The sequence below is a fragment of the Streptomyces sp. D2-8 genome, assembly GCF_023184515.1.
Classification (GTDB): domain Bacteria; phylum Actinomycetota; class Actinomycetes; order Streptomycetales; family Streptomycetaceae; genus Streptomyces.
Window position 1 is genome coordinate 282,619 of sequence record NZ_JAAHBP010000005.1, and the last position, 56,793, is coordinate 339,411.

Here is a 56,793-nt window from a genome sequence, read left to right on the forward strand (position 1 = left end):
GGTGGCCGGGGCGGCACCAAGGGCGTCCAGGAGGGAGTTGATGGCCGGGAGCGAGGCCGGGTCGCCGACGGCGAAGACGTGCGAGGGCGCGGGGCTCGGATGCTCGAAGCCGGTGCCCTGGACGGTCGCCCCGATGGTGTCGCCCGGCTTCGCCGCCCTGGCCCAGTCGCTGGCGCACCCCTCGTGCAGGGCGAACTCCAGGCCGAAGGTGCCGGCCTCGGCGTCCGGGTCGACCAGGGTGTAGGCCCGCTGGTGCGGCTTGCCCGCGTTGTCGAACCACAGTCGTACCCACATGGTGGGGTGCACTCCGGTCGCCGCCAGCAGACCGCCGTCGGTGAAGCGCAGCCGCCGGTAGTCCGGGGTGACGTCCTCGACGTCCGTCACCGTGAACTCGAAGTCCTTGCCACGCAGCAGCTTGAGGACCGCGCCCTCCCAACCCCGCCCCTGCCCCATCGTGTTTCCGCCCCTTCGCGTACGATTCCGGCCACAGTTGTGACTTAGGCAAGCCTAACCTAAAGAAAAGAGGGGGCACAGCGTGGCCATCGAGATCTACCGTGACGCCTGGGGCATTCCGCATCTGCGCGCGGGCAGCGCGGCCGAACTCGCCCGGGCGCAGGGCCGCGTCACCGCCCGCGACCGGGCCTGGCAGCTGGAGGTCGAGCGGCACCGGGCGCAGGGCACCTCGGCGTCCTTCCTCGGTGAGAGCGCCCTGGCCTGGGACCGGTTCGCGAGACGGGCCAGACTCGACGACACCGCGCAACGCTGCTTCGCGGACCTGGAGAGACGGGACCCCGGGACGGCACGGTGGGTGCGGGCGTACGTCGACGGGGTCAACGAAGGGCTGGCCGACACCACCGCCCCCGAGTTCGCCCGCACCGGTCTCACCCCCGGCCGCTGGGAACCCTGGACCCCCCTCGGCGTCTGGCTCGCCACCCACATCCTCTTCGCCGGGTTCCCGGCGAAGCTCTGGCGCGAGCAGGTCGCCGTCCACCTGGACGCGGACGCCATCGGCCTCTTCGCCACCGACGGCCCCGGCACCTCCGGCAGCAACGGCTGGCTGGTGAGCGGGGAGCGGACCGTCACCGGGCAGGCGGTCATCGCCGGTGACCCGCACCGCTGGATCGAGGACCCGGGCGTCTACCAGCAGATCCATCTGTCCTGCCCGGAGTTCGACGTCGTGGGCCTGGCGGTCCCCGGCATCCCCGGCATCGCCCACTTCGGGCACACCGGCACGGTCGCCTGGGCGATCACCAACGCCATGGCCGACTACCAGGACCTCTACCGGGAGCGGCTGCGGCGCACCGGGGCCGGAGTGGAGGCCCTCGGCCCGGACGGGGTCTGGCGGCGGGTGGCCCGGCACACGGAGACCGTCGAGGTGGCGGGCGAGGAGCCGGTCGAGGTCGAGGTGATCGAGACCGGCCGGGGCCCGGTGATCATCGGCGGGCCCGAAGGCCTCGACGGCGACCTGGCCGACCCCTCCGGCGTGCCCGTGGCGATCAGCCTGCGCTACCCGCCCCGCGTCACCGGCGACCTCGGCTTCGGCGCCCTGCTGGCGCTGCTGCGGGCCCGCCGGGTCGCCGACGTGGACCGGGCCCTCGACCACTGGGCCGAGCCGGTCAACGTCGTCCAGGCCGCCGACACCGAGGGCGGAGTCCTGCACCGCGTGGCCGGGCGGGTGCCGCAGCGCGCCGAGACCAACTCCCTGCGGGTGGTGCCCGCGTGGGAGCCCGGCCACGAGTGGCGGGGCTGGCATGTGACACCGCGCGCCGGGCTCACCGACGGCGTCGCCGTCATGGCCAACCAGCGCGGCCCGGCCGAACCCCTCGGCGTCGAGTTCGCCCCGCCGCACCGCGCCGGCCGCATCGCCGCGCTGCTCGCGGGCAAGGAACACTGGTCCGCCGCCGACATGCCCGCCCTCCACACGGACACCCACCTGGCCTCCGCGGCCCCCCTCCTGGACCACCTCGGCGCCCTCGACACCCTCACCCCCGAGGCCGCCGCCCTCAGGGACCGCCTCCTCGGCTGGGACCGCCGCATGGACGCCGGCAGCGCCGACGCGGCCCTCTACGCGGCCGTGCGCGCAGCGGTCGTACGGCGGCTCGCGGCGCACCCGGCGTTCGCCGCGCTCACCGCACCACCGGCGTACCCCGAGGTGTTCCGGCCCTGGCTCGCCCTCGTCCCCCGGGTCGGCTTCGCCCTCGAACACCTGCTGCGGGCCGGGGACCTGTACGGAATCGACCGCCCGGCGGCCGTCCGCGCGGCGATCGAGGACGTGGCCCTGCGCCCGCCGGCCGGTGTCTGGGGCGACACCCACCGCCTCGCCCCCTGGCGGGCGCTGGAGCCGGAGCAGCCGTACGACGAGCCGGGGCTGTCCGGTGACCACGACTGCGTGCTGTGCACCTCGGGCGTGCCGGGCCTCACCGACCGCGCCGCCCGGGGCCCGGCCGCCCGGTACGTCTGGGACCTGGCCCGGCGCGAGGACAGCCGCTGGGTGGTTCCGCTCGGCGCCTCGGGCGTCCCCGGCTCGCCCCACCACCGCGACCAGCTCCCCCTGTGGCTCGCGGGAGACCTCGTCCCGGTCGTCACCGACTGGGCCCGGCTGGAGAAGGAAACCGATGTCTGACCCGTACGCCTCCCGCGCCCCCGTCCACGAGCAGGTGATCGAAGGCTTCGGCACCGTCCGCGTCCTGCCGCTGGACGCCAGGGCCGACGCCGCCGTGATCCACCGCTGGGTGAGCGAGGACCGGGCCGTCTTCTGGGGCATGAACGGGCTGACCGAGCAGCAGGTCGCCGAGGTCTACGCCCACATGGCCACGCTCGACACCCACCACGCCTTCCTCGTCGTCCGGGAGGGCGCGCCGGTCGCGCTCCTCCAGACCTACGAGCCGGAGGCCGACCGCGTCAGCGAGTGCTACGAGGTCCGCCCCGGTGACATCGGCGTCCACCTGCTGCTCGCCCCCGCGGGTCCGGGCGGCGGACAGCCCGGCTGGACCGCCCGGCTGGTGACGGTCATCGCCGGGTACGTCCTGCTCGGCCTGGACCGCCGGCGGGTCGTGGTCGACCCGGACGTGCGCAACGAGAAGGCGGTCACCCGTTTCCTCGAGCTCGGCTTCGCTCGCGGGCCGGTGGTGGTCCTGCCGGAGATCGACCTGCCGGACGTGTACCTGCCGGAGAAGAAGGCCCAGCTCGCCTTCCTCGACCGGGAGATACTGTTCCCCGGGTGACCCCCGAGCACCTCATCGCCCACTACGGACTCGAACCGATCCCGCGCGAGGGCGGCCTGTTCCGCCAGACCTGGGCCGGTCCCGAACGCCCCGACGGCAGGCCGGAGGGGACGGCGATCGTCGCGCTCCTGACAGCGGAGGACTTCTCCGCCCTCCACCGCCTGCCGACGGACGAGATCTGGCACTTCTACCGGGGCGATCCCCTGGAACTCCTCCTGCTCGCCCCGGACGGCGGCACCCGGACGGTGGTCCTCGGGCCGGACGTCCTCCAGGGCCAGCACGTCCAGTTCACGGTCCCGGCGGGCACCTGGATGGGTGGCCGGGTGGCCGAGGGCGGCGCATGGGCTCTCTTCGGCTGCACGATGGCTCCCGGCTTCACGTTCGAGGGCTACGAACACGGAGACGCGGCCGAGCTGACGGCCCGCTATCCGGCACAGGCGGCCGAGATCGCGGGTCTGTCCCGGCCTTCCTCTTAACCCCCCACCCGGTGAGCACTACACCGATCCCGTCCGTACCTAACGGGAAGCCGTACAGCCCGACCCCGGAGAACCACGTGGACCACCGGCGGAACGAGGATCGCCATGTCGGACGCCCCCGGCGTCTCCAGGCCTTGGTGCTGCTCGGCACCGTGCTGGTACTGCTCCTCGCCGGAGCAGCCCCCGCCTCCGCCCACGCCGCCCTCCGCGGTACCGACCCCGACGACGGATCCGTCGTCGGGCAGGCCCCCCGCCACGTCACCCTGACCTTCACCGAGTCCGTGGGCCTGCTCGACGACTCCTTCCGGGTCTTCGGCCCGGACCAGCGCCGGGTCCACACCGGCGAGGCCACGCACGCGGACGGCCGCTCCGACACGGCCCGGATCGGCCTGCCCGGCAAGCTCGCCCAGGGCACGTACACGGTGGCCTGGCGGGTCGTGTCCGCCGACAGCCACCCCGTCTCCGGCGCCTTCTCCTTCTCCGTGGGGAAGCGTTCCGCGACCACGGCCCAGGTCGACACGGGCCTGGCCGAGGACCCGCTCACCGGCCGCCTCTACGACACCGCCCGCTATCTCGCCTACCTCGCCGCCGCGCTGCTCGTCGGCACGGCCGCGTTCGCGCTGCTGTGCCGGCCCGCGCACACGTCCCCCCTGCGCCGGCCGCTGGTGACGGCCTGGTGGACGCTGCTGGGCTCGACGGCCGTCCTGCTCCTGCTGCGCGCCCCGTACGAGACGGGCACCGGCCCGGCCGCGGCCTTCGACACCGCCGCCCTCGGCCGCACCCTGACCGGCCGCCCGGGCCTGGCCCTGCTCGCCCGGCTGGCCGTCCTCCTGCTGACCGCCGCCTTCCTGATACGGCTGTCCAGGCGCCGTGACCGACAGGGTCCCGCCGCCCTGGCGATCGGCACGACCCTGGCCATCGGCCTGGCCCTGACCTGGGCGGCGGCCGAGCACGCCTCCGCCGGGATCCAGGTGCCGCTGGCGATGACGTCGTCCGTACTGCACCTGCTGGCGACCGGCGTCTGGCTCGGCGGCCTCGTGGCGCTGCTGCTGACCCTGCGCCGCTCGTCCGGCGACGACCTGGTGGAGATCGTGCCCCGCTTCTCGCGGATCGCCTTCGCCTCGGTGTGCGTCCTGGCCGTCACGGGCCTCTACCAGTCCTGGCGCGGCCTCGGCTCCCTCTCCGCGCTGACCGGCACGTCGTACGGCCGTCTGCTGCTCGCCAAACTCGCCGGGGTCGCCGTGCTGTTGCTGGCGGCCCGGTACTCGCGGCGCTGGACCGCGCGGATCGCGGCACCGGCGGCCGTCACCCCGGCCGCTGTCCACGAGCGGGTCCCGCAGCCGGTCGGCGCACCGGCGGAACCCGAGCCCGGGGAACCGTCCGGGCGCTCCGAGGAATCGGGGACGCCGCCCGGCGAACCGGCGGCGGAGCCTCCCTCGTCCGACGCCGACCGGGATACCCGGCGCCGCCGGCTGCGCCGCTCCGTCCTCGCGGAAGTCGCCGTCGCCGCCGTGGTGTTGATGATCACGACCGTACTCACCGGAACCCTTCCGGCCCGTGCCCAGGCCGAGGCGGCCCAGCAGGCCCCGGCGGGCTCGCTGCCGCCCACGACCCTGGTCACGGTGCCCTTCGACACGGGCGCGGGATCCTTGTCCGGACGCGGCACGGTGCAGGTCACCCTGGACCCGGCCCGCGTCGGCGAGAACGGCGTCCAGGCCGTGGTGTCCGGCTCCGACACTGGCCTGGTCGTCGTCCCCGAGGTCCGGATCACCTTCACCCTGCCCTCCCGGAAGGTCGGCCCGATCGACGCCGAACTCACCGACCAGGGCGGCTACTGGAGCACCAACTCCGTCAACCTGCCGCTCGCCGGGAACTGGACGATGAAGACGACCGTGCGGGTGTCGGACGTGGACCAGGTGTCGGTGGAGGAACAGGTGCGGATCGCGCCCTAGGGAGATCCATCAGAAGCCCCCTGGGCACCCGGGCCGCCGGCGCGTCCCCGTCGAGGAGCCGTGTCATGGTCTCGGCGGCGCGGACTGCGGCGTCGCCGCAGCAGTTGTTGAACAGGACGTGGACCTGTTCGGTCCGCTCGGCCAGCCGCCGCACGCGGGGCAGCCACTCGGCGAGTTCGTCCTCGTCGTACGCGTACCGGAACCGGTCCTCCTTGCTGCCGGTCCCCCAGGCGGTGCTGCGGCCGTGGAACCGGACGACGGACAGCCGGGACGAGGTCACGGGGGTGACGGGCGGGACGGAGGAGGGGAGCGTCTGCGTCATGTCGACGGCGACCGCGGCCATGCCGTGCCGGGTGAGCCACGCCCCTGTCGCCTCGTCCTGCCCCGCCTCCCACCAGGAGGGGTGCCGGAACTCGACGGCGACGGGCCAGCCTTCGGTCCGCTCCGCGCACTCCTGGAGGAACGCCTGAGCCCGCTGCCCGGGCCGGAACCAGGGCGGGAACTGGAACAGCACGCTCCCGAGCCGCCCGGCCTCCCGCAGCGGCTCGATCCCGGCCGCGAACCGGGCCCACACCTCGTCGAGCACCACCGGGTCCCGGTGCTCGGCCCGCAGCCCGTCCGGCATCACCGCCTCGCGGGTGGGATGCCCGGTGAGCAGCGAGAACGCCTTCACGTCGAACACGAACCCGTCCGGTGTCCGCTCGGCCCACAACCGGCTGTTCCGCTCGCTCGGCAGCGCGTAGTACGAGGCGTCGACCTCGACGACACCGAACCGCTCGGCGTAGTGCCGTAACCGCCCCTCGGCGTCCCGCCGCCCCGGGGGATACCAGCCGCCGGCCACCAGCGCCCGGTCGGTCCAGGAACACGTGCCCACCAGGATCTGACCCATGCGGGAGCGGATACCCGGGCCGGGCGGCGGCAGGCTCCGCTTCCGGCCGGGACGTCGCGGTGAGACTCGCCCGGAATCGGGGTAAGCGGGTGATATCTGCATAAATCCGGGGTTATGGATGATTACCCCTGAGAGCGAGATGACCGATCATGGAGCAGCCCGCCACCGTCGGCCGGGCCGTCCGGCCGCTCGGAGAGGACCCCGAAGCGCTCGAAGCCTGCGTCGGCGAAACCCTCACGGTCCGCGTCACCCTCGACGAACACGGCACCGTGACCGGCTGGAACGCGGGCGCCGAGCGACTCCTCGGGTACTCGGCCGGGCAGCTGACGGGGCGCCCCGCCGCGGATCTGCTGGCCGAGCCGATCCCGGTGCGCGGCGGGCTGCCCACCCTCGCCGGGCTGTCGCGCTGGAACGGCGACGTCGCGCTCCGGCACCGCGACGGCCGCAAGCTCACCGTCCGGATCCTCGCCCACCACCGGCCGGCCGGCGTCGACGCCCCCGCCTGGCTGATCGTCTCCGCCCTGACCGGCCGGCAGCCGTCGGCCGATCTCGACGAATCCCTCGTGAGCTGGAGCTTCGCCCAGTCCCCGTGCTGCGCCCAGGCCATCTACGACACCCGGCTCCGGCTGCTGCGGGCCAACGCCGACATGGAGCGGGCCGCGGCGCTCACCGAGGAGGAGATGCGGGGCCTGCGCGTCTCCGAGATCATCGACGACGACGCCGGCGAGCGGGCCGAGCGCAGCATGCTCCGGGTGCTGCGGACGGGCGAGCCGCAGTACGACGAGAACTTCCTGCGCGCCCCCGGCGAGACCCATGAGCACGCCTGGTCGGTCTTCGTGTCCGCGCTGCGCGACCCCGAGGGCGTCATCCGGGGCGTCTGCCTGTCCGCGCACGACATGACGGAGCAGCTCTGGGCCCGTGAGCGCCTCCAGCTGATCGCCGAGGCCGGCCGGCACATCGGCAGCACGCTGGACGTGACGCGCACGGCCCAGGAGCTGGCGGACGTGACCGTCCCGGTCCTGGCCGACCTCGTCAGCGTCGATCTGCTGGCCGCGCTGGACGACGCACCCGAACCACCCGCGCGGGCGGTGCCGGCGGACGGGCCGCTGCTGCTGCGCCGGGTCGCCCTGCGGTCCGTGACCCCGGGCGCCCCGGAGTCGGCCGTGGCGGCCGGCGCGGTGGACTCCTACCCGGAGGGTTCGACGCCCTTCGAGAGCCTGCGCACCGGACAGCCCGTCGTGCACCGGGCGAGCGACCCGGCGTTCCGCGCCTGGCTCGCCGGCGATGCGGGCCGGGCCGCCCGGGTCCGGGCGTACGGCATCCACTCCGTGATGGCCGTGCCGCTCGCCGCCCGCGGCACCACCCTGGGCGTCGTGTTCTTCCTCCGGCACCGCAACCAGGAGACCTTCCGGCACGACGACCTGGTCCTGGCCGGGGAACTGGCCGCCCGGGCCGCCGTCAGCATCGACAACGCCCGCCGCTTCACCCGCGAGCGCGCCACGGCGGTCACGCTCCAGCGCAGCCTGCTGCCCCAGCGGCTGCCCCGGCAGGCGGCGGTCGAGGTCGCCTCCCGTTACCTCCCGGCGGGCGGGCACGCCGGTGTCGGCGGGGACTGGTTCGACGTCATCCCCCTGCCGGGGGCGCGGGTGGCCCTGGTCGTCGGTGACGTGGTCGGCCACGGGCTGCACGCGTCGGCGACCATGGGGCGGCTGCGTACGGCGGTGCGCACGCTGGCCGACATCGACCTGCCGTGCGACGAGCTGCTGACCCACCTCGACGACCTGGTCGTCCGCCTGAACACGGAGGAGGCCGGAGACGGCGAGCGGAGCGCGGCAGCCTCCGCGGAGACCTCCGGCGACGTCGGCGCCACCTGTCTGTACGCCGTCTACGACCCCGTGACGCGGCGCTGCTGCTTCGCCGGGGCCGGGCACCCCGCGCCGGCCGTGGTGCGCCCCGACGGCACCGTCGAACTCGTCGGGCTGCCCGCCGCGCCCCCGCTCGGCCTGGGCGGTCTGCCGTACGAGGCCACCGAGGTCGTCCTGCCCGAGGGGAGCCTGCTCGCCCTCTACACCAACGGCCTGATCGAGACCCGCGACCGTGACCTCGACACCGGCGTCCACCTGCTGCGGGAGGCCTTGGCCCGCCCGGCGGCCTCACTGGACGCCCTGTGCGACACGGTCCTCGACGATCTGCTGCCGCGGCGCCCGGCCGACGACGTCGCGCTGCTCCTCGCCCGCACCCGCGCGCTCGACGCCAACCAGGTCGCCACCTGGGCGGTGCCACCCGACCCGTCAGCGGTCGCCCTGGCCCGCAGGGACGTGGTGACGCAACTGGGGCAGTGGGGCCTTTCCGACGCCGTGTTCGTCACGGAACTGGTGGTCAGCGAGCTCGTCACCAACGCCATCCGGCACGCCGAGCCGCCGATCCAGCTCCGCCTGATCCACGACACGACCCTGATCTGCGAGGTCTCCGACGGCGCCAACACCGCTCCCCACCTGCGGCGGGCCCGCACCTACGACGAGGGCGGCCGCGGCCTGCTCCTCGTCGCCCGGCTGACCGACCACTGGGGCACCCGCCAGGGCACCACGGGCAAGACCATCTGGGCGGAACAGACCCTGCCCCCCGCCGTGAGGAGCCACCTGCCATGACCACACCCGCGTCCCACCGGGCCGCCCGCGCCCCCGTCCAGCAGGCCGCCCTGCTGGTCGGCCTCGTCTTCCTCGTGGTCGGCGTGCTGGGCTTCATCCCCGGCATCACCACCGACTACGGCTCGCTGGAGTTCGCCTCCCACGAGTCGGGCGCCGAACTGTTCGGCCTGTTCCAGGTCTCGATCCTGCACAACCTCGTGCACCTGGCCTACGGCCTCACCGGCATGATCCTGGCCGGTACGGCCGCCGGGGCGTCCTCGTACCTGCTGGTCGGCGGCGCCGTCTACCTGGTGCTGTGGGTGTACGGCCTGTCCGTCGGCCAGGACAGCGACGCCAACTTCGTCCCGCTGAACACCGCGGACGACTGGCTCCACTTCGTCCTGGGCATCGCCATGATCGGCCTGGCCCTGGTCCTCGGCCGGCGCGGCACGCGCACCGGCGCACGGTAGGGATCACCGAGGACGGCATGCAGACCTTCCTGCCCTACCCCGACTTCCGCACCACGGCCCTGGCGCTCGACCGCCGCCGGCTCGGCAAGCAACGGGTCGAGGCGCTGCAGGTCCTGCGCGGCCTGGTCGTCCCCGGCTACGGATGGCGCCGCCACCCGGCCGTGAAGATGTGGCTCGGCTACGAGGAGGCGCTGGTCCGCTACGGCCTGGAGATCTGCCGCGTCTGGCGCGAACAGGGCCACCAGGACACCTGCGCGGCCACCCTCGTGGCCGACCTCGCCACGATCCGCCCCCACGCCCCGGTCCGCGAGCAGTCCCGACTCGCCGCCGAGGGTGAACTCCCGCCCTGGCTCGGCGACGACCCCTTCCACGAAAGCCACCGCTCGGCCCTGGTCCGCAAAAACCCCACGGTCTACGCCGCCCTCTTCCCGGGCGTCCCCGACGACCTGCCGTACGTCTGGCCGGCGTCGGACCGCACGCCGTAGGCCGTAGGCGAGCCTCCCGGCCAACTTCCCTCCACGCAGCCCCGGTTGTCCCGTTGTCCGAGCAGACCGGTCCGTGTTCCACTGAATCTTTTCTGGCACATCGGTCACGGGTCACCCGCTCCCGGGCGGGCAGGCACTGCATGGGGGAACCGTGTGTGAAGAGCTGGGGTTCGAGAGACTTCTGGGCGATGAGGGCTTCTTCGCGCGTCTCTTCGGGCGGGCGCCGTCCGGGGCCGGGCGGGATCCGCTGTACGGCCCCGACCTGCCCGTCGTCCTGCTCACCGGCGGCCCGGGCATGGGCAAGGGCCGGCTGCTGCGCGCCGTGCGGGATCGTTTCGGCGCCAAGGTGCCGGTGATCCACCTGGACTGCGCCTCCCCGGTGTTCGCGGACCGGGCGGAACCGGAACCGGGCGCACGCTCGACCGCGACCGAGGCCCTGGCCGAGGTCGCCCACCGGCTGCGCACCTGGCAGGGCACGGGCGGCTCGTTCGCCTTCCCGCGGCTCTTCGCCGGCCTCGCCATGGTCGCCACCGGCGTCGCGGACGGCACGCCCGAGGCAGTCGCGACGGAGGCCGAACGGTACGAGAACCTGGCCCAGCGGCCACGCCTGCGCGGCCTGGGCACCGGCGACTTCTGGCGGGGCGTGCTGCACGGCGCCATCCGCAACCTGCTGACGACCCTGTCCGGTCAGGCCTTCGACCCGTACTCGGCGGCCGTCAGCAACGCCCTGCTGGACGCCCTCTTCGAGCGCGCGGCCCCGCGGGGCAGGGCCGAACTGGAGCGGGTCTACGGCGCCTACCCGGGCGCGGCCGGGCAGCCCAGGATCGGGCTGCGCATCCTCGCCGCCGACTTCCGGGCCGGCGGCGAGGCACGCGAGGTGGCGGAGAGCTTCCTCTTCCGGGCCCTGCGCGAGGACCTCGAGGCGGCGTACGCCTCTCCCTCCGGCTGGCTCCGCCGCGTCGGCCGCCCGGGCCTGCTGCTGGACCACGCCGAGTCGTCCCCGGGCGAGCAGCTGCTGCGCGCCGTCCTCACCGACCGCCGGGGCGGGCAGCGCGACCGCGTCGTCATCGTCGGCACGGCCCGCCGCGCGGACGGCGGTGCCTTCCTGCACGGCGGCCTGCCGCCCGCGACGCCCCCGGCGGAGTACCGGCCCGCCGACGGCGCCCCGCCCGCCTGGTCCCGCCGCGGGGACGACGCCGCGGGCCCGGGGCCCCTCGCCGACGGTGTGCTGTTGCTGCGGATGCCGCTGCTCACCGGCGACCAGCTCCGCCGGGAGACCGTACGAAGACAGCAGCGCGCCGAGCCGGAGGGCGGCACCAACCGCCGCCGTATCGACGCGGCCGTGGCCCGGCTCAGCGGCGGCCGACCGCACACGGTGATCCGCCTCGCCACCGCCGCGGCGTCCTTCCGCATGCCGGCCGACGCCAACGACCGGGACATCCTGGGCGCCCCCTTGCGGCTCCCCGGCGACGACGCCCCCGAACGCCCCGTCGCGGACGTCCTGTTACGGGAGCTGATCCTCGACCAGCTCCCCGTACAGCTGCCGGACGAACACCACGACCAGTGGCTCGACCTCCTCACCCACCTGTCGGTCGCACACGACTCGGAGTGCGCGGACGTCCTGCTCCGCCACCACCAGCAGGGCCACGTCCACCACCTGACCGCCCATCACGTCTCCCGGCTCCTCATCGACACCGGCTGGCCCACCTGCGAACGCCACTTCATCGGCGACTTCGGCCTCCGCCAGCTCCTCGTGCACCGGCTCTACGGGCTGCGGCCGGGCGGCGCCGCCTGGTACGCCGACCACCACCTGCTGCGCGACCACTACGCCCGGCGCGCGGACGGACGGCAACCGCCCCCGGGCGACGGCGCCTTCCGGTCCGTCACCGCGCACCGGATGAACCACCACCTGGTGTCCGGCGGCGCCGACGACGTCGTCACCCACCTCGCCGCCACCCTCCCCGGCCGCCCCCTCGAGTGGTGCGCCGAGCTCCTGGAGATCGCGCAGGCGCCGTACCCAGGCGGTGCGGACGCCCGACGCGGGCGCGCCCAGGGCCTGGTGGGGGCGGACGGCCCGCCGCTGCGCCGCACCGTCGACCAGCTGCTGCACGCGGTGTGGCTGTGCGAGGAGCGGACCAGGCCCACCGGCAAGGAGACGGCCCGCACGCTGGCCAAGCTGCTCGACCTGCTCTCGATCATGGACTTCGACGGCGCGGGCCGGCTCAGCAGGACGGCGACGGACTGGAGCGCCCTGGCGGAGAACGAACAGCCCCTGCTGCGCTGCACGTGCACCGAACAGCTCCGGCGAAGGAGATAACGGGCATGCCGAGATGGAAGAAGATCCTCTACTCCCTGCTGGGCGTGGTGGTGCTGGTCGCGGGCGTCGCGTTCATCACCTCCGTCATCCGCAAGCCCGACACCTGCGCCGGCGGCGTCGAGCGGATCGACGGCGAGTGCATCGGCGTCAACGGCGAGGGCTACGACTTCGGCACCCCGGAGATCGCCGGGGTGGCCCGGGCCATCGCCCGCGAGAACCAGCGGATCGAGAAACAGCCCCACGTCACGGTGGCGATGATGCTGCCGCTCCAGTCGGACCGCGAGGCCCTGCGCCGGCAGATGCGCAGCGACCTCCAGGGCGCGTACCTGGGACAGCGGCAGGCCAACGCGGGCGAGGGCGAACCGCCGAAGATCCGGCTCGTCCTGGCCAACCCCGGTCAGGACTACGGCCGTCAGGAGGAGGTCGTCGACGCACTGCTGCGGATGGCCGCCTCCCCCGAGGACCGGCTGCGCGCCGTCACCGGCTTCAACCTGAGCCTCGCCACCACGGAAGCGGCCGTCGGACGCCTCACCGAGAACAACGTCCCGGTGCTGGCCGCCCGGATCAGCGGGGACCGGATCGCGAACGAGGACCGGCCGGACGGCATGGCCGAGCTCCGCTTCCCGGGCCTGGCGCGCATCCTGCCCACCAACAGCGACGCGGCCCGGGCTCTGGCCGACTTCAACGGCGACCGCGGCCGCCGGAACCTCAAGACGGTCCTGGTCTACGACAAACGCCCCGACGGCTATAACGAGTCGCTGGCCAGGGCGTTCAGCCGGATCGAGGAGAAGGGCCCGGCCGGCCCCGCCGCGATGTCCTTCGAGTCCCCGTCCATCGACGAGGCGGGCTCCACCGGCAACCAGTTCACCCAGACCGCCAACAACATCTGCGACTCCGAGGCGGACACGGTCTACTTCGCGGGCCGCACGCTCCACCTGCGCATCTTCGCCCTGAAACTGGCCCAGGTCGGCTGCAAGGGCCGGCACTACACGATCATCAGCGGGTCCGACGCGGCGTCCCTGCGCCAGGACATGACGGAGCAGGACTGGGCCCGGCTCCGGGGCGACGGCGGACGGGCGAAGGTGACGGTCCAGTACGCGGCCCCCGCCCACCCCGATGCCTGGACCACGGAACTGACGGCCTGGACGAAACGGTGGACGGCCACCCACCGCACCGGGCCGAAGCCTCAGGACCTGCCCCAGTACCTCGCCGAGCCGAAGGCGGCCCTGGAGACTCTGCGCGGCCAGATCACCGCGGCCCAGCGCGAGGGCGTCGATCTCGGCTCCGTGCCGAACCTCGAGGACTCCCGCACGATGCTCGTCCACGACGGCCTCATCACCATCGGCAAGGCCCTCCACCAGGCCCAGAAGGGCGGCCCGGAGACAACGGTCCCCAGCCTGGAGGACGTCGGACGCCAGTGGTCGCTTCTCCACTCCCGCCACCGGGTCCAGGGCACCAGCGGCCTGATCTGCCTCACGACAGGCGGCAACGCCTACGACAAACCGGCCGCGATCGTCGAACTGGACCCGGGCCGCAGGGGCCGGGGCACACTGAAGTTCGTCGGCCTGGGCTGGCCGACGGGCAAGGAGCAGCCGAAGAACTGCGTGATCCCGAGCGACACGCCGTGAAGCGATCCGTCCCGCTGAGACACCTGACGCAACGAGGGCCCCGACCGGCTGTCGAAGCCACCGTCACTCGTGGGCCCCAGGCCCTAGGCCGCCCTGCGCCGCCCCGCGCGCATGCCCGGCCCGGGCTCCAGTGCGTCCTCGGGCGGGAAAACCTCGTCCTCCCCGAAGTCCGGGGCCTGGAAGGGGTTTGTCGCCGGAGGCGGCGATGCTGCGGCGGAACGGCGGGGTTGCCCTTCCGGAGCGGAGAACAGCGAAGTCGGTTCGATGGGAGGTCTCTCTTTCGTTACAGGCCCCGGACGGGGCCTGGCGTGCCGTGACCGGGCACAGCGGTCCTACAGCTTGGTCATCTTGCTGTACGGACTCAGGATCCGCATCTGCGACGAGCCGAAATCCACGAGTGCCGCGATTCCGTCCTCGATGCCGATCACGCGGCCGAGACCGTACATGTCATGAGTGACCTGGTCGCCCACGGCGAAGTGCTTGGGAGCCGGTGCGACGGGGGCCTTGAAGGGGCTGGTAGGCAAATGACGCTTGGGTGCAACAGGCTTAGTCATCGACCCCAGTATGCGCCTAAGGCTCTCCGGTTCCCATAGGTCATCCGTTTCGCCTGGTCAGAAGGCTCCTCGGACGGCGGTGCGGCGAGGGAGCGGCCGAGATGCCGCCCGCGCCGGCCGAGGACGCGCCGACCGGGGCCCCTCCTCGCCGGCGCCCCGGGGCACGCCGCTTCGCGCGAGCGGCTCCCCGCCGGCCGTCGCGGCCGGCCCGCCGGGCCCCCAGCAGGGCCACTGCCGTCGCGCACTGTCGCCGGCTCCGCCAATTCCAATTCAAGCTATTTTCACAGCGCTGTGCGCCGTTCGAATGGTGGGCCATTTTTCTGTCTTCTGCAAGTCGGTTACAACGATATTCCTGCGTAATATGCGGCGGCGTAACAGCAACGAGGCTTCCCGGGTGATCGGTAGGGCCCGGTATGCCATGGCCCACAGGAAATGGCTTTTCGATGAAGCTGAAGATCCCTCAGGCACCAGGCCGCCGATCCTTCTCCGGTTCGCTGGCCTCGGCGCTCGCCGCCACGGTCGCCGCTGTGATGGTCGCTCTGACCCCGACGCAGGCGGTGGCCATCGCGACGCCCGTGCCTTTGGCTACGGCCGCGAGTTTCTCCGTTCTCTCAGGTCAGGGAGTCACCAACACCGGCCCCTCGGTGCTCAGCCAGGACCTCGGCACGCACCCGAATGCGTCCATCACCGGGTTCCCGCCCGGCCTCGTGCTCGGCGCCGTGCACGCGGCGGACGCCGTCGCACTTCAGGCCAAGTCCGACTTGGTCACGGCGTACAACCAAGCGGCCGGCCAGGCCACGGACTTCGAGCTCCCGGCGGCCATCGGCGGTGGCCAGACGCTGCTCCCGGGCGTCCACACCGCTGAAGTCGGTGTCGGACTCACCGGCGACCTGGTCCTGAACGCCGGAGGAAACCCGAACGCCGTCTGGGTGTTCCAGATCCCCGAAGCCCTCACGACGGCGTCCTCCAGCCGCGTGCTCCTCACGAACGGCGCCTCGCCGTGCAACGTGTACTGGCAGATCGGCAGCTCGGCCACCCTCGGCACCGACTCCACGTTCGTGGGCACCATCATGGCTCTGGCCTCGATCAGCGCCAACTCGGGGACGGACATCGAGGGCCGGGCACTGGCCCGTGAGGGCTCCGTGACGCTCAACAACAACAGGATCTTCCTCAGCGGCTGCGCCGGCGCCACCGGTGGGACGACGACGGGAACGACCACCGGCACCACGACCGGCACCACGACCGGAGGGCTCCTCGGCGGCGGCCTCGTGACCGGCGGTCTCCTGGGCGGACCCATCGCGTCGCCCGGCATCACCTCGGGCAACGTCGCCGGCAACACGTCCGGGAACACCGCGGGCAACACGGCCGGGAACGCCGCCGGCAGCACGTCCGGGAACACCGAGGGCAACACGTCCGGGAACACCGCGGGCAACACGGCCGGCAACACCACCGGCGGGAACGGCGGTGGCGACAACGGCGGGAACGGCGGTGGCCACGGCCACGGCCCGGGCAATGACGGCAAGCCCGGAAAGCCGGACCACAACGGCAGGCCCGACCACGGCAAGCCCGACCACCACAAGCCCGGCCACGGCGACAAGGCCGACCACGGCAAGCGGCCCCACGAGGGCTACGGCTACGGCGACCAGCCCCACGAGAAGTACGGCTACGGCGAGCAGCCCCACGAGAGCCACGGCTCCGACGGGAAGCCCAAGGGCCACGACGTGTAGGCAGCGCACTGCGGTCAGCCTGCTCACCCGATGAACGGCGCGCGGCGGAATTCTCCTCGAGTCCGCCGCGCGCCGTCGGCGGCAGTCAGTCGAAAAAGCCCCGGCGTGAGCAGCTGATTCGAGAAAGGCAGGTAGGCGATGTCGAGCGGAATTGACGCAGCGGACGCGAAGGAAATCCAGCATTTCGAATCCGGTCCGGACGCGCAGGAATGTCCTGACGCCACGGCCGCGCCGCCGCCCCAATTGCCGAGAGGCACCCGTGTACTCAGATCGGGATGGTGCGCCGCGGTGGCCCTGTGCCTGGTGGCGAGTGTCGTCCACGTGTTTCTGGTGTTCCTCCACGTGGCACCGGCCAGCACCGTCTCCAAGCGCTACGCCCCGCAGGTCAACGCCTGGGTGTTCCCCTTCTTCGAACAGAACTGGCGGCTCTTCGCCCCGGACCCGGAATCCGTCAACCGGCAGATTCTGGTGAGAACCGCCCGCACGGACTCCGGCGGGTCGGTCCACGTGAGCCCCTGGTTCGACCTGACCGCCGTCGACGGCGCCGCGGTCGAACATCATCCCTTCCCGAGCCACACGGCACAGAACCTGCTGCGTCGTGCCTGGTCCGGCTACGTCGACTCGCACGGAGCGGACGACAGGGCGCGCACGGAACGCGCCGTGATGATGCGGACGTACCTGACCAACATCGCCGCGGACCGCGTCGCCGCCCATGAGGGCGGCACCTTCGACTTCGTTCAGCTCCGCGTCGTCACGCTGCCCGTCGCCGCGCCCGGCTCAGCGGCCGGCGACCGCCCGCCGAAACCGGCCGAGAACCGGCTTCTGCCCTGGTGGAAGGTGACCCGCCATGCCGAATGAGACGCGGAGGACGACGCCCTCGGGCGCCGGCCGGTGGCTCGCCGACCGGATCACCGCGGTGTGGGACCTCCTGACCGGGCGGCCGGTGTCCCTGTACGCCGCGTCGGTGCTGCGCATCGGCTACGGGCTGCTCTACCTGATCTTCCTGCTGCGCGAGTTCCCGCACAGGGACGAGATCTGGGGCCCCGGGTCCCCGTGGACGCCCGCCCTGGCCCAGGAGCTCTTCGCGCAGACGGGCTGGTTCAGCATCCTGGCCCTGTCCGACAGCCGCGCCTTCTTCGAGCTCTGCTACGTCCTGGCCCTCGTCACGTCCACGCTGTTCATGCTGGGCTGGCGGACCCGGGTCATGTCCGTCCTCTTCGCCGTCGTGGTGATCTCGTTCCACGCCCGCGCGATCTTCATGACGGACGGGGGCGACAACCTGGTCCTGCTGATGGCCCTCTACCTCGTCCTCACCGCCTGCGGCCGGCGCTGGTCGCTGGACGCGCGCAGACACCGACGCAAGGCCGTTCCCGCCGGCAGCGCGCCGCGACCGCCGAGCAGCCCCCTCACGCGAGAACTGCGTGACGCCAGGACCACTCTGGTCACCGCGGTGCACAACTGCGGCATGTTCGTCATCGCGGCACAGGTCTGCCTCCTCTACGGATCAGCCGGCCTGTACAAGGTCCAGGGCCCGTCCTGGGGTAACGGCACCGCTCTGCACTACGCCCTGAACCTCGAACTCTTCCGGCCCTGGCCCGAGCTCTCGCACCTCGTGGACGAGCACACGCTCGCGATCGCCGTCGCCGGCTACGTGACCGTGCTCCTGCAGGTGGCCTTCCCGTTCGTGCTCTTCGGCAGGCTCAAGTACCCCGTGCTCACCCTGCTGCTGGGCATGCACATCGGCATCGCCGTGCTCATGGGGCTGCCGCTGTTCTCCGGGGCGATGATCATCGCGGACGCGGTGTTCCTTCCCGACCGCTTCTACGCCTTCCTGCCTCGCCTGTGCCGACGTGTGCCGCGGAGGGCGGACCGCGGCCGGCCGGTACCGGCAGGGGCGGCAGGCTCCGGAGCCGTACCCGCGCAAGGAGGCCCCGGCGGCGGGCTCGGCTCGAAGCACCGGGTCGTGCACCCCGCCGAGCGGGCGGCGAGCCCGAGGAGTGGCCCCTGATGTCCCGCGCCCGGCGCTACGGCTGCTTGTCGCGGGCGGCTGAGGCCTGCCGGGTGTCCGCGCCGGAGCTGACGTGCCGCTGGGTCTCGTGCGGGCCGTGCCAGTCCAGGCACATCACCGTGGCGTCGTCCTCGAGCCGGCCGCCCGCCGCGTCCCGGACCGCGGACGTCAGCGTCAGCGCGGCCTCCCGCGGGTGCAGCCCCCGGGTGCGCTCCAGCAGGGCGGCCAGGTCGACCTTCCCCCCATGACGTTCGACCATGCCGTCGGTGAACATGAGCAGACGGTCGCCGGGGCGCAGATCGATGCAGACGGGCGAGGCCGCCATCCACCCGACGCCGCGGCGGACAACGTCGAAGGGCCCCACCGCAAGCGGTGGGGCCCTTCGACTTCGTGCCCGGTGAGGCACTGACCTGCGGTGGATCGGATGGTTCGGTGACGTCCGGACGCTGCTGAACGTGGGTGAACGAGACCAGAACCGAGACCACGAGGTGACGGGTGGGTGGCTCACGTCGTTCGGTGGGTGCTGCACTCACGCCGGATTCCTACTTGTTTGATAATGTCGATCGCTATGAGCGAGATTCCTTACAACGTCGGCGAGGGGCCAGCCACCAGGGTCAGCCTCTCCCTCCCCGAGGGGACGGCGGAGGCGATCCGCCGACGGGTCGGCAAGCGTGAGTTCTCCGCGTTCATCACCGAAGCGGTGGAGCGCGAGCTGCGAGGTCAGATCCTGGATGAGTACCTGGCCGACTATGAACGCCGTCAGGGGCCGATCTCCGAGCACGAGCAGGAGCGGGCACGCCGGGTCTTCGACGAGGTGTTCGCCGAGGAGGGGCAGTGGCCCGCCGCAAGCTGAGTCACGAAGGCACCCTCGTTCTCGACTGCGAGGGCCTGTCGAGGTTCGTCAGTGATCACGAGCCCGTCGTCGCCCTCGTCGCCGAAGCCCGCAAGCGGGGCATGGAGGTGGTCATCAGCGCACTGACCATCATCGAAGCGGTGCATCGCCGGACCGACAAGGCGCGGCTCGCCTGGGTCCTGTCCGGCGTGCGGATCGTGCACATCGGCGACGAGGAGGCAAAGGCCGCCTCAGCCATGCTGATCAATGCTGGGCTTCATGGTCACAAATACGCCATCGACGCCGCCGTGGCCGAGATGGCGCTGCGGCAGCGCCGCCCGGTGGTCATGCTCACCTCGGACATCGACGACATGACGAAGCTCTGCGGCGACCGAGTGCGCCTCGTTGCCGTGCAGTAGATGCCCAAGACCCGAACGCCGGGGACGGAAGGTCGGCCGTACGTTCTTGTCCGGGCGCGGTGGGGCCGGTGGACCAGTCGGTAGCACCCAGGGCCGTGAACGGCTGCGTGGCCGGGACGCCTCGTCTTTCATGGTGCCGTGAGGTGCAGCAGCCGCGTGTTGGCTGCGTCCGGCGTGAAACGGTCAGGGGCGAATTCCGCGGCGGACCGAAGTCCGAGCCACTCCAGCATGGCGTGGTGTTCCCCATGCGCCGGACGGCATTTGGGCCATGGCGCTGAGGTTCTACGGCCGCATCGCTGAGGAGCTGTACAAGGCCCGCCGAGAAGGCAGCATCCCGCTCACCATCGTCTTCGACGACGGCATCACCGAGATCGGCACCGCTCCACAGGATGGCGAGGACACCCCCCAGCACTCCACAGGATGGCGAGGACACCCCCCAGCACTCCACAGGAGCAGCCGCAGGATCGGCAGAGACGGCCACAGCACCAGGGCGCCACGCCATGGGGGAGTGCGGACTCTGATGTCATTCCCCGGAAGTTGGTTCCATCTCCACGACATGGTGAACGGCACTCTTGTCGATGGCCTGACAGGTTGCTTTGCAAGATCGATGTCAGGTGCGAATAAGGAACACACGCCGCGCCTGGGGATCTAAAGGCGCGGCGCGTTTCCGGTTTCCTGTGACCTGGAAACCGTTCTCGGTATCTCACGGGGAGACAATCGAATGAACAAGGGCATACGAATGCGCCTGATGTCCGGGGCTGCCGCCGCTTTCGCGGCCGGGGCCCTCGTGCTGACGGCGTCGCCGGCTCACGCCACCTCGGCCTCCACTTCTGTAGGCATCCCGGGCGGCAACAAGATCTCGATCAACGCCTGGCACTGTGGCTTCTACGTGACCGCCTGTGACTGGAAGGCGTCCACGAAGATGTCGGGCACGAACCCGCGCAAGGCCAAGTGGATCCAGAACCGCGCGGAACTGGCGGCCCACGGCGTGAGCGTCTCCATCACGATTTCCAAGAACCCCGAGGCCACGCTCACGATGAAGAGCCGGTCCCTGGGGGAGGTGCGCTGGAAGAACACCAATGCCAACATCTCCGACACCTACGGCCAGATGCGCCCGGGCGGTGCCACCACCTACGTGTCGACCAAGAGCTGTGGCTCGGCCAAGGTGACCAACTCGATCAACGTCAGCGAGAAGTGCGCCTACGCGGGCGCCGCCTGATGTGCATTCGCCCAGGCGGATGCAGCGCGTGAACTGAGTAAAGGTGTCACACCGTCAGGGCCCGGCGGTGTGACACTTTTCGTGAGCTGAAGAACAACGCACGGGGGCGTTCGGTGAAATTCGGTGCGGCGACGCGCGGCAGAAAGCTGGCGTCCCAGTTCGTCTGGGCAGCCATGTGTGCTGCCCTCTTGACGTCGTGCATATCCACGTCCGAAGAGTCCGGGGGGCGTGACTCCGCCGCTGCTCGGCAATTCGACCTTCTGGTCAGTAATCAGAACGGCTACTATTACCACCCCTTTCTGCGGCAGCAGCCAGCAGGTCCCCAGGCGCATTCCTTCGCGTTGCGGACGCTTTACGAATTGGGCCGGGCCCCGAAGACCAGTATGGCCTCGGCCCAGGTCAGGTCGTTTCGCAGGGGAGCGCTGGAGACCTCCTCGCTCTGGGGCCGTAACTGGCTGATCCCGCTGTGGCGGGCCGGTGCCGACGAAGCGCTGGGCACCGGCGACGCGGCGGACGTGAGCAAGGCCCGGAACAAAGGCGGCTGGTACGTCGACTCCGCCCTCGGCGACGACGGTGACGCGGCGCGCCTCGGCGCCACCTGGGCCGCCGTCGAAGTACTCGACGCACTCGGACGCCTGGACGACCTCCCGGCGGCTGACCGAGCCGCCACCGTGGCCTGGCTGCGATCGCTGGCCGACAAGCCCCGCGCGCTCGATCAGAGCAGCGCCCTGGCCCGCTCGCTCCAGATGCTGAAGGAGCCCGTTCCCGCCACCCTCACCCGGATCGCGGCACCGCGCACGGACGATTTCGCGGACCTCACGCCCGACGACAGGGCGACCTGGCTCGCCGACACCTACAGTTATGTGCTGATCCAGGAGGCGGCGGGGAAGCAGCCTGCCGTCAACCGCGAGGTTTGGGAACCGGTACTCCGGGACGGCGCGGCGACGCTCCCCTATGAGCAGCTCTACGAGCTGGTCCACGTGCTGAAGGCGGCCGGTTCGCCGAAGTCCGTGTTCGCGCCGGTGCTGAAGCGACTGGATGGCGAACGGCTCGATGACGGGACGGTCCGCGACCCCGACGCCTACATCGGCAACCCGGACGCCTCCCTCTTCGTGCAACGGCTGCGGACGCTGGCGGGCTGGTCACGCAAGGACCCCGGGCTGCTGGCGGCCCTGGGGCGCGAGGAGAAGTCCGGCGACGTCAGCCAGGAGGGCGCCGAGCGGCTGAACCGAGCCGCCCTCCGCAAGGTCACTGCAGGGGGCGACACGAGCGAACAGGCGAAGCAGCTGTGCGCCAACCCGCAGGTGCTGCCCACCACCGTGACCGAGCACAACGCCACCCAGTGGCAACGCACCACCCTCAACTGCGCCGACGCCGACGTCCCGACCAGCACCCCGACCATCGATACCTGGACCCTGGACACCCCGGACCGGGTGGTCGCGGCAGCCACGGTCACCGTGGGGCTCGCCGACAGTGGCCACCCCGACCGCGTCCCGTCCTGGATTACCGCTGACGCCCTGAGGCCGTGGGCCCGGAACCCGGACCGGTTCACCTCCGTCTACGACTACACGCTGGTCGTACGGGCCTATGCGCTGCTCGATGGCGCACTGGACGCGGCGCTGCGAGAAGCCCTCGGGCGCGGCGTCACGCCGTACAAGGGGTGCCCCAGGCTGCCCGACCTGTACCAGGTCGGCGGCGGCGAAGACGCCTGCGACCTGAAGACCACCTGGGGCGTGTGGACGCTGGATCGGCAACTGCACGGCGCCATGGGATGGTTGCCCCCCGGGACCCCGAAAGACAGAAAGTGAGCGAGAGTTCGGTGAGCGCATTGCTGCGCGCCGAGGGTGTGGGCAAGTCCTACACCCTGCGGGGAAGGAGAGTCGACGTCCTTCGCGGCGTCGACCTCGCCGTGAGAGGAGGCGAGGTCACCGCGCTGGTCGGCCACTCGGGCTCCGGGAAGACCACGCTCCTGCACATCCTCGGGCTGCTGACCCCACCGGACAGCGGCCGGGTGTTCGTCGAGGGCACTGGCAGCACGGGGCCCGTCGACACGTCGGAACTGTCGGACGGGGCGCTGGCGGATCTGCGCCGCAGCAGCCTCGGGTTCGTGTTCCAGTCGTACAACCTCCTGCCACAGCACTCGGCGCTGCGCAACGTCGTCCTGCCGTTCCTCGGCCGCCGTGGAGAGGGCGAGGCACGCGCCCGCGCGCTGCTGGGACGGGTCGGTCTCGCGGAGCGCGCCGACCATCTGCCCAGTGAACTGTCGGGCGGCGAGCAGCAGCGGGTGGCACTGGCGCGAGCGTTGGTCAACGACCCTCCCGTGGTGCTGGCCGACGAGCCGACCGGGAACCTCGACACGGAGAGCGAGGAAGTACTTCTCGGACTCTTCCGGGAGCTGGCGGACGAGGGCCGAGCGGTGCTCCTCGTGACGCACAACCCGGCGGTGTCGGATGCGGCGGACGTGGTGCACCGCCTGGACAAGGGCGCGTTCACGTCCCCGGCCGAGGGTGTGCCGGCGGAGAACGCAGCCGAGCGGGTGGAGACGGAGAGCGCGGAATGAACATCTTCAGTCTGGCGCTGGCCAACGTCCGCACCCTGCGCCGTCGGTTGTTCGGCCTGGTGGCGCTGGTCTCGGTCGCCGCCGCGGTCTGTCTCGGCGCGCTGGGCATCGCCGACCGGGCGCAGGGCGCCACCGACGCGGATGTCAAGGAGAGCAGCGCCAACCGCAGCGTCACCGTCGACAAGCCCGACGGTCGCCCCGACACCCCGCAGCTGACGGACCGTACCGCCGCCCGGCTCGCGAAACTGCCGCACGTCGAGTCGGTGCAGCACCGGGCGCAGGTCTCGTTCGGCGTGCTGACCAAGGCGGGCGACACTGTCCTGCTGTACGCGACGGCCCACCGGCCGGCGCTGACCCCGCCGGTCACCAAATCGGTGCGGAAGGACCTCTTCCCACTGCGCCCCGGCGAGATCGTGGCCCCGGCCGCCTCTCAGGGTGTGGACCTGAGCAAGCTGGTGGGCCAGGAGATCGACATTGAGACCACCCGCTACGTACGGCAGGGCGAGGGCACCGGAGTCAGCAGCCACGCTCGCCTCGTCGGCGTGTACGACCCGACCTGGCAGCTGGACAACCCGGACGCCGCGTACGCCGCCGACGCCACCGTGATCAAGTGGGCGGCGCAGCGGTCCGGGGAACCGGAGGACAGCTACCTCTCCACCATCGGCTACGACCAGCTGACCGTGGTCGCGAAGACGGCCGCGGACGTGCCAGACGTGACGAAGTCGGTGCAGCAGCTGGGCTATCCGGCGGTCACCCTCCAGCAGCAGCTCAACGCGCTGCCCGCCGTGCTGGAGATGATCAAGGTGGTCGGCCAGGTGCTGCTCGGGGTACTCGGCGTGCTCGCGTTCGTCGGCGCGGTCACCGTGACCGGCGCGCTGTCGAGGCAACGTGCCCAGGAGATCGGCATCCTCAAGGCGGTCGGTTTCCGCACCAGGTCGGTTCTGACGATGCTGGTCACGGAGATGGCGCTGGTCGGTGCCGTGGCCGCGTTGATCGGCACCGTGCTCGGCGCGGTACTCGGCAGCGGTGCTGCCGCCCTGCTGCGGGGCAGCGCGGACCTGGCGCCGTATGTCAAGGGCTGGGTGCTGCTGCCGCCGGCGGGCACCCTGCTTCTGCTTCTCGGCCTGACGGTGCTGGTGGTGGCGATGGGTTCGCTGGTCCCGGCGCGCAGAGCGGCGAGGATGTCCCCCACAGATGCGATGAAGGACTGGTAACCCCCATGCCATACCCCAAGACGAGCAAGCACTTCGAGCACCGCACATGGCTGGCCAGTCCGGCACGCACCACCCTCCTCCTGACGGCGATCAGCTCTGCCTTCGCGCTGATGACAGCCTGTTCCGGTCCGGGCGGAGTGGATCTGGGCAACGACTGGAAGGGCTCCAGCACCTTCGCGCTCGCCAAGGTCAACGGCTTGGTGACGGTCGTCGGGATCAACCCGGACAAGAGTCGGGCGGAAAGCCTGGCTGTCGTGCCCCAGCAGGCTGACGACGATGATGCGATAAGCCCGCACATCGTCGAACTCGCCGACGGACGATGGCTGTTGAGCGTCCCCCGCACGGGTGGCAAGCCGGACCGGCGGTACGAGATCAACCGCAAGGACCACACCCTGGACGGCATGACGGGCGACGAGCGGCTCCGCCGGATCCTGCCCGGGAAGACCCTGGTCGCCGAGGTGGCCGGGCTGACCGACACCAAGTCGGCGAGCGGGACCGCCGCGTCCAGCGTGCTGGTGAAGGACCCGGCCCAGTGGACCACCAAGCGCGAACTGAAGGTCCCCGGCACCATCGACTTCGCAGCCTCCGACCCGACCTCGGACACCGTCTGCCTGGGCAGCTCGGAGGATGGAGGCTCCGGCGACGGCACCAGCATCTCTGTTGCAAACCTGACCGACGGCAAGGTCACGCCCGTAGCAGTGCCGAGTGACCTGGATGTCAAGGACCTCGCGTGCCCCTCCGGTCACCCGATCATCGTCGGCTCCCCGGCCTCGGTGAAGTCCGGCGACCTCAAGGTCTCCCTCAAGCGCACCGCCGCCGAGACGGTGGTCATGGTGGACGGCGGCCGGGTCGATGCCGTGGCGGCGACGGACTCCTCCATCGTGGTCGCGGCGGCCACGGGCAACGACACCGAACTGGTCGAGGTCGATGCCACCAACGGCAAGGAACTGCATCGCGCCCGAGTCAAAGATCTCGCTGCATCCCTGAACATCACCCCTACCTCGACCGACTGGCTCGTCTACGCCGAGAACACAGTGACCCGGGTAAACCTCACCACCGGCGAGACCAAGCAGTTCGACCTGCCGGGAACCCTGCTGGACTCCTGACGCCGGTCGTGATCACGGACTGATCACTCACGCTGAAGGTGTGCCCCAGCGGGCACACCCAGGGCACAGCACAACGGAAAACACGAGCCTTTGTAGCCATGCTCGGCGGCAGCCTCTTGGAGACCTGCGTGCTCGTCACCGGTGAAGCGCAGCGGGCCGACGCGGACGGTGCGCTTGCTGCCGGTGAAGCGGCGGATCGTGGGCTGTGTGCTCTTCACGGCGGGCTCGCCGACGGCAGTCTCGGCGGCACGATCAGGGCGCAGGGTCTCGCGCTGGACGGTGTGGAGCGTGTCCGGGGCGGTACGCCCCCGCCTCCGGCCTCCCGGTCCGGCGCCCCCTGGCGCTGGGCCGTCTCCGCCACCCCTGGGGCGGAGACCCCCCGAATCCGGCCTTGAGTCGGGCTCGGGGTACTACTGGCTCGGCCAGGAGCCCCTTTACCAAATGCCCGGCGCCAAAGGGCCTTCAGGTCAACGGACTTCGATGGCTGATCCGGACCTTCGGTTTTGTTGTCGTCGAGGTGCGACCTCTTCCTCACTGCGTTGTCTCCTGTCGGGGCGCGCGGGGCTGTGGGCACCCCTGCGCTGTCCGGGGCGTACGGGTGGGATGGTCCGGGCGCCCAGCGGTTTGGCGGTGCTGCGGTTCTTGGATAGGGGGCTGCTGGTGGCGCGGCTGCCGGGGTGTCGGCAGCCGCGCCGGCCTACCGGATCGGGTGGGCTATGGGTGTCCGGATGGGTTCAGGTTCGGTCGGCGAGGGGGCGCTGGTCGGGGTGCTCGCGGGCCTGGGCGGCGCGGCGGACCAGGGTGATGGCCTCGGTCAGGCGGATCGTTCCGGCGCCGAGCCCGGATTCGGCCAGGGCCTTGCGGGCGCTGTCGCGAGTGATTGCGTCCGGGTCAGGGTGGGCTGCGGCGACCATCTCGGCCAACCGCTCCAGGGACGCCATGGGTGGGCGTCCGCCCTGGCTCTGGGTGCGTGGTCCGGAACTCTCGTCCTGCCCCTGGCCTGCACCGTCGGGCTCGTCCTCGGACTTGCTGTGCGGGGAGCCGGTCGGCGTCACGGTTCCCGTGCCGCTGTCCGGATCGACGCTTCCGGACTCCAGGGCGCCCGGAGCGGTTGCTTCGCCGGGCTGCGGGACCCCGGCCTGCTGGGGCTGAGGCAGGTCGTGCCGCTCAAGCCGCTTCCGCTGCTGGTACGGATCCGTTGGCAGGGTTCCGTCGGTCTGCTGCTGCCGGGCCGTCGCGGACGGCATGCAAAAGCGCTCGCTGTCACGCCAGGAGGCCGCTGACCATCTCTCGGCGCTCGCGGACGCGCTGAGAGAAGGAGGGGACGCCGAGCTGGATCTCGACCCCGGAACGCAGGGCCTGCGGATCCTCGACGACCTTCACAGCGAGATGGAGGTCGAGATCGGTGAGGGGGAGATCGAGCTGGAGATCGAACTGAAGTGGCCGACCGCCCCGGCGCGCGCGACGCCACCGCGCGCGGACGCCCGCGCGGAGGAAACCCCGGGGAAGATGGCGCCCACCCCGGCGGATCGAAGCAGGGGCGCGAAACGGTGCGCCACGAAAACGCCGCGAGCGGACGCAAGGGCCGGGAGGGAGAAAACGTCGAAGGGCCCCACCGCAAGCGGTGGGGCCCTTCGACATCGTGCCCGGTGAGGCACTGGCGGAGGATACGAGATTCGAACTCGTGAGGGGTTGCCCCCAACACGCTTTCCAAGCGTGCGCCCTAGGCCTCTAGGCGAATCCTCCGCCGCAAACAATACAAGACGTTGAGGAGTGCTCGCGAACTCGTTCCCGCCCCCGACATCAGGTAGCCTTGGCGCAGCCCCTCACGCGGCGCTATCTGACTGAACTCCCCCAGGGCCGGAAGGCAGCAAGGGTAGGTCGGCTCTGGCGGGTGCGTGGGGGGCGTCTGCGTTCCGGGGCCGGGGCCCCCGGGGGCCGGAGTGGATCTCCTGGCCGGGGCCGGGCCGGGTCCCGATGTCACTGGGCGCCTATAACCTCGTATGCGTGTCGTCTCTCGCTCTGTACCGCCGCTACCGCCCGGAGACCTTCGCCGAGGTCATCGGGCAGGAGCATGTCACCGACCCGCTGCAGCAGGCGCTGCGGAACAACCGGGTCAACCACGCGTACCTGTTCAGCGGGCCGCGCGGCTGTGGCAAGACGACCAGCGCACGCATCCTGGCGCGCTGCCTGAACTGCGAGCAGGGGCCCACACCCACGCCCTGCGGCGAGTGCCAGTCCTGTCAGGACCTCGCGCGCAACGGCCCCGGCTCCATCGATGTCATCGAGATCGATGCCGCTTCCCACGGTGGTGTGGACGATGCCCGTGACCTGCGCGAAAAGGCCTTCTTCGGGCCCGCCCGGAGCCGGTACAAGATCTACATCATCGACGAGGCCCACATGGTCACGTCGGCCGGTTTCAACGCGCTGCTGAAGGTCGTCGAGGAGCCGCCGGAGCATCTCAAGTTCATCTTCGCGACCACCGAGCCCGAGAAGGTCATCGGCACGATCCGGTCGCGGACCCACCACTACCCCTTCCGGCTCGTGCCCCCCGGCACGCTCCGGGAGTACCTCGGCCAGGTCTGTCAGAAGGAGACCATCCCCGTCGCGGACGGCGTGCTCCCGCTCGTCGTGCGGGCGGGCGGCGGGTCCGTGCGTGACTCCATGTCCGTCATGGACCAGCTCCTCGCCGGCGCCGCCGCGGACGGTGTGACATACGCCATGGCCACCGCCCTGCTGGGGTACACCGACGGCTCGCTCCTCGACTCCGTCGTCGAGGCCTTCGCCACCGGCGACGGAGCCGCGGCCTTCGAGGTCGTCGACCGCGTGATCGAGGGCGGGAACGATCCGCGTCGTTTCGTCGCCGACCTGCTGGAGCGGCTGCGCGACCTGGTGATCCTGGCCGCCGTCCCGGACGCGGCGGAGAAGGGGCTGATCGACGCCCCCGCCGATGTGATCGAGCGCATGCAGGCCCAGGCCGGCACCTTCGGCCCCGCCGAGCTGAGCCGCGCCGCCGACCTCGTCAACGAGGGCCTGACCGAGATGCGCGGCGCCAACTCGCCCCGTCTCCAGCTCGAACTGATCTGCGCCCGCGTCCTGCTCCCCGCCGCCTACGGCGACGAGCGCTCCGTCATGGCCCGCCTCGACCGGATCGAGCGCGGCGTGAACTACTCCGCCGGCCCCGCCGGCATGCCCGCCATGGGGTACGCGCCCGGGCCGGAGGGCCATGGGGGAGCGGCCGCCGCTCCGGTCCAGGCGTCGGGTGGCGGCGGTCCGGTGCCACCCGGCGGCGGCCCGGCCGCGGCCCGTGCGGCGGTCCGGGCGTCCGGAGCACCGGGCAACGGCGGCGCAGGCGGCCATACGGCGGTTGCGGCCGGCTCCGCCCCTCCGGCGGCGGGCCAGGGTGCGCCGCAGCAGCCGTCCCCGGACCAGAGCGCCTCGCCGACGGCACCGGCCACGCCCCCGGGGCAGGCCCCCGCTCCCGGCGCCCCGGCCGGACCCGGCAATCCCGAAGGGCCCGGCGCACCCGCCGAAGCCCCGGCCGCCGCCACGCCCACGGGACCCGCCCAGCCGCCCCAGACGCAGTCCGCCCCCGGCGCCTGGCCCACCGCCGCCTCCGCCGGAAGCGGCGGCCGTCGCCCCGGCGGCTGGCCCACGGCCGCCCCGGGCGCGCCCGCCTCGACCACCCCACCGGCGAACACCCCGCCGGCAAACGCCCCCGCCCCGAGCACGCCACCGACGGCCCAGCCCGCGGCTCCGGCCCAGGCCGCCCCGGCCCCCGCCCCCGCTCCCACGGGCGGCGGCAATCTCGACCCCCGCATGCTCTGGCCGAACATCCTGGACGCGGTCAAGAACCGCCGGCGCTTCACCTGGATCCTGCTCAGCCAGAACGCCCAGGTGACCGGCTTCGACGGCACCACCCTCCAGCTCGGCTTCGTCAACGCGGGTGCCCGGGACAACTTCCTGAGCAGCGGCAGCGAGGACGTGCTGCGGCAGGCGCTGGGCGAGCAGTTCAACGTCCAGTGGAAGATCGAGGCGATCGTCGACCCCTCGGGCGGCTCCGCACCTCCGGCGCCGGGCGGCCCCTCCGGTTTCGGCGGCGGTGGCGGCCACAACACCGGCGGTGGCGGCCACAACTCCGGCGGTGGCGGCGGATACAACGCGGGCGGCGGTACGGCTACGGCCCAGCGCCCCGCCCCGTCCCAGGCGGCGCCCCCGGCCGCCCCCGGCCAGCAGTCGAGCAGCCCCGCTCCCGCCGGCGCCCCGGCCCCCGCGCCTTCCGCCTCCGTCCCCCAGCCGTCCGCCCCGCGGCCGCGCCACGTCTCCGTCGAGGAGGACATCCCCGAGGACGACGACCCCGACCTCGACGAGTCGGCCCTCTCCGGCCAGGAGCTGATCGTCCGTGAGCTGGGGGCGACGGTGGTCGAGGAGTTCACGAACGAATAGCCCGGGTCTCGCATGCGGAGCTCGGAGGAGGGCGGCGCCTCCCTTGGAGGAACCTCCAGCTCAAGACCCGCCCTCCCTTCGGAAGCCCGCACAAAGAGAACCCGACGTCTCCCGTTAGGCTGACCCCCGTGAAGGTCCTCGTCATCGGCAGCGGCGCCCGCGAACACGCCCTGTGCCACTCCCTGTCCCACGACCCCGATGTCACCGCGCTGCACTGCGCCCCCGGCAACGCCGGCATCGCCGAGGTCGCCGAGCTGCACCAGGTCGACGCCCTCGACGGCGCCGCCGTCACCGCGCTGGCCACGCGCCTCGGCGCGGAGCTCGTGATCGTCGGCCCGGAGGCCCCGCTGGTCGCCGGTGTCGCCGACGCCGTGCGCGACGCGGGCATCCCGGTCTTCGGCCCGTCCGGCCAGGCCGCCCGGCTGGAGGGTTCCAAGGCCTTCGCGAAGGACGTCATGGCGGTGGCCGAGGTGCCCACGGCCCGGTCGTACGTCTGCACGACACCGGAAGAGGTCGACACGGCCCTCGACGCCTTCGGCGCCCCGTACGTCGTGAAGGACGACGGGCTCGCCGCCGGCAAGGGTGTCGTCGTCACCGACGATCTCGAAGCGGCCCGGGCCCACGCGGCGGGCTGCGAGCGCGTGGTCATCGAGGAGTACCTCGACGGCCCCGAGGTCTCCCTGTTCGCCGTGACCGACGGCGAGACCGTCGTACCGCTCCAGCCCGCCCAGGACTTCAAGCGCGCGCTGGACGGCGACCAGGGCCCCAACACCGGCGGCATGGGCGCGTACTCGCCGCTGCCGTGGGCCGACCCGAAGCTGGTCGACGAGGTGCTGCAGACCGTGTTGCAGCCGACGGTGGACGAGATGCAGCGGCGCGGCACGCCGTTCTCCGGTCTGCTCTACGCCGGGCTCGCGATCACCTCCCGGGGTGTCCGCGTGATCGAGTTCAACGCCCGGTTCGGCGACCCCGAGACCCAGGTCGTGCTGGCTCGGCTCAAGACGCCGCTGGCCGGTCTCCTGATGGCCGCCGCCACCGGCAACCTCGCGCACCTGGAGCCGCTGCGCTGGAGCGACGACGCGGCCGTGACCGTGGTCGTCGCCTCGCACAACTACCCCGGCACCCCGCGCACCGGTGACCCCATCACCGGGCTCGACGAGGTAGCCGCCCAGGACGCCCCGCACGCGTACGTGCTGCACGCCGGCACGAGGCAGGAGGGTGAGGCCGTCGTCAGCGCGGGCGGCCGCGTCCTGTCCGTGACGGCCACCGGCAAGGACCTCACCGAGGCCCGCGACCGCGCCTACACGGCCGTCGGCCGCATCCGCCTCGACGGCTCCCAGCACCGCACGGACATCGCCGCGAAGGCGGCAGGCGCGTAACCGGCCCCACGCGAGCAGGGAAGACACCCCGCCGCCGATGAACCCCACAGGCCCCGGATCCGTCTCAGGATCCGGGGCCTGATGTGTGTGAGGGACGGGGCCTGACGCGCGCTGTCCGTCATCCACCTCTCCCCAAGGCCATTCCATCGAGTGACCGATGCCCTATCCGGCTGACGGGGGGCGGAGCCCCAACTAGGGTGCGGCGCAAGCGTTCCGGCACTTGGCCCACCGGCATTGCGATGTCAGTGACGGGTGCCACAGTGGGGGAGTGAGCAAGGCAAGCGTCGGGTCAACGGGGAGGGGGTGAGGTCGGTCGTGACCGGAGTGGGTGTGGAAGCAGGCGCGCAGGCCGCGCGGGCACGGGCACTGGCCGTGCTGCGCATGCGCAGCCGTGCACTGGCCGTCGCCATGCTGCCGGCCGCCGTCGCCGTGATCCTGCTCGCGGGCGCCGCCGGCGACCGCCTCGGGGGCCCCGTCTGGGACGCGGCCCGCTGGGTCCTGACGCCGGTCGCGGTCCTGGTGCTGCTGGCCGCGGCCGGGATCGCCCTGGTCGTCGCCCGGGCCCGGCCCGCCATGAGCCCGACGGTCCCGGTCGCCGAGGAGGCGGCCCCCGATCTGTACCGGATGGTGCGCGACCTCGCCGACCGCCTCGACGTCCCCGCGCCCTCCGCGATAGCGCTCACCCCGGACTGCGACAGCTGGCTGGAGGACCGCACACACCCGGCCCACGCTCCGCCCCCGGCCGAGGAGCACCACGACATAGCGGGAGCGGGCAGACAGGCGCACCGCCGGCACCCCGTCGCGCCGGTCCTCGTCATCGGCTCCCCGTTCCTGTGGTGGATGCGGGTCGGCGAGCTGCGCGCGGTCCTCGCCCCGGTCATCGCCGGTACGGGCCCCTCGGCCCACCCGGACATAGCCGCCGCCCGGCGCTTCGTCCGCGGCCTGGACGCCGCGGTGGCCGTGGCCTCGGCGCCCCGCCGCGATCCGGTGTCGCGGGCGGTGCTCGCCGGTGTCGGCTGGGTCGCCCGGCTTCTGCTGCGCAGCTGCCGGGGCCATGCCGCCGAGATGGAGCGGGGCGTGGCGGCCGCGGCCGCGGAGCGTGCACAGGCTGTGGATTACGGGCTGCGGATCGTCGCCCAGGAGCAGGTGGGCCTGGCGTACGCGGGCTGGGACCGGCTGCTGACCCGGGTGGCGCTGCCCGCCTGGCGGATGGGCCGCTGGCCGTCCCGGCTGGACGCCGGCGTGGTCGCGGCGCTCACGGAGCTGTCCCGGCGCGACCGCCTGGCCGAGGGCTTCGCGTCCCGGCTCGGCGAGCGTCCCGCCTGCGATCTGCTGGAGGAGCCGGGCGCGGTCGACGAGGCCGCCTCCCTGCTCGCCGCCCGCCTCTTCCACGGCGGCCCCGCCGGGCCGGGCCCCGACTGGTCGCCGGTGGACTGGAGCGCGTATCCGGAAGAGGTCGTGGACCGCAAGTGGCGCCTCGACGCGGCCCGGCTCCACCGTGTCCTGGACGCGATGGGCGTCCGCCCCGTCACCGGCACCACCGCCACCGTCGCCCCGACCCTGTCCCGCGTCCTCGACCACCTCACGGACACGGGCCCCGCATGGACGGCCGGGGACGCCGGAGCGACCGGCCCCGCAGTGGACCCGGCCGTCCGCAGACCGGATACGGCCCCGCCCGAAGCCCCCGGCGCGCCCACTGGCACCACCGGCACCACCGGCGCACCGGACCAGCTCGACGACGAGGACCTCTCCGGTACGACGGCTCCCAGCGCCACCCTCGCCGCCCGGCTCAGCGCCGAACTGGCCCGTGAGGAGGCCGCCCCCTCCCCGGCGACCCCGTCGCCCGCCTCGCCGCCCCCCACCCCCGACCCCGCGGCGCTCTGGGACGACCGGGCCCTCCCCCTCTTCCCCCTCCAGCCCCCGCGCACGGCCAGGGAGCTGCTCGCCGACCACCTCACCGCGATGGTCTGCTGCGCCGCGATGGACACCGCCGGTGCGACCCCGGGTCTGGACTGGCTGGACGGCCCGACCCTCCTGATCGAGGGCGAGCGCACGGCCGACCTGGCACCCAGGGTCCTCACCCTCATCGAGGACGGCGACGCCGCGCCCCTGCGGGTCTGGCTTTCTCAGCTCGGCATACGCCCGGAGAAGCCGGTCCGTCTCGGCTGACCGCCGGAGCACCCCCTTCCGGTTCTGGCCAATTCGAAACGAACAGTGACGAAGTGCACGCTTTATGTGATGTGCTTGGACCGTTCGCGTGCATGGCAAGGGCTTGCGACATACGACAAGCACATAAGCACGAAGGCGTCGCAGGTGCCGCAGAACACCGCACGCACCACACCGGCAGGCACCACCACGGGGGCGAAGGGGAGGGGAAGCAACCATGGGTTCGGAGCAGATCCGCCGCTGGGAGTCGGGAGCGCTGGCGCACGCCGTGACGGATCCCTTCGGGCAGGGCCCCGTTCCGTGGCTGCGCGGCCACGTGACGTACTTCGACGACTCGGGCCAGGTCGTGCCCTGGTACGTGGACCAGGACGCCCCCCACCCGTCGAAGAAGGGCAGCCGATCCGGCGGCCCCCGCGCGGCCGACGACGTCAACCGTCAGATCAAGGGCTTCACCTCCACCGGCGCGGTCGCGCCCGGCGAGGCCATCGACTTCCACATCACCGTCGACCCGCCGCAGCAGTTCGCCGTCGACATCTACCGCATCGGCCACTACGGCGGTGACGGCGCCGCGAAGATCACCACCAGCCCGCGCCTGTCCGGCATCGTCCAGCCCGCGCCGCTCACCGCGGACCGTACGGTCTCCTGCCACCACTGGTGGCTGTCCTGGCGGCTCCAGGTCCCGTCGTACTGGAACATCGGCGCGTACGTCGCGGTCCTCACCACCGCCGACGGCTACCGCTCCCACGTCCCCTTCACCGTCCGCCACGACCAGCCGGCCGACCTGCTGCTCGTGCTGCCCGACGTCACCTGGCAGGCGTACAACCTCTACCCCGAGGACGGCCGCACCGGCGCCAGCCTCTACCACGCCTGGGACGAGAAGGGCCGTCTGCTGGGCGAGTCCGAGGCCGCCACGACGGTCTCCTTCGACCGCCCGTACGCGGGCGCGGGCCTCCCCCTCCATGTCGGCCACGCCTACGACTTCATCCGCTGGGCCGAGCGCTACGGCTACGACGTCGCCTACGCCGACGCCAGTGACCTGCACGGGGGCCGCGTCGACCCCACCCACTACCGCGGCCTGGTCTTCCCGGGCCACGACGAGTACTGGTCGGCCGCCATGCGCGGCACAGTGGAGCTGGCCCGCGACGCCGGCACCTCGCTGGTCTTCCTTTCGGCCAACTCCATGTACTGGCAGGTGGAGCTGGGCCCCTCCCCGTCCGGCGTCCCCGACCGGCTGCTGACCTGCCGCAAGCGCCGGGGCCCGGGCAAGCCGGTGCTGTGGCGGGAGATCGACCGGGCGGAGCAGCAGCTCATGGGCATCCAGTACGCCGGGCCCGTCCCCGAGCCGCACCCGCTGATCGTGCGCAACGCCGGGCACTGGCTGTGGGAGGCGACCGGGGCGCACGAGGGCGACGAGATCGAGAACCTGGTGGCGGGCGAGGCCGACCGCTACTTCCCGCGCACCCCGCTGCCCGAGCACGAGGAGCGCATGCTGCTGGCCCACTCCCCGTACACGGACAAGGAAGGCGCGCGGCGCCATCAGGAGACGTCCCTGTACCGCGCTCCCTCCGGCGCCTGGGTCTTCGCATCCGGAACGTTCGCCTGGTCCCCGGCCCTGGACCGCCCCGGCCACGTCGACAGCCGTATCCAGCGGGCCACCGCCAATCTCCTGGACCGCATCTGCAAACGCGACTGACCCCCTGTCGGTGATCAAGCCCGGATACGGGAGAATCGAGCCACTTGTACAGAACCACGGGGAGGCACCGTGTCCGGATTCGTCGAAAAGCCCGAGCCGATCCAGGTTCCGGGTCTGGTGCATCTGCACACCGGCAAGGTGCGCGAGCTGTACCGGAACGAGGCGGGCGACCTCGTGATGGTCGCCAGCGACCGCATGTCCGCCTACGACTGGGTGCTGCCGACCGAGATCCCCGACAAGGGCCGGATCCTCACGCAGCTCTCCCTGTGGTGGTTCGACCGGCTCGCCGACCTGGTCCCGAACCACGTCCTGAGCACGGAACTGCCCGCGGGCGCCCCCGCCGACTGGGCGGGTCGCACGCTGATCTGCAAGTCGCTCCAGATGGTCCCCGTGGAGTGCGTGGCCCGCGGCTACCTCACCGGCTCGGGCCTCGCCGAGTACAACGAGACCCGCACGGTCTGCGGCCTCGCCCTGCCGGAGGGCCTGACCGACGGCAGTGAACTGCCCGCGCCGATCTTCACCCCGGCCACCAAGGCCGCCGTCGGCGAGCACGACGAGAACGTCTCCTACGAGGAGGTCGCCCGCCAGGTCGGCGCGGACACCGCGGCCCGGCTGCGCCAGGCGACCCTCGCCGTCTACTCCCGGGGCCGGGACATCGCCCGGGAGAGGGGCATCATCCTCGCGGACACGAAGTTCGAGTTCGGCTTCGAGGGCGACGACCTGGTCCTCGCGGACGAGGTCTTCACCGCGGACTCCTCCCGCTTCTGGCCGGCCGACCAGTGGCAGCCGGGCCGCGCGCAGCCGTCGTACGACAAGCAGTTCGTCCGCGACTGGCTGACCTCGCCGGAGTCCGGCTGGGACCGGGGGAGCGAGCAGCCCCCGCCCGCCCTGCCCCAGCAGGTCGTCGACGCCACCCGCGCCAAGTACGTGGAGGCGTACGAGCGCCTGACCGGCACGAGCTGGTCGTAGGACACGGAGAAGCCCCCCGGCCGGAACCGGGGGGCTTCTCGATGGAGCGAACGACGAGGTTCGAACTCGCGACCTCAACCTTGGCAAGGTTGCGCTCTACCAACTGAGCTACGTTCGCATGCGCCGTGGCGCGAGAACCACTATACCCAACCTCGCTCCCGCGCGAGCCGTACCGCCGCATGCCGGTTCTCCGCCCCGAGCTTCGACACGGCCGACGACAGATAGTTCCGCACGGTCCCCTGCGACAGCGCGGCCCGCTCGGCGATCTCCGCGACGGGCGCTCCGTCGGCGGCGAGTTCCAGGACCTCGGCCTCCCGGGCGGTCAGCGGCGAGTCCCCGGCGGCGATCGCGTCGGCGGCCAACTCCGGGTCGACGTAACGGTTCCCGGCGTGCACCGTACGGATGAGCTCAGCGAGCCGCTGCGCGCTCACGGTCTTCGGCACGAACCCCCGCACCCCGGCCGCCAGCGCCCGCTTCAGATGCCCGGGCCGCCCGTGGCTGGTGACGATGAGCACCTTGCAGCCGGGCAGTTCGGTCCGCAGGGATGTGGCGACCTTCACACCGTCGGCCCCGGGCATCTGGAGATCCAGCACGGCGACGTCGGGCTGGTGCGCCCGGGCCATGGCCATCGCCTCGGGCCCGGTGGCCGCCTCGGCGACGACGACGAGGTCGTCCTCCAGCGACAGCAGCGCGGCGAGCGCACCCCGGATGAGGTGCTCGTCGTCCGCGAGCAGCAGCCGGACGGGTTCCACGGCCGTCACGGCGTGAACTCACTCGCGGAACGCGCGGCGACGGCGGCCGGGGCAGCGGCGGTGGAGGCGGACCGCGACGGCAGCGGGACCTCCGCCGTCAGCCGGAACAGCCCTCGCCCCGCGGGCCCGGCCTCCAGCGTGCCGTCGATCTCCGCAAGCCGTTCCCGCAGCCCGGCGAGCCCCGAGCCGGACGGCCCGGCCCCGGACCCCGGCCCCGCCTCGCTCACTCCGTCGTTCTCCACGGACAACACCACCCGCCCCTCCAGCACCCGCAACCGCACCGCACACCGCCGCGCGTCCCCATGCCGCAGGACGTTCGTCGCGGCCTCCCGCACCACCCACCCCAGGGCGGACTGCACCGCCGCCGGCAGCCCGGCCGCCGTCGCCCCGCCGACCGTGCAGTCGATGCCGGCCGCCGTCAGCACCCCTTGCGCACCGGCCAGTTCCGAGGCGAGGTCGGCCTCCCGGTAGCCGCGCACGACCTCCCGCACCTCCCGCTGCGACTCCTGCGCGAGCCGCTGCACCTCGACCATCTGCGTCACGGCCTCCGGCCGCCCCCGCTGGGCCAGCTGCACGGCCAGCTCGCTCTTGAGGGCGATCACGGCGAGGTTGCGCCCCATGACGTCGTGCAGGTCCCGCCCGAACCTCAGCCGCTCCTCGGCGACGGCGAGCCGGGCCCGGGTCTCGCGGGCCTCGTCGAGCTCGTAGACGATGTTGAGCAGCCACACCGAGATGACAGCTGTGAAGGCCAGGAGCCCTCCGCTGATCAGCACCATCAGCGCCGCGGCGAGCGATTCGCTCGCAGGGGCGCCCCGGGTGAACGCCACGAGCCAGGAGCCTGCGGCAAAGCCACCGACGACGGCGAACACCCGCCTGCGCCGGCGTATGCCGAGCGCGATGATGCCGATTCCGATGACGACGACGGCCCCGAAGGCCCCGCCCGCGGCGGCGTCCACGCTCTCGCGGTCCGGTCCGCGGTCCGCGATGCCGATCGTGGTGACGCCGACCGCGCCGGTGACGGCGGCCAGAGTCCACAGCAGCCGGACGGGCTGGGGTCGCCTGCCCCGAGTCCAGTCCAGTGACCGCGACACGGTCACGAAGCAGACAGCGGCGTGCACGCCCACCATCAGCAGCAGCCCGGTGCCCAGCCACACTCCCAGCGAGCCCACGGCCAGGAGCCCGACCGTGAGGATCTCGATCACCGCGGAGAGGTGGAACGACCACCGGGTGTACGTCTCGACCTTCTCCGGCTTGCTCTGCCGCCGCCACCACCTGCCCGGCCCGCGCATCAGCCCGCCCCTCCCCGTTCGCTCAGCGCCGCGGTTCCCAGCGGAACCGCTGCCGTACAGCAAACACCGCGATGACGATCCAGACCACCGCCGTCGCGACGGCGCCCAGCGCCTCGTACGCCGACAGGTCGCCGGTCCAGCCGCCGCGCACGAGGGTGACGACGGGTGTCAGCGGCAGCAGTTCGCAGACGGAGGCCACCCGGTCCGGGAGCAGCTCCAGCGGGAAGAACATGCCGGAGGCCATCATCGAGACGAGCATCAGCGGCATGGGCGTGACCTGGGCGCTCTCGCCGGTCCTGGTGAAGCTCGCGGTGGTGGCGGCCAGCGCGACGCACATCACGAGCCCCAACAGCAGGCCGACGACGGCCAGATGGAGCGCGGGCGGCGCGGGCAGATCCAGCAGGACCGAGCAGCCCACCGCCAGCAGCAGGCACTGCACGAGCCCGGTGAGGACGGCCGGCAGGGCGGAACCGGCCAGGATCTCGACGTCCCGCAGCTCACCGGTGCGCAGCCGCTTGAGGACGAGTTCCTCACGCCGGACGACGAAGGTGCCGACGAGTACGGAGTAGACGGCGAACAGCAAGGAGAAGCCGACCGCAGCGGGCAGGACCAGCGTGCCGGTGTCCAGACCGACTTCCGCGAGGTCCATCCCCTTGGCCGTTTGGGACGTGCTGACCGGCAGCACCAGCGGTGCGAACAGCGCGGCGACGAGCGCGCCCTTGGTCCGCCCGAGCAGGGTCACTTCGGCACGGGCGAGAGCCGTCATCCGGCTCAGCGGAGTCGTGACCGCGCCCTTCGCCGCCGGGGCCGGGCCGGGCGTCGTGCGGGTGGCGCTCATGCCGCGCACTCCTTCGCCGTCCTCTTGCCGGCCTGTTCCGCGGAGGCCTTCCTGGCGATCCCGAGGAACGCCTCCTCCAGGGAGGCCGAGCGCACGTCCAGGCGCCGCAGCTCGACCCGGGCCTGCGCGGCCCACATCAGCAGTCCGGTGGCCGTGCGCTGCAGTTCACGGGTGCGCAGCCGGACGGTCCGGCCGTCGGTCTCGTGGCCGGTCACGCCCAGCTCGCCGAGTGGCGGAAGGTCGCCGACGAAGTAGCCGTCGGGCAGCTCGAAGGAGATCCGCGACGGCTCCGCGGCGGTCACCTCGGCCGGGGTCCCGGTGGTGGCGATACGGCCCTCGTGCATGATCGCGAGCCGGTCGGCGAGGTTCTCGGCCTCTTCCAGGTAGTGCGTGGTCAGCAGCACCGTCGTCCCGCCGTCGCGCAGCGCGCTCACCAACTCCCAGGTGGCCCGGCGGCCTTCGGCGTCCAGCCCGGTGGACGGCTCGTCGAGGAAGAGCACCTCGGGATCGCCGAGCAGGGCGAGCGCCAGGTCGAGGCGGCGCCGCTGGCCGCCGGACAGCTGCTTGACCCGAGTGCCGGCCTTCGCCTCCAGGCCGACCAGCGCCAGTACCTCCGCCGGCGGCCGCGCCCCGCTCACGCATCCCGCCCACATCCGTGCGGTCTCGGCGACGGTGAGCTCGGAGGGGAAACCGCCCTCCTGGAGCATCACGCCGGTGCGGGGCCGTACGGCGGCCCGGTCGGTGTACGGGTCGTGCCCGAGGACCCGCACCCGTCCGCCGGCCGGCTCGGCGAGTCCCTCCAGAAGTTCGACGGTCGATGTCTTGCCCGCGCCGTTGGTGCCGAGCAGCGCGAAGATCTCCCCGCGTCGGACGGAAAAGGTGATTCCGCGTACCGCCTCGAACCCGCCCCCGTACACACGCCGCAGGTCAGTGACCTCAATCACGTGTTCGTGTCCGTTGGTTTCCATGCTTCCAGCGTCCCGGCCGTGCGGGCCCGCAAGCAGTGCGCGCTGTCATCACTCGGCATGACAAATGTCAGGCGAACGCTCGGGGGCACGAAGAAGGCCCCGGTCCATCAGGACCGGGGCCTTCTTTCCCGAGCGGACGACGAGGTTCGAACTCGCGACCTCAACCTTGGCAAGGTTGCGCTCTACCAACTGAGCTACGTCCGCATTCGCTCCCGACCAGCTATCACTGATCGGTGCGGGCACCAGCCTACCTGATCCACCAGGGTGGCCGGTACGGCGATGCAGAGCGGGTGACAGGAATCGCACACTGCGCCTTCCCCCTGGAAGGGGGATGTTCTACTACTGAACTACACCCGCATGTTTCCGTGAGCTGGGCCTTTCGGCCTCGCCCCTCGGCGTGCTCCAGACTCTAGCTGATCAGCCGGGGTGCTGCGCAAGTCGGTTGCCGCGAGGGGCGGGTGACCGGGCCTCGGTCCGGGCTCGACGGCCCGTCACTGGGCGGCGGTGAACGCCTCGTAGACCTTCTTGGGGATGCGCCCGCGCGCGGGGACCTCCATCTTGTTGGCCTGAGCCCAGGCGCGCACGGCCGAGGGGTCGGGGGCGACCTCCGTCTGCCGGTACGCCTTGCCCGAGCGGGACCGCTTGCGGCCGGCCTCCACGTAGGGCGCGAGCGCCTTCCGCAGTTCTCCGGCGTTGACTTCGCTCAGGTCGATCTCGTACGACTTGCCGTCCAGTCCGAAGGCGATCGTTTCCGTCGCTTCCGAGCCGTCGATGTCGTCAAAGAGAGTGACCACGACCTTCTGCGCCACGAATATCGGTCCCTTCATGCGGCACTTTGCCAATTCATTTGTACAGTGCCTGGCAATACATTGTGAAGCCCGACTAAATCCTTCTGCGTGTCAGAAGGCAATGGGTGCCGGGTGTCGATCCGGAATCTTTCCCGAAAATTTCGTGCGTGGGACCGTCGATGCCGGATCGTGATGACGGTCACGTAGTTTCCTACAAGTCAACGCGCGTAGAAATTTTGTGCGGGTAGTCTGAAGGAACCTGCTCAGCACCACACACCGGGAGTGCCAGTGGCACGCGTCGTAGTCGACGTCATGCTCAAGCCGGAGATCCTCGACCCCCAGGGCCAGGCGGTGCAGCGCGCACTGCCGCGGCTGGGTTTCGACGGGATCTCGGACGTCCGCCAGGGAAAGCGTTTCGAACTGGAAGTTGACGGGCCGGTCGACGAGGCCGCCCTCGCCCGCATTCATGATCTTGCGGAGTCCTTCCTCGCGAACACCGTGATCGAGGACTTCACGATCCGGGTCGAGGAAGTCGCGGAGGCCGCGAAGTGACCGCTCGTATTGGCGTCGTCACTTTTCCCGGCAGTCTGGACGACCGTGACACACAGCGCGCGATCCGCGTCGCGGGGGCGGAGCCGATCGCGCTGTGGCACAAGGACAAAGACCTCAAGCAGGTCGACGCCGTGGTGTTGTGCGGTGGTTTCTCCTACGGCGACTATCTGCGCGCCGGGGCCATCGCCCGTTTCTCGCCGGTGATGGAGCCCCTGCTGGAGCAGGCGAAGGCCGGTCTGCCGGTGCTCGGCATCTGCAACGGCTTCCAGATCCTCACCGAGGCCCACCTGCTGCCGGGCACGATGCTCCGCAACAACCACCTGCACTTCATCTGCCGCGACCAGAAGCTGCGGGTGGAGAACGCCGGGACCGCCTGGACCACCGACTACACGGCCGGCCAGGAGATCCACATCCCGCTGAAGAACAACGACGGGCAGTACGTCGCCGACGCGTACACGCTCGACAAGCTGGAGGCCGAGGGCCGTGTCGCCTTCCGGTACCTCGACTTCAATCCGAACGGCTCGCAGCGGGACATCGCCGGCGTCAGCAACGAAGCCGGGAACGTGGTCGGCCTCATGCCGCACCCCGAGCACGCCGTCGAGCCGCTGATCGGCACCGGTCGCACCGACGGCCTCCCGTTCTTCACCTCGATCCTCAAGAAGCTGGTCAACGCATGAGCCGGACGCCTCTGGACACGGTCGAGCACGCGGCCGCGACCCCCGACGTCGAGCTGCCCTGGGCCGAACTGGGCCTGAAGAAGGACGAGTACGAGCGTGTGGTCGAGATCCTCGGCCGCCGGCCCACCGGTGCCGAGCTCGCCATGTACTCGGTGATGTGGTCGGAGCACTGCTCGTACAAGAGCAGCAAGGTGCACCTGCGCCAGTTCGGCGAGAAGGCCCCGGAGTCCGACGCGATGCTCGTCGGCATCGGCGAGAACGCCGGTGTCGTCGACGTCGGCCAGGGCTACGCGGTCACCTTCAAGGTCGAGTCGCACAACCACCCGTCGTACGTCGAGCCCTACCAGGGCGCGGCCACGGGTGTCGGCGGCATCGTCCGCGACATCATCGCGATGGGCGCGCGCCCGGTCGCCGTCGTCGATCCCCTCCGCTTCGGCGCGGCCGACCACCCCGACACCAAGCGCGTGCTGCCGGGCGTCGTCGCGGGCATCGGCGGCTACGGCAACTGCCTGGGTCTGCCCAACATCGGCGGCGAGGTCGTCTTCGACGCCTGCTACCAGGGCAACCCGCTGGTCAACGCCGGTGCCATCGGCGTCATGCGGCACGAGGACATCCACCTCGCGAAGGCGTCCGGCGCGGGCAACAAGGTCATCCTGTACGGGGCCCGCACCGGCGGTGACGGCATCGGCGGCGCCTCGATCCTGGCCTCCGAGACCTTCGACGACGCCAAGCCCTCCAAGCGCCCGGCCGTGCAGGTCGGCGACCCCTTCCAGGAGAAGCTCCTCATCGAGTGCACCCTGGAGGCCTTCCGGGAGAAGCTGGTCGTCGGCATCCAGGACCTCGGCGCGGCCGGCCTGTCCTGCGCCACCTCCGAACTCGCCTCCAACGGCTCCGGCGGCATGCGCGTCACCCTGGACGACGTCCCCCTGCGCGACTCGACGCTCTCGCCCGAGGAGATCCTCATGAGCGAGTCGCAGGAGCGCATGTGCGCGGTCGTCGAGCCGGAGAAGGTCGACCGCTTCCTGGAGATCTGCGACAAGTGGGACGTCATCGCCACCGTCATCGGTGAGGTGACCGACGGCGACCGCCTGGAGATCTACTGGCACGGCGGCAAGATCGTCGACGTCGACCCGCGCACGGTCGCGCACGAGGGCCCGGTCTACGAGCGCCCGTACGCCCGTCCGTCCTGGCAGGACGAGCTCCAGGCCGACGACGCGAACAAGCTGCCGCGGCCGGCGACCTCCGAGGAGCTGAAGGACCAGGTCCTGAAGCTGGTCGGCTCCCCGAACCAGGCCTCCAAGTCCTGGATCACCAGCCAGTACGACCACTTCGTGCAGGGCAACACCGTGCTCGCCCAGCCCGAGGACTCCGGCATGATCCGGATCGACGAGGAGACCGGTCTCGGCGTGGCCATCGCCACGGACGGCAACGGCCGGTATGCCAAGCTCGACCCGTACCACGGCGCCCAGCTGGCCCTGGCGGAGGCGTACCGCAACGTCGCCACCACCGGCGCCAAGCCGCTCGCCGTCTCCGACTGCCTGAACTTCGGCTCGCCCGAGGACCCGGCGGTGATGTGGCAGTTCGCGGAGGCCGTGCGCGGTCTGGCGGACGCCTGCCGGCAGCTGGGCACCCCGGTGACCGGCGGCAACGTCTCGCTCTACAACCAGACGGGCGAGGCGGCCATCCACCCGACCCCGGTCGTCGCGGTCCTCGGCGTCATCGACGACGTGGCCCGCCGCACGCCCGTCGCCTTCCAGGAGGAGGGCCAGCTGCTGTACCTCCTCGGCGACACGCGTGAGGAGTTCGGCGGCTCGGCCTGGTCCCAGGTGGTCCACGACCACCTCGGCGGTCTGCCCCCGAAGGTCGACCTGGAGCGGGAGCGCCTGCTGGCCGAGATCCTGATCTCGGCCTCCCGCGACGGCATGATCGACTCCGCGCACGACCTGTCCGACGGCGGTCTGATCCAGGCCGTCGTCGAGTCGGCGCTGCTCGGCGGCAAGGGCGCCCGCCTGATCGTCCCGGACGGTCTGGACGCCTTCACCTTCCTCTTCTCCGAGTCGGCGGGCCGCGCGGTCGTGGCCGTGCCGCGCTCGGAGGAGGTCCGCTTCAACGACATGTGCGGTGCGCGGGGCCTGCCGGTCACCCGCATCGGTGTCGTCGACGGCGACGTGGTGGACGTCCAGGGCGAGTTCGCACTCTCCCTGGCCGAGCTGCGCGAGACGCACGAGAGCACGATCCCGGCGCTGCTGGCCTGAGCCGGCCGAACGCCCCGAAGCCCCCGCCCGGTTCACCGGGCGGGGGCTTCGCCGTGTCCGGACCGGTCCGCGCACACCGACTCTTGCACGAAATTACGTAGTTCCGTAATCTCGGAATCGTGGAACTCGAACAACGCGTCGCCGACCTGGAGCGCCGCCTGGCGGCCCTGGAAGGCGCCCAGCGCACCGGCCCCCGCCTCGACGGCAGCGACTTCTGGGCGCTGAACGGGCTGAGGGAGCAGCTGTCCGAGGCCGGGGCGGCCGACGGCGGTGTGCTCTACACGGGCTCCGTACGGCTGCCGACGGGCGAGGTGTACTCGTGGCAGATGGCCGCCCTCACGGACGACCTGCTGGAGGACGACTGGGTGACGGCGGCCGAGTCCTTCGCCGCGCTCGGCCACCCCGTCCGGATCCGCCTGCTCCGCGAGATCCTCGGCGGCCGGCGCACCGCCGCCGAACTCGCCGAGCTCGACGAGGTCGGCACGACCGGCCAGGTCTACCACCACCTGCGTCAGCTCACCGGCACGGGCTGGCTGCACACGACGGGTCGGGGCCGCCACGAGGTGCCGCCGGGGCGGGTCGTACCGCTGCTGGTGGCGCTGGCGACGACCCGCCCATAGAGGAACAGGGGGACAGGATGTCCGCACGCAAGCTCGGCACAGTCGCTTCCCGATGCCTTCAACTGGCCTTCATCGGCCTGGTGACCGCCCATGTCTGCTTCGGCTGGGACCACAACGTCCTGTGGAATCTCCTGCCGCTGGTGCTGGCGTACGCCGTCGTCACCGTCGCCAACCGGTGGGGCGGCGCCCCGGACGACCCCCGGGTCGCCCGCGAGCCCTTGGAGGTCGCCCCGCCCGTGACCGGCCGCTGGTCCGCGCTGAACAGCCCGGCCGACCGCACCCCGAGCCACGGCGTCCACGCCCACGGGCAGACGTACGCCATCGACATCCTCGCCGAGCCCGAGCCGGGGGCCCGTCCGGCCTTCGCCCGGCTGTGGCCGATCGCCCGCCGCCCCCAGGACTTCCCGGCGTTCGACGCCCCGATCCTCGCGGTCGCCGACGCCACAGTCGTACGGGCCACCGACGGGCAGCGCGACCACCTCAGCCGCAACTCGCTGCCCGGCCTGCTGTACCTCATGCTCATCGAGGGCTCGGTGCGCGAGATGGCCGGCAGCAGCCGCATCCTCGGCAACCACCTCGTCCTCGACCTCGGCAACGGCACCTACGCCGCCTACGCCCACCTCCAGCGCGGCTCCCTCACCGTCCGCGAGGGCGACCGCGTCCACGCCGGACAGCAGCTCGCCCGCTGCGGCAACTCCGGCAACTCCTCCGAGCCGCACCTGCACTTCCAGCTGATGGACGCCCCGGACCCGGACGCGGCCCGGGGCGTCCCCTTCACCTGGGACGGAATCGGTGTGCCCCGCAACGGGGAGATCTTCGAGGCACCCCCGGCAGCCGTCCGCCAGACCTAGGCTGACCCCCATGCCACCGGCCAGGAAACGCACCCGCAGCTACGACCCCGCCAAGATCCGTACGGCGGTGCTCGCCCAGTTCGGGAACGTGCGGGCCGCCGCCGCCGGACTCACCCCCGACCAGCTCGCCCTCCCCACCCGGCTGGGCGACTGGACCGTCCGGGACCTGCTGGCACACGTCGGGATGAGTCTCGGAGCGGTCTCCCGGCTGACCGGCCTGCCGGAGCCGGCCAAGCAGGACGGCACCCTGCTCGACTGGCCCTCCGCGATCGCGGCCGACGCGCCGGACATCGCCGCGTACGCCCGTGAGCCGGCCGGGACCCACCCGGACCCGTCCGCCCACCTCGCGGACACCGAGGAGCGCTTCACCGCCGACCTCGCCGCCCACCCCGGCACCCGGCTGCTCGCCACCAGCGCCGGCGCCCTGCCGCTGGCCGACTACCTCGTCACCCGCACCGTCGAACTCGTCGTCCACACCGACGACCTCAACGCCGCCGTCCCCGGCCTGGACATCCCCTACGACCGTCAGGCCCTGGCCGCCTGCACCCGGCTGCTGGCCGACGCGCTCGCCGCGAAGGCGCCCGGCGGATCGACGGAGGTGCGGGTGCCGCCGTACGCGGTGGTGCAGTGCGTGGAGGGGCCGAGGCACACCCGGGGCACCCCGCCCAACGTCGTCGAGACGGACCCGCTGACCTGGATCCGGCTGGCGACCGGGCGTCTTGCCTGGGCGCAGGCGCTCCAGGACGCCAAGGTCAGCGCGAGCGGCGAGCGGGCGGATCTGTCGGCCCATCTGCCGCTCATGGCGTGAATACTCATGGCGCAAGGAGGAATCGCCGCCGTAAGGGGAACCGATGCCCCCGGGTCCTCCGTCGAAGTGGCATGGACAGGCAGAAGCAGCGCATGACTCTGACGGCCGCCGCCATGCTCGTCCCGCTCATGGCGGCCTGTGGCAGTGAGAAGGCGGACAGCGGCAGCGGCTCGGTCGGTGCCGAGAAGCCGGTCACCGGTGTGCGGTGGAACGTGGACAGCGTCACCGCGGACGGCCGGACGCAGAAGGCCCCGGACGGCGCCCACGTGACCATCGACAAGGGCCGGGCCGAGGGCAGCCTCGGCTGCAACAACTTCAGCGCCGAGGCCTCCGTCGACGGCGACCGCGTCCGGCTGGGCAAGACCATGGCCACCGAGATGGCCTGCGAGAACAAGCCCATGGCCTTCGAGAAGACCCTCGCGCGCGCCTTCTCCGACCAGGAGCTGAAGACGACGGTGGACGACGACCGCCTCACCCTCACCACGGGCCGGGGCGACACCGTCCACCTGACCAAGGCCGAGGACGCCCCGCTGGCCGGCACCAAGTGGACCGTCACGACCCCGAGGGCCGACGGCCGTGCCCACCTCACCTTCGACGAGAAGAAGGGCACCGTCTCCGGCAGCCTCGGCTGCAACAAGGTGAACGCCAAGGCCACGGTCCGCGACGGCCATATCACCCTCGGCCCTCCGGCCACGACCCGAATGATGTGCGAAGACTCACTCATGGACGGCGAGAAGACGCTGCTGCGCCTTTTCGACGGAAAGCTGAAGTACGGAGTCGATCACCAAACCCTCACGCTGACCAGCGAAAACGGGACGAGTGTGCGAGCTGTCGCCGAGCGGTGATCCACCGGAAAGTCCGGTATCCCCAATTCGGACCAGTGGTCGACCTCGCCTACACTCGGTGGCGTGCCACGTGGTGACGGACGACTCAACCACGACCTGCTCCCCGGTGAGAAGGGCCCCCAGGACGCTTGTGGCGTCTTCGGTGTCTGGGCTCCGGGCGAAGAGGTCGCCAAGCTCACGTACTTCGGGCTCTACGCCCTCCAGCATCGAGGCCAGGAATCCGCGGGAATCGCGGTCAGCAACGGCTCACAGATCCTCGTCTTCAAGGACATGGGCCTGGTTTCCCAGGTCTTCGACGAGACCTCCCTCGGTTCGCTCCAGGGTCACATCGCGGTCGGACACGCCCGCTACTCGACCACTGGCGCCTCCGTCTGGGAGAACGCCCAGCCGACCTTCCGCGCGACCGGACACGGATCCATCGCGCTCGGCCACAACGGCAACCTCGTCAACACCGCCCAGCTCGCCGAGATGGTCGCCGACCTGCCCAAGCAGGAAGGCGGGCGCACCCCGCGCGTCGCGGCGACCAACGACACCGACCTGCTCACCGCGCTCCTCGCGGCCCAGGTCGACGAGGAAGGCAAGCCGCTGACCATCGAGGAGGCCGCCCACAACGTCCTCCCGCAGGTCAAGGGCGCCTTCTCACTCGTCTTCATGGACGAGAACACCCTGTACGCGGCCCGCGACCCGCAGGGCATCCGCCCGCTGGTCCTCGGCCGCCTGGAGCGCGGCTGGGTCGTCGCCTCCGAGTCCGCCGCCCTCGACATCTGCGGCGCCGCTTACGTCCGCGAGATCGAGCCGGGCGAGTTCGTCGCCATCGACGAGAACGGCCTGCGCACCTCCCGGTTCGCGGAAGCGAAGCCCAAGGGCTGTGTCTTCGAGTACGTGTACCTGGCCCGCCCGGACACCGACATCGCCGGCCGGAACGTGTACCTCTCCCGCGTGGAGATGGGCCGCAAGCTCGCGAAGGAAGCCCCGGTCGACGCCGATCTGGTCATAGCGACTCCGGAGTCCGGCACCCCCGCCGCCATCGGCTACGCGGAGGCCTCCGGTATCCCCTTCGGCGCGGGCCTGGTCAAGAACGCCTACGTCGGACGTACGTTCATCCAGCCCTCGCAGACCATCCGCCAGCTGGGCATCCGCCTGAAGCTGAACCCGCTGAAGGAAGTCATCAAGGGCAAGCGCCTGGTCGTCGTCGACGACTCGATCGTGCGCGGCAACACCCAGCGGGCCCTGGTCCGCATGCTCCGCGAGGCGGGCGCCGCCGAGGTCCACATCCGGATCTCCTCGCCGCCCGTGAAGTGGCCCTGCTTCTTCGGTATCGACTTCGCCACCCGCGCCGAGCTCATCGCCAACGGCATGACGATCGACGAGATCGGCACCTCCCTGGGCGCCGATTCCCTGGCCTACATCTCCATCGACGGCATGATCGAGGCGACCACCATCGCCAAGCCGAACCTGTGCCGCGCCTGTTTCGACGGCGAGTACCCGATGGAACTCCCCGACCCCGAGCTGCTCGGCAAGCAGCTGCTGGAGACGGAGCTGGCCGCCGGCCCGGCCGCCACGGCCGCCGCCGACGCGATCCGCCGCCCGTAGACGGCCCGTCACACCTGCCGTACGACACGAAGGTTCTCTTAGCCATGTCCGAGAAACCCATTGCCGAGGGCGGCGCCAGCTACGCAGCCGCGGGCGTCGACATCGAAGCCGGCGACCGCGCCGTCGAACTGATGAAGGAGTGGGTGAAGAAAGCCCAGCGCCCCGAGGTCCTCGGTGGCCTCGGCGGCTTCGCCGGTCTCTTCGACGCCTCCGCCCTGAAGAACTACGAGCGGCCCCTGCTCGCCTCCGCCACGGACGGCGTCGGCACCAAGGTCGACATCGCCCGCCAGCTGGGCGTCTACGACAGCATCGGCCACGACCTGGTCGCGATGGTCATGGACGACATCGTGGTCTGCGGCGCCGAGCCGCTGTTCATGACCGACTACATCTGCGTCGGCAAGGTCCACCCCGAGCGGGTCGCCGCCATCGTCAAGGGCATCGCCGAGGGCTGTGTGCTGGCCGGCTGTGCCCTGGTCGGCGGCGAGACGGCCGAGCACCCGGGCCTGCTGGGCGAGGACGACTTCGACGTCGCCGGCGCCGGTACGGGCGTCGTGGAGGCCGACCGGCTGCTCGGCGCGGATCGTATCCGGACGGGTGACGCGGTGATCGCCATGGCGTCCTCCGGGCTTCACTCGAACGGGTACTCCCTCGTCCGCCATGTCCTCCTGAACCAGGCGGGCCTGGCGCTGGACGCGCACATCGAGGAACTCGGCCGCACCCTCGGCGAGGAGCTGCTGGAGCCCACGAAGATCTACTCGCTGGACTGCCTGGCCCTGATGCGCACCACCGAGGTGCACGCCTTCAGCCACATCACCGGCGGCGGACTCGCGGCCAACCTCGCCCGGGTCGTCCCGGACGACCTGCACGCGATCGTCGACCGCTCCACCTGGACGCCGGCCCCGATCTTCGACCTCGTCGGCCGTACGGGCAGCGTCGAGCGCCTGGAGCTCGAGAAGACCCTGAACATGGGCGTCGGCATGATCGCGATCGTGCCGCAGGAGTCCACGGACGTGGCCCTGACGACCCTCGCCGACCGCGGCGTGGACGCCTGGGTGGCCGGAGAGATCACGGACCGGGGCGAGCACACCACTGGTGCCGCCCTGATCGGTGACTACGCGAGCTGAAGCACGGGGGACATGACCCTGCAGGCAGCACAGAACCCGGTCGGTGACCGAAGTCACCGACCGGGTAAGTGCTCAGTGCAGGGTCAAGCGCCGCGACGATGTTGCGAGGACTGGTCGTCCTCGTCGTCGTCGTCCTCGTAGAGGTCGGCGTACCGTGCGTACAGGTCGTCGTCCTCATCGTCTTCGAACGGCTCGCCGTTAGGCGGCTGCGGATTCGAAGGCGATGCACCCAGCTCCTCGGCCAGGCGTGAGAGATCAGTCCCACCGCTGTTGTACTTCAGCTGGCGGGCGACCTTCGTCTGCTTGGCCTTGGCCCGGCCGCGCCCCATGGCTCGACCCCCTCAACGACGGGGCTCGACGGCCCCAGAGTCTTGACACGCGTTCATGGTCCGGCACGGACTCTCCGCGGAGAGACCGGTCCGTAGGGCTTCCACGGTACCTGAGCCCGCGCCCATACGGTACGTCGCCCGCATGACGTGCCCGCGCCCAGGACCTTCGAGGCGCCCCGTCCTCGCTGGTCAACCGCGATTTTAACCACTTCTCGACGGTCGACCCGCCGGTAGAAGTGAGAGTTCTCTCTAACTGCCCACCGACGGGTACCGGCCAAACGTACGGGACTCCGTGGATCAGTCCCGCATCGCCCGGGGTCAGCGCGCCCGGCGCGCCAGGGCCGCGTCGTGCATCCGCTGCTCGGCGATCCGGTCGGCCGCGGCGGCCGGCGGAATACCGTCCTCCTTCGCACGTGCGAATATGGCCAGCGTGGTGTCGAAGATCTTCGACGCCTTCACCTTGCACCGATCGAAGTCGAAGCCGTGCAACTCGTCCGCGACCTGGATGACACCGCCGGCGTTCACCACGTAGTCCGGCGCGTAGAGGATCCCGCGGTCGGCGAGGTCCTTCTCCACGCCCGGGTGGGCGAGTTGGTTGTTGGCAGCGCCGCAGACCACCTTGGCGGTGAGCGCCGGCACGGTGTCGTCGTTCAGGGCCCCGCCGAGCGCGCACGGGGCGTAGATGTCGAGGCCCTCGACGCGGATCAGGGTCGCGGTGTCGGCGACGGCCGTCACACCCGTCGGGTGCGCCGCGAGAATCCGACCCACGGCGTCCTCGCGCACATCGGTGATGACGACCTCGGCGCCCTCCGCCCGCAGGTGCTCCACCAGGTGGTGGCCGACCTTGCCGACACCGGCGATGCCGACCCGCTTCCCGCGCAGCGAGGGGTCGCCCCACAGGTGTTGCGCGGAGGCCCGCATGCCCTGGTAGACGCCGTAGGCGGTGAGCACGGAAGAGTCTCCGGCGCCGCCGTTCTCGGGGGAGCGGCCGGTCGTCCAGCGGCACTCGCGGGCCACGACGTCCATGTCGGCGACGTACGTACCGACGTCGCAGGCGGTGACGTACCGGCCGCCGAGGGAGGCGACGAAGCGGCCGTAGGCGAGGAGCAGCTCCTCGCTCTTGATCTTGTCCGGGTCGCCGATGATCACGGCTTTGCCGCCGCCGTGGTCGAGACCGGCCATGGCGTTCTTGTACGACATCCCGCGGGCGAGGTTCAGCGCGTCGGCGACGGCCTCGGCCTCGTTCGCGTACGGGTAGAAGCGCGTGCCGCCGAGCGCGGGGCCCAGGGCGGTGGAGTGGAGGGCGATGACGGCCTTGAGGCCGCTCGCGCGGTCCTGGCAGAGCACGACTTGCTCATGTCCTCCCTGGTCCGAGTGGAACAGGGTGTGCAGTACATCAGCAGGTGCGCCGGTTACGTCGGTCACTGTGGTGACTCCTGTGTAGGTGCGGCGGGGGGAGACCAGCTCCCGTGCGGGTGGCGGGAACTGTTGAGCATGAGATTAGAGCCTGGTGGGCCCGCCGACCGCACCGTGCTCAGGATCACCTCCGACCGGAGTACACCCGTGCGACGATTTGCATAGATTTCCCGCGCGATCGTCAGTGGGTTCCGCAGGTTTTCGCGGCGGTGCGCGGGGGAGGGAGCAGGCGTGCCCAAGGTGACCTCGGTGATCGTCCCCTACGCGACCTACCTGCGCGTGTACGAACCGCTGGCCGCCTTCCCCGAACCGGAGCGCAGCCAGTGGGCCCGCTACGCCCGCCGTACGGACCGCCCCTCGTACCAGGACGAACTCCGCCGGGCCCTGGCCGACCTGGCCCCCACCCCGCCGGTCCCGGTGCCGGTGCACGAGAGCGAGGACGCCTTCGTGCTCGACGTCGACGGCGTCGTCTGCGTCTGCCCCTGGCGCACCAGGCTGCGCGGCTGGCTGGCCCTGGACGAGCTCTCCGAGGAGCTCCCCCCGCCGGTCATGGACGCGGTCCTGCCGCCCGTCCTGCGGCGTCAGGCGGCTCAGGACCACGAGCGCTGGCTGGCGATCAACCCGGACGCCCGGCCGTGGATCCGTACGGCCACCTGGCAGGTGCCGATCAGCTGGTTCGTGCTGGTCTCGGACGAGGAGCGCGAGTACGACAAGGGCGCCTCGGTCGACAGCCCGCCCGTGCTGCGCTACCGCACCCCCATGGTCCAGGCCCGGCGGCGGGTGGCCCGGGGCCTGCGTGCCCTGAAGGAGGCCATGGACGAGGGGCCGCTGATCGACGGCCTGGTGGACGTCGGGCGCTGGCTGGAGGAGTTCCACCCGCGCTCGCTCGTGGAGCTGGACTACGGCGGTCTGGTGCACGCCGTGCCGGCCGGGGCGCTGGAGGACGATCACTCCGCGGCGGACGTGGCCGAGGGCATCGCCGCGCTGCGCAGGGGCGACGGGGCGGCCGCGGGGGAGGCGTACGCCCGGCTCGTGGAGCGGTGGCGTTCCGTACGGGATCTGCGGTCGGCCAACTGACCCCTGACCTTGATGTCCGTACAGACCGCTCTCATTCGGTCACGAACTGACGTTTGACGAACCGCCCGATTTGGGGTTTCGTCCTCGCACCGAGTTCCTGAAACGGGCTGTGCGTCTCCTGAGGCTTCGTCAACAAGGGACGTAGGGCCCGATCCGGGCAGACCTCTCAAGTAGACCAAGCGTGACGGACTACACGTACGAGGCTCTTGCGCCCCTTGCCCCTCCTCATGCCAAAATAGGACAAGGAGTCCGGGGAGGACTCCTTCCGTCCTGTGGTGTTGCACTATGGGCGGAATCTCAGCATTGCACGCTTTGGGGGGCCTGGTGACTTCCTGATCGCCCTGTGACTGATCGTCACAGCGGTGTGACTGTCCGCTATGGCATGGTCCATCGGCTTCCGTCGCTGATGAACACCTGGAGGGGCAATTCCATCGGTTTGGCCGACGCGGCTGGACAGATGGTGTAGTTGTAGTGCCGAGGACAAGCCGTTCGTCCTATAACCGACTCGACTCGCGTCCGCCATTTCGGGCAACGCGGGTCAAGGTGCAGAATTTAGAGGAAAGAACCGAGAAGGTTCGGTTCTCCCGAGGAGGCCGCTCATGACCGCTCGCACCCCTGATGCCGAGCCGCTGCTGACCCCGGCTGAGGTCGCCACCATGTTCCGTGTCGACCCCAAGACGGTCACGCGGTGGGCGAAGGCCGGCAAGCTCACGTCGATCCGCACGCTCGGCGGGCATCGGCGCTACCGCGAGGCCGAGGTCCGCGCTCTGCTCGCGGGCATCCCGCAGCAGCGCAGCGAGGCCTGAACAACTGAATAACCGGGCAAACCGGCTGGTCCCCCAATCGGCCGCGGCGTCCGGAACCACAGCTCCAAGCGACGCGGGTCCTGCCCCAACAGGCCCCACGCCCAAGCCAGTCAGAGCTTTCCAGACATACAACAGGGTGCGTCGTCGATCGCGCTGGACTCCGCCGGGTCCAGCGCGATCCTTTTTGTGCGCCCACGGTGGGTCAACCGATCCTGCTGTGAGCGGCCTTGTAGGACCATGGGGAGGGACGTCGGATCTCCTGTGTGCGACACCCCGGACAGAGTGCAATTGCACATATTAAATTGACCCTTTGTAGGTGAGGTGTAAGTACCGCACTTTCCAAAACTCATGCGGTGACACCCGTCACATACCAAGCGGCTTGTTAGCTCTGCCGCGGGTGCGATAGAGAAGCCTCCGCTCCCAGCGGCCCATGTATGCCCGGGTGTTGAGGCCGCTCGTGGATCATGCCGACGCCGGACTCTCGCCCTCTCGGACCGGGGCCGCGGCCCGAGAGCCACGCGGCGCGGACTCCAACGCCAGCCGCAGCAGGCGATGGCATATCGGGCAGTGCCGTGTGAGGTGCCGGTACGACGACGCGGCCGACAGATGCGCGCGGAGCAGAGCCCGCGTCTCGTGCCTGGCCGCTGTCGCCATACGCCACCTCCAGAAGGCCGCACGGGGAAAGGTCCTGGTTCTGGGGTACCGACGGAATGAGGGGGCGTCAAGACGGCGTGAGGGGCCCCGGGGAGCTCAGGCGGAGGTCGGGCGGAGGTCGGGCGGAGGTCGGGCGGAGGTCAGGCACACGAAAAGAAGCCCGGATCCGAAGATCCGGGCTTCTCCACTGCGGTCCTGACGGGATTTGAACCCGCGGCCTCCACCTTGACAGGGTGGCGAGCACTCCAAACTGCTCCACAGGACCAGGTTTCGCGGCGCCATTCGTGCGTTGCGCTGCGAGAAGAGACTTTACAGGAGGGTGAGCCCCTGGTCGAACTCACCCTGCGTGCAGGTGCCGTTACGGCGCCACCGCGTCGATCGCCTTCACGATCCGCTTGTCGGAGACGGGGTACGCCGTGCCCAGCGCGTGCGCGAAGTAGCTGACCCGGAGCTCCTCGATCATCCAGCGGATGTCCAGGACCGACGACGGGACCGGACGGCCCTGCGGCATCTGCTCCAGGAGCCAGGCGTACTCGTCCTGCATCTCGTGGACCTTCTGCATCCGCGTCGTGTCCCGCTGGACGTTCGTCGGCATCTGCTGCAGACGCCGGTCGGCCGCCACCAGATAGCGCATCAGGTCCGCCATGCGCCGCAGCCCCGCCTCCGTCACGAAGCCCGGCTTCACCAGGGCGTCCAGCTGCCCCCGGACATCCTGGAGATTCGGCAGCAGCGCGGGGCTGCGCACGGCCTTCAGACGGCGCTCACAGGCCTGCCAGGCGGCCAGGACCTGCTGCACCTGCCCGACCGTACGCACGGTCGTGTCGACGATCTCGGCGCGCACCTTGTCGTACAGCTTCCGGTACGACTCCTCGTCCCACGCCGGCCCGCCGAAGTCCCCGATCAGCTTGTCCGCGGCGGCCATCGCGCAGTCGTCGAACAGACCCTGGACGGACCCGTGCGGATTCGCGGACAGCGCCAGCTTCTGCGGGTTCGTCAGGCGATCGCTCGCGAATTTCGCCGGGTTCACCGGGATGTTGCGCAGGATCAGCCGCCGCGTGCCCTTCCACATGGCCTGCGCCTGCTCCGCCTCCGTGTCGAAGAGACGCACGGAGACCGTGTCGCCGTCGTCGACCAGCGCCGGATACGCCTTCACCGGCTGACCGGCCCGGCGGGTCTCGAAGACGCGGGTGAGCGTGCCGATCGTCCAGTCGGTCAGGCCCGAGCGCTCCAGGGACTCGCCGCCGGAGCGCTCTGCGGTCGCCGCGGCCGCCTGGGAGAGGGCCTTTCGGGCCTTCGGACGCAGCCTGAGCTTCAGCGCCTCCAGGTCCTTGTCCTCAGCCAGCTTGCGGCGACGCTCGTCAACGATGCGGAACGTGACCTTCAAGTGGTCGGGGACCTTGGACAGGTCGAAGTCGTCCGCCTCGAAGGGCACCCCGACCATCAGTCTCAGCTCGCGCGTCATCGTCGCGGTCAGAGGTTCTTGGAGAGGGACGGCCCGGTCCAGGAACGCCCTCGCGAAGTTCGGCGCGGGGACGTAGTTCCGCCGGATCGGCTTGGGCAGGGACCGGATCAGCTCCGTGACCAGCTCCTCCCGCAGGCCCGGGATCTGCCAGTCGAAGCCCTCGTCCGTGACCTGGTTGAGGACCTGCAGCGGGACGTGGACGGTCACGCCGTCGGCGTCCGCGCCCGGCTCGAACTGATACGTCACCCGGAACTTCAGGTTCCCCTGCCGCCACGAGTCCGGATAGTCGGCCTTGGTGACCTCGCCCGCCTTCTCGTTGATGAGCATCTCGCGCTCGAAATCGAGGAAGTCGGGCCGCTCGTGCCGCTTGTGCTTCCACCAGGAGTCGAAGTGGGCACCGGAGACCACGTGCTCGGGGATCCGCTGGTCATAGAAGTCGAACAGCGTCTCGTCATCGACCAGGATGTCCCGGCGCCGGGCGCGGTGCTCCAACTCCTCGACCTCGGTGAGGAGGCGACGGTTGTCCGAGAAGAACTTGTGATGCGTACGCCAGTCGCCCTCGACCAGCGCGTTCCGGATGAACAGCTCACGGCTGATCTCCGGGTCGATCCGCCCGTAGTTGACCTTCCGCTGCGCCACGATCGGCACGCCGTAGAGCGTGACCTTCTCGTACGCCATCACCGCGGCCTGGTCCTTCTCCCAGTGCGGCTCGCTGTACGTGCGCTTGAC

50 protein-coding genes, 5 tRNA genes, 1 other RNA gene and 1 pseudogene (2 of these 57 cut by a window edge) are annotated in these 56,793 nt (G+C 71.3%); 37 read left to right on the forward strand and 20 right to left on the reverse strand.

All coding sequences use genetic code 11. The features are described from left to right. Window positions 1–453, reverse strand: partial view of a siderophore-interacting protein gene (locus G3I77_RS13235; RefSeq protein ID WP_248503370.1) — the 5' portion only. 270 nt of this gene lie to the left of the window's left edge; 453 of the gene's 723 nt are visible here — the first part of the coding sequence; the start codon lies at window positions 451–453; its stop codon lies off the left edge, out of view. Window positions 454–535: 82 nt separating this feature from the next. On the opposite strand from G3I77_RS13235, the gene G3I77_RS13240 reads away from it, so the two are divergent. From G3I77_RS13240 to G3I77_RS13255, 4 genes are all read left to right on the forward strand, one after another. Continuing rightward, window positions 536–2,623 carry a penicillin acylase family protein gene (locus G3I77_RS13240; protein WP_248503372.1) on the forward strand — a complete coding sequence of 696 codons (2,088 nt, stop codon included), beginning with the start codon at window positions 536–538 and terminating at the stop codon, window positions 2,621–2,623. Further along, window positions 2,616–3,224, forward strand: coding sequence for a GNAT family N-acetyltransferase (locus tag G3I77_RS13245; protein ID WP_248503376.1), 609 nt, complete (start codon window positions 2,616–2,618; stop codon window positions 3,222–3,224). Before G3I77_RS13240 ends, G3I77_RS13245 begins: the two co-directional genes overlap by 8 nt. Next, window positions 3,221–3,700 (forward strand): cupin domain-containing protein, encoded by a 480-nt coding sequence (locus G3I77_RS13250; protein ID WP_248503379.1) that lies wholly within the window; start codon window positions 3,221–3,223, stop codon window positions 3,698–3,700. The genes G3I77_RS13245 and G3I77_RS13250 overlap by 4 nt, the downstream gene beginning before the upstream one ends. Window positions 3,701–3,837: 137 nt before the next feature. Then, a complete protein-coding gene (locus tag G3I77_RS13255) occupies window positions 3,838–5,652 on the forward strand; it encodes a copper resistance protein CopC (RefSeq protein WP_248503471.1) in 1,815 nt (604 codons plus the stop codon). On the opposite strand, the gene G3I77_RS13260 is transcribed toward G3I77_RS13255, so the two are convergent. Then, window positions 5,552–6,541 carry a DUF72 domain-containing protein gene (locus G3I77_RS13260; protein ID WP_248503382.1) on the reverse strand — a complete coding sequence of 330 codons (990 nt, stop codon included), beginning with the start codon at window positions 6,539–6,541 and terminating at the stop codon, window positions 5,552–5,554. The two genes, G3I77_RS13255 and G3I77_RS13260, sit on opposite strands and share 101 nt — an antisense overlap. A 149-nt stretch (window positions 6,542–6,690) precedes the next feature. Between G3I77_RS13260 and G3I77_RS13265 the strand changes: the two genes are divergently transcribed. The 5 genes from G3I77_RS13265 (at window position 6,691) to G3I77_RS13285 (ending at window position 14,068) form a co-directional block, all read left to right on the forward strand. Then, complete coding sequence (locus G3I77_RS13265) at window positions 6,691–9,189, forward strand: SpoIIE family protein phosphatase (RefSeq protein ID WP_248503384.1); 2,499 nt, start codon at window positions 6,691–6,693, stop codon at window positions 9,187–9,189. After that, window positions 9,186–9,638 carry a DUF4383 domain-containing protein gene (locus G3I77_RS13270; RefSeq protein WP_248503386.1) on the forward strand — a complete coding sequence of 151 codons (453 nt, stop codon included), beginning with the start codon at window positions 9,186–9,188 and terminating at the stop codon, window positions 9,636–9,638. Before G3I77_RS13265 ends, G3I77_RS13270 begins: the two co-directional genes overlap by 4 nt. Before the next feature lie 17 nt (window positions 9,639–9,655). Then, complete coding sequence (locus tag G3I77_RS13275; protein WP_248503388.1) at window positions 9,656–10,123, forward strand: MSMEG_6728 family protein; 468 nt, start codon at window positions 9,656–9,658, stop codon at window positions 10,121–10,123. A 151-nt stretch (window positions 10,124–10,274) separates the two neighbouring features. Next, entirely contained in the window at window positions 10,275–12,440 is a 2,166-nt protein-coding gene (locus G3I77_RS13280; protein ID WP_248503390.1) for a hypothetical protein, read from the forward strand. A 5-nt stretch (window positions 12,441–12,445) separates the two neighbouring features. Beyond that, the gene (locus G3I77_RS13285) at window positions 12,446–14,068 is read left to right on the forward strand and encodes an ABC transporter substrate-binding protein (protein WP_248503392.1); all 1,623 of its coding nucleotides are present in this window, start codon (window positions 12,446–12,448) and stop codon (window positions 14,066–14,068) included. Between the two features lie 332 nt (window positions 14,069–14,400). On the opposite strand, the gene G3I77_RS13290 is transcribed toward G3I77_RS13285, so the two are convergent. After that, on the reverse strand, window positions 14,401–14,622 hold the full coding sequence (locus G3I77_RS13290) for a CarD family transcriptional regulator (protein ID WP_248503394.1): 222 nt from the start codon (window positions 14,620–14,622) through the stop codon (window positions 14,401–14,403). A 443-nt stretch (window positions 14,623–15,065) separates the two neighbouring features. Here G3I77_RS13290 and G3I77_RS13295 point away from each other — a divergent pair, with 443 nt between their 5' ends. The 3 genes from G3I77_RS13295 to G3I77_RS13305 all read left to right on the forward strand — a co-directional run bounded on the left by G3I77_RS13295 (window position 15,066) and on the right by G3I77_RS13305 (window position 18,357). Next, a complete protein-coding gene (locus G3I77_RS13295; RefSeq protein ID WP_248503396.1) occupies window positions 15,066–16,349 on the forward strand; it encodes an ice-binding family protein in 1,284 nt (427 codons plus the stop codon). 288 nt (window positions 16,350–16,637) lie between these two features. Continuing rightward, window positions 16,638–17,207 carry a DUF5819 family protein gene (locus tag G3I77_RS13300; RefSeq protein WP_308311381.1) on the forward strand — a complete coding sequence of 190 codons (570 nt, stop codon included), beginning with the start codon at window positions 16,638–16,640 and terminating at the stop codon, window positions 17,205–17,207. After that, on the forward strand, window positions 17,197–18,357 hold the full coding sequence (locus tag G3I77_RS13305) for an HTTM domain-containing protein (RefSeq protein WP_248503400.1): 1,161 nt from the start codon (window positions 17,197–17,199) through the stop codon (window positions 18,355–18,357). The genes G3I77_RS13300 and G3I77_RS13305 overlap by 11 nt, the downstream gene beginning before the upstream one ends. Window positions 18,358–18,373: 16 nt before the next feature. On the opposite strand, the gene G3I77_RS13310 is transcribed toward G3I77_RS13305, so the two are convergent. Further along, the gene (locus tag G3I77_RS13310; RefSeq protein ID WP_308311382.1) at window positions 18,374–18,886 is read right to left on the reverse strand and encodes a SpoIIE family protein phosphatase; all 513 of its coding nucleotides are present in this window, start codon (window positions 18,884–18,886) and stop codon (window positions 18,374–18,376) included. A gap of 39 nt (window positions 18,887–18,925) precedes the next feature. On the opposite strand from G3I77_RS13310, the gene G3I77_RS13315 reads away from it, so the two are divergent. The 7 genes from G3I77_RS13315 (at window position 18,926) to G3I77_RS13345 (ending at window position 25,707) form a co-directional block, all read left to right on the forward strand. Continuing rightward, window positions 18,926–19,210, forward strand: coding sequence for a hypothetical protein (locus G3I77_RS13315; protein ID WP_149827015.1), 285 nt, complete (start codon window positions 18,926–18,928; stop codon window positions 19,208–19,210). Then, window positions 19,192–19,608 carry a DNA-binding protein gene (locus G3I77_RS13320; protein ID WP_248503402.1) on the forward strand — a complete coding sequence of 139 codons (417 nt, stop codon included), beginning with the start codon at window positions 19,192–19,194 and terminating at the stop codon, window positions 19,606–19,608. The genes G3I77_RS13315 and G3I77_RS13320 overlap by 19 nt, the downstream gene beginning before the upstream one ends. Before the next feature lie 721 nt (window positions 19,609–20,329). Then, window positions 20,330–20,827 (forward strand): hypothetical protein, encoded by a 498-nt coding sequence (locus tag G3I77_RS13325; protein WP_248503403.1) that lies wholly within the window; start codon window positions 20,330–20,332, stop codon window positions 20,825–20,827. A gap of 383 nt (window positions 20,828–21,210) precedes the next feature. Then, entirely contained in the window at window positions 21,211–22,635 is a 1,425-nt protein-coding gene (locus G3I77_RS13330) for a hypothetical protein (protein WP_248503404.1), read from the forward strand. A gap of 11 nt (window positions 22,636–22,646) precedes the next feature. Next, a complete protein-coding gene (locus G3I77_RS13335) occupies window positions 22,647–23,387 on the forward strand; it encodes an ABC transporter ATP-binding protein (RefSeq protein WP_248503473.1) in 741 nt (246 codons plus the stop codon). Further along, a complete protein-coding gene (locus G3I77_RS13340) occupies window positions 23,384–24,601 on the forward strand; it encodes an ABC transporter permease (protein WP_248503405.1) in 1,218 nt (405 codons plus the stop codon). The genes G3I77_RS13335 and G3I77_RS13340 overlap by 4 nt, the downstream gene beginning before the upstream one ends. 5 nt (window positions 24,602–24,606) lie before the next feature. After that, window positions 24,607–25,707: a hypothetical protein gene (locus tag G3I77_RS13345; RefSeq protein WP_248503406.1), complete on the forward strand. Its 1,101-nt coding sequence runs from the start codon at window positions 24,607–24,609 to the stop codon at window positions 25,705–25,707. Window positions 25,708–25,793: 86 nt separating this feature from the next. Here the strand turns inward: G3I77_RS13345 and G3I77_RS41175 are convergent. Next, a pseudogene (locus G3I77_RS41175) lies at window positions 25,794–26,092 on the reverse strand (plasmid mobilization relaxosome protein MobC); the annotation flags it as partial. Window positions 26,093–26,441: 349 nt separating this feature from the next. Further along, window positions 26,442–26,954 (reverse strand): hypothetical protein, encoded by a 513-nt coding sequence (locus G3I77_RS13355; protein ID WP_248503408.1) that lies wholly within the window; start codon window positions 26,952–26,954, stop codon window positions 26,442–26,444. Between G3I77_RS13355 and G3I77_RS13360 the strand changes: the two genes are divergently transcribed. Beyond that, complete coding sequence (locus G3I77_RS13360) at window positions 26,953–27,360, forward strand: amphi-Trp domain-containing protein (protein ID WP_248503409.1); 408 nt, start codon at window positions 26,953–26,955, stop codon at window positions 27,358–27,360. The two genes, G3I77_RS13355 and G3I77_RS13360, sit on opposite strands and share 2 nt — an antisense overlap. A 5-nt stretch (window positions 27,361–27,365) precedes the next feature. Here G3I77_RS13360 and G3I77_RS13365 read toward each other — a convergent pair. Next, a tRNA-Ser gene (locus G3I77_RS13365) sits at window positions 27,366–27,453 on the reverse strand. A 71-nt stretch (window positions 27,454–27,524) separates the two neighbouring features. Here G3I77_RS13365 and ffs point away from each other — a divergent pair. The 6 genes from ffs to G3I77_RS13395 all read left to right on the forward strand — a co-directional run bounded on the left by ffs (window position 27,525) and on the right by G3I77_RS13395 (window position 36,360). Further along, an RNA gene (gene ffs, locus G3I77_RS13370) (signal recognition particle sRNA small type) lies at window positions 27,525–27,621 on the forward strand. A gap of 93 nt (window positions 27,622–27,714) precedes the next feature. After that, complete coding sequence (locus G3I77_RS13375) at window positions 27,715–30,153, forward strand: DNA polymerase III subunit gamma and tau (RefSeq protein ID WP_248503410.1); 2,439 nt, start codon at window positions 27,715–27,717, stop codon at window positions 30,151–30,153. Between the two features lie 128 nt (window positions 30,154–30,281). After that, window positions 30,282–31,532: a phosphoribosylamine--glycine ligase gene (gene purD, locus G3I77_RS13380; protein ID WP_248503411.1), complete on the forward strand. Its 1,251-nt coding sequence runs from the start codon at window positions 30,282–30,284 to the stop codon at window positions 31,530–31,532. A 315-nt stretch (window positions 31,533–31,847) separates the two neighbouring features. Further along, window positions 31,848–33,701 (forward strand): hypothetical protein, encoded by a 1,854-nt coding sequence (locus G3I77_RS13385; protein ID WP_248503412.1) that lies wholly within the window; start codon window positions 31,848–31,850, stop codon window positions 33,699–33,701. A 214-nt stretch (window positions 33,702–33,915) separates the two neighbouring features. Then, window positions 33,916–35,391 carry a N,N-dimethylformamidase beta subunit family domain-containing protein gene (locus G3I77_RS13390; protein WP_248503414.1) on the forward strand — a complete coding sequence of 492 codons (1,476 nt, stop codon included), beginning with the start codon at window positions 33,916–33,918 and terminating at the stop codon, window positions 35,389–35,391. A gap of 69 nt (window positions 35,392–35,460) precedes the next feature. Then, the gene (locus G3I77_RS13395) at window positions 35,461–36,360 is read left to right on the forward strand and encodes a phosphoribosylaminoimidazolesuccinocarboxamide synthase (RefSeq protein ID WP_248503416.1); all 900 of its coding nucleotides are present in this window, start codon (window positions 35,461–35,463) and stop codon (window positions 36,358–36,360) included. 42 nt (window positions 36,361–36,402) lie between these two features. Here the strand turns inward: G3I77_RS13395 and G3I77_RS13400 are convergent. The 8 genes from G3I77_RS13400 to G3I77_RS13435 all read right to left on the reverse strand — a co-directional run bounded on the left by G3I77_RS13400 (window position 36,403) and on the right by G3I77_RS13435 (window position 41,016). After that, window positions 36,403–36,478 (reverse strand) — tRNA-Gly (locus G3I77_RS13400). A 22-nt stretch (window positions 36,479–36,500) separates the two neighbouring features. Beyond that, entirely contained in the window at window positions 36,501–37,121 is a 621-nt protein-coding gene (locus tag G3I77_RS13405) for a response regulator transcription factor (RefSeq protein ID WP_248503418.1), read from the reverse strand. Further along, entirely contained in the window at window positions 37,118–38,401 is a 1,284-nt protein-coding gene (locus G3I77_RS13410; protein ID WP_248503419.1) for a sensor histidine kinase, read from the reverse strand. Before G3I77_RS13410 ends, G3I77_RS13405 begins: the two co-directional genes overlap by 4 nt. A gap of 22 nt (window positions 38,402–38,423) precedes the next feature. Further along, window positions 38,424–39,239: an ABC transporter permease gene (locus G3I77_RS13415; RefSeq protein WP_248503420.1), complete on the reverse strand. Its 816-nt coding sequence runs from the start codon at window positions 39,237–39,239 to the stop codon at window positions 38,424–38,426. Further along, window positions 39,236–40,207 (reverse strand): ABC transporter ATP-binding protein, encoded by a 972-nt coding sequence (locus tag G3I77_RS13420; protein ID WP_248503421.1) that lies wholly within the window; start codon window positions 40,205–40,207, stop codon window positions 39,236–39,238. Before G3I77_RS13420 ends, G3I77_RS13415 begins: the two co-directional genes overlap by 4 nt. Window positions 40,208–40,338: 131 nt before the next feature. Then, window positions 40,339–40,411: transfer RNA gene (locus tag G3I77_RS13425), tRNA-Gly, on the reverse strand. 81 nt (window positions 40,412–40,492) lie between these two features. After that, window positions 40,493–40,564, reverse strand: a tRNA-Gly gene (locus G3I77_RS13430). Window positions 40,565–40,698: 134 nt separating this feature from the next. Next, window positions 40,699–41,016 (reverse strand): Lsr2 family protein, encoded by a 318-nt coding sequence (locus G3I77_RS13435; RefSeq protein WP_031109676.1) that lies wholly within the window; start codon window positions 41,014–41,016, stop codon window positions 40,699–40,701. Between the two features lie 267 nt (window positions 41,017–41,283). Between G3I77_RS13435 and purS the strand changes: the two genes are divergently transcribed. The 9 genes from purS (at window position 41,284) to purM (ending at window position 50,320) form a co-directional block, all read left to right on the forward strand. Further along, window positions 41,284–41,547, forward strand: coding sequence for a phosphoribosylformylglycinamidine synthase subunit PurS (purS, locus tag G3I77_RS13440; RefSeq protein ID WP_031137820.1), 264 nt, complete (start codon window positions 41,284–41,286; stop codon window positions 41,545–41,547). Beyond that, window positions 41,544–42,224, forward strand: a complete 681-nt coding sequence (gene purQ / locus G3I77_RS13445) for a phosphoribosylformylglycinamidine synthase subunit PurQ (RefSeq protein ID WP_248503422.1) — start codon at window positions 41,544–41,546, stop codon at window positions 42,222–42,224. Before purS ends, purQ begins: the two co-directional genes overlap by 4 nt. Next, a complete protein-coding gene (gene purL, locus G3I77_RS13450; protein WP_248503423.1) occupies window positions 42,221–44,479 on the forward strand; it encodes a phosphoribosylformylglycinamidine synthase subunit PurL in 2,259 nt (752 codons plus the stop codon). The genes purQ and purL overlap by 4 nt, the downstream gene beginning before the upstream one ends. A gap of 119 nt (window positions 44,480–44,598) precedes the next feature. Further along, entirely contained in the window at window positions 44,599–45,099 is a 501-nt protein-coding gene (locus tag G3I77_RS13455; RefSeq protein ID WP_248503424.1) for a winged helix-turn-helix domain-containing protein, read from the forward strand. A 17-nt stretch (window positions 45,100–45,116) separates the two neighbouring features. Further along, window positions 45,117–45,950, forward strand: coding sequence for a M23 family metallopeptidase (locus tag G3I77_RS13460; RefSeq protein WP_248503425.1), 834 nt, complete (start codon window positions 45,117–45,119; stop codon window positions 45,948–45,950). A 10-nt stretch (window positions 45,951–45,960) separates the two neighbouring features. Further along, the gene (locus G3I77_RS13465; RefSeq protein ID WP_248503427.1) at window positions 45,961–46,758 is read left to right on the forward strand and encodes a maleylpyruvate isomerase family mycothiol-dependent enzyme; all 798 of its coding nucleotides are present in this window, start codon (window positions 45,961–45,963) and stop codon (window positions 46,756–46,758) included. A 71-nt stretch (window positions 46,759–46,829) separates the two neighbouring features. Next, complete coding sequence (locus G3I77_RS13470; protein WP_248503429.1) at window positions 46,830–47,603, forward strand: META domain-containing protein; 774 nt, start codon at window positions 46,830–46,832, stop codon at window positions 47,601–47,603. Between the two features lie 63 nt (window positions 47,604–47,666). After that, the gene (gene purF / locus G3I77_RS13475) at window positions 47,667–49,196 is read left to right on the forward strand and encodes an amidophosphoribosyltransferase (RefSeq protein WP_248503430.1); all 1,530 of its coding nucleotides are present in this window, start codon (window positions 47,667–47,669) and stop codon (window positions 49,194–49,196) included. 44 nt (window positions 49,197–49,240) lie between these two features. After that, window positions 49,241–50,320, forward strand: coding sequence for a phosphoribosylformylglycinamidine cyclo-ligase (purM, locus tag G3I77_RS13480; protein WP_248503431.1), 1,080 nt, complete (start codon window positions 49,241–49,243; stop codon window positions 50,318–50,320). Window positions 50,321–50,403: 83 nt separating this feature from the next. On the opposite strand, the gene G3I77_RS13485 is transcribed toward purM, so the two are convergent. Together G3I77_RS13485 and G3I77_RS13490 are read right to left on the reverse strand one after the other, a co-directional pair. Beyond that, a complete protein-coding gene (locus G3I77_RS13485; protein ID WP_030251636.1) occupies window positions 50,404–50,649 on the reverse strand; it encodes a DUF3073 domain-containing protein in 246 nt (81 codons plus the stop codon). A gap of 318 nt (window positions 50,650–50,967) precedes the next feature. Next, on the reverse strand, window positions 50,968–52,074 hold the full coding sequence (locus G3I77_RS13490) for a Glu/Leu/Phe/Val dehydrogenase dimerization domain-containing protein (RefSeq protein WP_248503432.1): 1,107 nt from the start codon (window positions 52,072–52,074) through the stop codon (window positions 50,968–50,970). A 222-nt stretch (window positions 52,075–52,296) separates the two neighbouring features. Between G3I77_RS13490 and G3I77_RS13495 the strand changes: the two genes are divergently transcribed. Together G3I77_RS13495 and bldC are read left to right on the forward strand one after the other, a co-directional pair. Further along, window positions 52,297–53,142: a hypothetical protein gene (locus tag G3I77_RS13495; protein ID WP_248503433.1), complete on the forward strand. Its 846-nt coding sequence runs from the start codon at window positions 52,297–52,299 to the stop codon at window positions 53,140–53,142. Between the two features lie 599 nt (window positions 53,143–53,741). Then, window positions 53,742–53,948, forward strand: a complete 207-nt coding sequence (bldC, locus tag G3I77_RS13500) for a developmental transcriptional regulator BldC (protein WP_003949541.1) — start codon at window positions 53,742–53,744, stop codon at window positions 53,946–53,948. A 462-nt stretch (window positions 53,949–54,410) separates the two neighbouring features. On the opposite strand, the gene G3I77_RS13505 is transcribed toward bldC, so the two are convergent. The 3 genes from G3I77_RS13505 to hrpA form a co-directional block, all read right to left on the reverse strand. Next, on the reverse strand, window positions 54,411–54,602 hold the full coding sequence (locus G3I77_RS13505) for a DUF6274 family protein (protein WP_248503434.1): 192 nt from the start codon (window positions 54,600–54,602) through the stop codon (window positions 54,411–54,413). A 190-nt stretch (window positions 54,603–54,792) separates the two neighbouring features. Beyond that, window positions 54,793–54,867 (reverse strand) — tRNA-Asp (locus tag G3I77_RS13510). Window positions 54,868–54,960: 93 nt separating this feature from the next. Next, window positions 54,961–56,793 carry the 3' end of an ATP-dependent RNA helicase HrpA gene (gene hrpA, locus G3I77_RS13515; RefSeq protein WP_248503436.1) on the reverse strand. The gene runs 2,136 nt beyond the window's last position, so only the last 1,833 of its 3,969 coding nucleotides appear in the window; the start codon falls outside the window, past its right edge; it ends in the stop codon at window positions 54,961–54,963.

What these genes read in the sequence shown, in the direction of transcription:
- G3I77_RS13245 (WP_248503376.1), top strand. Translation starts at nt 2,616, where the DNA reads ATGTCTGACCCGTACGCCTCCCGCGCCCCCGTCCACGAGCAGGTGATC.
- G3I77_RS13260 (WP_248503382.1), bottom strand. Translation starts at nt 6,541, where the DNA reads ATGGGTCAGATCCTGGTGGGCACGTGTTCCTGGACCGACCGGGCGCTG.
- G3I77_RS13265 (WP_248503384.1), top strand. Translation starts at nt 6,691, where the DNA reads ATGGAGCAGCCCGCCACCGTCGGCCGGGCCGTCCGGCCGCTCGGAGAG.
- G3I77_RS13270 (WP_248503386.1), top strand. Translation starts at nt 9,186, where the DNA reads ATGACCACACCCGCGTCCCACCGGGCCGCCCGCGCCCCCGTCCAGCAG.
- G3I77_RS13275 (WP_248503388.1), top strand. Translation starts at nt 9,656, where the DNA reads ATGCAGACCTTCCTGCCCTACCCCGACTTCCGCACCACGGCCCTGGCG.
- G3I77_RS13285 (WP_248503392.1), top strand. Translation starts at nt 12,446, where the DNA reads ATGCCGAGATGGAAGAAGATCCTCTACTCCCTGCTGGGCGTGGTGGTG.
- G3I77_RS13290 (WP_248503394.1), bottom strand. Translation starts at nt 14,622, where the DNA reads ATGACTAAGCCTGTTGCACCCAAGCGTCATTTGCCTACCAGCCCCTTC.
- G3I77_RS13295 (WP_248503396.1), top strand. Translation starts at nt 15,066, where the DNA reads ATGAAGCTGAAGATCCCTCAGGCACCAGGCCGCCGATCCTTCTCCGGT.
- G3I77_RS13305 (WP_248503400.1), top strand. Translation starts at nt 17,197, where the DNA reads ATGCCGAATGAGACGCGGAGGACGACGCCCTCGGGCGCCGGCCGGTGG.
- G3I77_RS13315 (WP_149827015.1), top strand. Translation starts at nt 18,926, where the DNA reads ATGAGCGAGATTCCTTACAACGTCGGCGAGGGGCCAGCCACCAGGGTC.
- G3I77_RS13325 (WP_248503403.1), top strand. Translation starts at nt 20,330, where the DNA reads ATGAACAAGGGCATACGAATGCGCCTGATGTCCGGGGCTGCCGCCGCT.
- G3I77_RS13330 (WP_248503404.1), top strand. Translation starts at nt 21,211, where the DNA reads ATGGCCTCGGCCCAGGTCAGGTCGTTTCGCAGGGGAGCGCTGGAGACC.
- G3I77_RS13340 (WP_248503405.1), top strand. Translation starts at nt 23,384, where the DNA reads ATGAACATCTTCAGTCTGGCGCTGGCCAACGTCCGCACCCTGCGCCGT.
- G3I77_RS13345 (WP_248503406.1), top strand. Translation starts at nt 24,607, where the DNA reads ATGCCATACCCCAAGACGAGCAAGCACTTCGAGCACCGCACATGGCTG.
- G3I77_RS13360 (WP_248503409.1), top strand. Translation starts at nt 26,953, where the DNA reads ATGCAAAAGCGCTCGCTGTCACGCCAGGAGGCCGCTGACCATCTCTCG.
- G3I77_RS13355 (WP_248503408.1), bottom strand. Translation starts at nt 26,954, where the DNA reads ATGCCGTCCGCGACGGCCCGGCAGCAGCAGACCGACGGAACCCTGCCA.
- G3I77_RS13390 (WP_248503414.1), top strand. Translation starts at nt 33,916, where the DNA reads ATGGGTTCGGAGCAGATCCGCCGCTGGGAGTCGGGAGCGCTGGCGCAC.
- G3I77_RS13410 (WP_248503419.1), bottom strand. Translation starts at nt 38,401, where the DNA reads ATGCGCGGGCCGGGCAGGTGGTGGCGGCGGCAGAGCAAGCCGGAGAAG.
- G3I77_RS13415 (WP_248503420.1), bottom strand. Translation starts at nt 39,239, where the DNA reads ATGAGCGCCACCCGCACGACGCCCGGCCCGGCCCCGGCGGCGAAGGGC.
- G3I77_RS13420 (WP_248503421.1), bottom strand. Translation starts at nt 40,207, where the DNA reads ATGGAAACCAACGGACACGAACACGTGATTGAGGTCACTGACCTGCGG.
- purL (WP_248503423.1), top strand. Translation starts at nt 42,221, where the DNA reads ATGAGCCGGACGCCTCTGGACACGGTCGAGCACGCGGCCGCGACCCCC.
- G3I77_RS13460 (WP_248503425.1), top strand. Translation starts at nt 45,117, where the DNA reads ATGTCCGCACGCAAGCTCGGCACAGTCGCTTCCCGATGCCTTCAACTG.
- G3I77_RS13465 (WP_248503427.1), top strand. Translation starts at nt 45,961, where the DNA reads ATGCCACCGGCCAGGAAACGCACCCGCAGCTACGACCCCGCCAAGATC.
- G3I77_RS13470 (WP_248503429.1), top strand. Translation starts at nt 46,830, where the DNA reads ATGGACAGGCAGAAGCAGCGCATGACTCTGACGGCCGCCGCCATGCTC.
- purM (WP_248503431.1), top strand. Translation starts at nt 49,241, where the DNA reads ATGTCCGAGAAACCCATTGCCGAGGGCGGCGCCAGCTACGCAGCCGCG.
- G3I77_RS13485 (WP_030251636.1), bottom strand. Translation starts at nt 50,649, where the DNA reads ATGGGGCGCGGCCGGGCCAAGGCCAAGCAGACGAAGGTCGCCCGCCAG.
- bldC (WP_003949541.1), top strand. Translation starts at nt 53,742, where the DNA reads ATGACCGCTCGCACCCCTGATGCCGAGCCGCTGCTGACCCCGGCTGAG.
- G3I77_RS13505 (WP_248503434.1), bottom strand. Translation starts at nt 54,602, where the DNA reads ATGGCGACAGCGGCCAGGCACGAGACGCGGGCTCTGCTCCGCGCGCAT.